Consider the following 57,236-nt stretch of genomic DNA (forward strand, 5'->3'; position numbering starts at 1 on the left):
TCTTCAAAACTGAATCAGACCAGATTCAGCTTTTTGTTATAAACTGCAAGTCATCATCGCCTGCGATTTTTCTTCCGGTCTATAAACTGCCTGTGCCTTATAATTGCCCACAGATTGTAATGGATTAATATTACTCACAACAGACTTCCTTTTTGCAGAAATTACAGTGACAGGACTTGTTGCATATTTCGGCGTTTGATGAACCGAACTCTTATGAGCATTAAAGGATTGCTTAACCAGCACAATTTGCTGCGGTCTCACACCAGCCATCTTTGCCTTGTTGGGCATTTTATAGTTATGAGAGGATATGCCGGGATCGGAAATTTTTTGAGCCTGAGACTTTACACAAAACAAGACTCCGACTGCCAACGAAAGCATTTTAAGATTTACTGATTTCAACATTGATGTATTGAATTTTAAGGATTAGGAATGAAAATTTTCACAAATGTAATTATCCCCAATCATCAATCCATACGCAATTCAAATATAAACATACAATATTCAAACATTATATTTTTCATAAAACATCTATATTAACTTAATTATTTACATTTTAGGAATCTTCATATTTCATCCTGAAAAGATATTTAACTCCGAAAATATCCTCATATATTTAATTTAAGCATATTTATAATATTTTGCAGTTTACGATGATAGAATATTCTCGATGTCAACCCAAAACACTTTCGACACTTTTAAAGTAAGAAAATACAGCTAAGTAATTATAAAATTCAAATATAACTTTAAATAGATTCAGAGTGAAATAGTCGAAGTGAGTATAATTATATAAAGAGATACAACAAAAAAAAGAGCCGATTTCGCGGCTCCTTTTTACGAATTTCTATAAATTTAAGTTGCCAATGGAGGACCTGATGGAATCATTATTTTCTCTCGCTTAGCTTTGAAAGTATGCCTTTTTGCAGTGAATTTGGCAGTCATGTATTCACCCATATAAATAGAACCGGTCATGGTATTATCTTTCACTATTCCCGAAAACATGAAGGTAATATTGTCAGCAATCTGACGATCGGAGCTTTTCATTTTAATCTCGTTCCCCTCGATCGTCCCCTGCAATTCTCTTACGCTAAACTCACCTTTGTGCGAACCTTCCAGCCAGTTTCCATCTTGTTCTAAAATCAACGACTGTTTACTTGTGCTTGAAAAGAATTCAACTTCCATATCCCAGTGACCCTTAACTGCTGACGAAGCTGCTGCCATTTCCGTTTTCGCGGATGTGCGTTTCTGGATCAGTGTTTCATACAGACGATCAGAAACAATCTTATCGTCGCCTGGCTGCATTTGGCCGGTTGTGATGGATACAAAAGTTACACCGTCACGTGTCCCTCCACCCAATGCAATACGTGGTTTTGTTCTACCAAAAAGTTCTGCGATCTCTTCACCTGAAATATTCAGTTTTGATGGATCCCACGAAATTTTCAGCTGTGGTGTACGATTTGAGAGCTCCTTTGGCTCGATTACCGTGGTTTTCACCCCATCGATGGTAGTAACTTTTTTAGAAATATTGTCCAGCCACGACAGCCACCTCTTCCACTCACCCGCATGGTCGCGCTTTGTCCATGCCTCCACAGCCGCAATCATGCCCATTGTTTCTTCCCGGCCCACTTTATTATCTCTTCCCGGCCCGTGATGCGGAGCGCTCGCCTGCCATGCAGACATCAGCAAATCTTTTCTGCCTAGCACAAGCCCGGCACATTGCGGTCCACACAGCGCTTTCCCGCCGCTGTAAATTACCACGTCAGCACCCATTTTTAGGTGGACGTTTGGTATGGTCAGGTCTTCGGCGGCGGCATCCACCATGATCGGTATTTTTTTGGCTTTTGCAATTTTTGAAATAATTTCCAGCGACATAGGGCCAGTCATTGATTCTTCCATCGCCATCAGATAAATCATCGCCGTCCGTGAGCTGATTGCATTTTTCAGTTCTTCAATCGAATCTACCGTGATCAAAGTCACGCCAACATTTCGCAGTGCGTGATCATATACATTTCGGGAATATCTCGGGATTATCACCTCTGTTTTCTCAAAACCTTCCAGATTTGGGATCCGGATCAGTTTTTCAGGATTTCCGCCAGTTACGCAAGCGACTGTCACATGTTTCATTCCAGCCGCACATCCGGCAGAAACCATACCCCACTCTGCTCCGGTTAATTCCGCCAGGCGCTTTCCTGCACCAAAGGCCAATTCGTCATATTGTACGAAAACCTGCGCGGCAGCATCCATCGCGTTCCGAACCTCCGGCCGTTCAATTGAACCACCGATAATGGTAAATGTTCCTCTGCAATTAATAATTGGCTCAACGCCAATAGCCTGATAAACTTCTTTTCCACCGGCGGCTGGAGCGGCGCTGACAGTGCCAGTTTCTGAAACAGGCTTCTTCGGAAGCATCATTCCTCCCGCAAGCGGAAGCAGCGACAAATCTTTGATAGCATTTCTACGATTCATTTTTGATCAGATAAGGTTTTAGGAATTTTAAGGAAATAGGACTTAGAAGTTAGTACGGAATTTCAGACAGTTCAACAGAATCTTGATATCATCTCATCATACATATCAGTCGACCGTGACTTAATCTCATTTAAGTATAATATTTTGAATAAAAAAATCAAAACAAGTCATTATATCGCCGTTTCCATCTAAGTTGAAACGAGTTTAATACTAAATGTGCTATTAACCAAATATTATAAAGTAGCAAGACTTCAACTGGTCTGAGAGAAATCCCGGAAGATTAAAAAATGGAAGTGGGTAGACTTGGATCGGAGTTAAAGTAATATGTACCACATTTACCTTCATTTTGGCATTTTAACTAACTGCCGGATTTACCAATTTTGTTCAACAAACTTACCATATCACAAAAGTCGCGCCGAGGTCTGAAAATTTAAATAATTAGCCAGGTACGTTATGAAAATTTCTGTTATTAAAATTCTGACATATGTTCTTACAACAATATTTCTTGTCGCATTAAATAAGTTATTTAATGAATTGTAAGAATCTCTCTTATTTAACTGCGCTGTAAAATTCTGATCAATATCGACCGCCTGTGAAAGATGGAAATCATGACAAAATCTTCAAAGTTAATTACCCTTCTGCTGCTTGGCGCGATGACGTTGATGTTATTTGCCCTTATATTCAAATTCCTGTTATGATCACTATCCTTCGTAGCTTATTTTATTTTTGGGGCAGACAGAATCTTTAATATACAGCCGAAGATATCGAGATTCGGAGATTTGGAGACAGCCCAATATGCAAAAAGTGAAGCCCGTTATTAAATGCCGAAACATTTATAACAGGCCTCACTTTATCAACTAACTATTGTACTACAGAAAATTATGGTCTTGTTGTTCCACCCGGAGTTGTGGTAGTCGAACCAGGTGTTGTGGTTGACCCAGGCGTGGTTGTTGATCCAGGCGTGGTTGTTGACGGCGAAGTCATGCTTCCAGGTGTTGTTGTTGAAGGATTAGCTGTGCTTCCCGGAGTTGTTGAAGAATTATTCATGCTACCCGGTGTAGTTGTTGAATTATTCAAGGTTCCAGGTGTTGTAGTCGAATTGTTCATGCTACCAGGAGTAGTTGATGAATTGTTCATACTACCAGGTGTTGTAGATGAATTATTCATGCTACCTGGTGATGTCGAGCTGCCAGGTGTAGTTGACGAATTTGTCGAACTTCCAGGAGTTGTTGAAGATGGATAAGTCGAACTACCCTGTGTTGATGAAGGTTGAGTACTGCTGCCCGGAGTTGTTGACGAAGGTGTAGTACTTCTCGTTCCCTGAGTTGTTTTTCCTTTCTTCATCTTCTGAGATTGCGTACTACTTTCAGATGAACTATTTGGTGTCGTTGTTGACGGCGATGTCGATGTTTGAGCATACGCTGAAATAGAACCAAAAAGAATAAATGCGATGATGTTTAATTTTATCGATTTCATAATAATTTCTAATTTAAAATGCAGTTATTAAAGTTTTTATAATTGTTAGATGTAATTGGTTTAGATAAATAACCATACCACATAAGCATATAAAAAACATTGCATAAAAATTTCCCGATTGCGTATATACTTGATAATCAAAACGTTTATCAGGTGAGATGAATTCGTAAACGTACAAATATACGTCCACACAATGCGTTAGGAAAGCGGATTTAGACATTGAATTTCTCATAAATCCAGTCAATAATTCACCTTACGTTTACTTGATCAAATCCGAAGCTTCGTTAACTTTTACCCAATTTCAGTATTCGACTCTTGTTGAATTGTTGAAGTAATATGGGGCAAGCATTGTACAAAAAATTGCACGTTATGATAACAGCACCGATGCCATATCTTAGATTCATCAAGGCGTGGATAGAAATTAAAAGGAAAAATATCAGGCAGATGAAATGATACCGCTCATACATCTCCACGGTTTTTAAATACTTGTTCAGCGAAGTCCGATCTCGTATCCTGCGATATTGGGGCAGATCTTTTCGGATTGCACGGTTGATAATATCTCCGTCCTGTACGAACTGACGAATCCTTTTAACACCTAACCGTTTGTAAAATTGAGGGTTGCGACTGATTTGAAGACGATCAAAAATCTGCTTTGGGAGAAATCCACAGGTGAGGCTGATCACCAGAAAAATGTAAAATGCCTCATAGGAAGACAGACTGCTCAAATAGACCAGAATTGGTATAAAAGCCAGCAATGTCCAGCCAATATTGATCAGTTGGTTGAGCATCAACTTTTTAGAAGCAGTTTTCATTGAATTGATCCGAAGATATTATGAAAGCAGATTGTCATTTATATTGTTATTTCAAATCATATCGCCGGATGATATTCCAGGATTTTCCATCATGTTTCAGCAATTGAAAACTATTTACCACAAATGTCCCCGAAAATTTCTTATCCCGAAATTCCAGCCACGCCCTTTCAAACATTTCCGGTTGCAGATCTCTGTATGCAACCGTGATGTGAGGCCTGAAAACAAGTTCTGTATTGTTTGGTTTGGCGTCATCAAAAGAGTCAAAGAATTGCTGAATAAGCACACGTTGTAAGCTGAAAAGACTATCGTTCAGGCTTGGTTTGATATAGATAACCGGATGTTTCGGATTTTTAAAGGCATCAAAACCTTTTAGTTCCAGCTGAAATGAAGGTATTTCAACAACCAAATCTAAAAACCAGTTCAGCAGATGATTGTGCACAATAGGTGGCAATCTAAAAGGAGCTTTTAATGTAATGTGAGGCATTACTCTTAAAGACCTCCGACTATCAAATCTTTCGGCAAATTCTTTCTGCACCTCAATGACTTGCCTGCTGATTTCCTCCGGAAGCACAATGGCAATGAAATATAAATTCTGATTTTCTGTATTCATCATTACCGAAATTATAATTCCTGAACACTTTTACCTTTATGAAAAGTGTAAATTTAGCCATCAATCCTTACTGACCAGTATCAAAAAGGAAAAACCGGCTTCCCGAATATTCAGGAGGCCGGTTCACTTAATTTTTATTATCAAATTAATTCATCAAAATGAATTGGCAAATGATTAATCCGTTTACCGGTTGCGTGGAATATGGCGTTAGCAATTGCCGGTGCCATCGCCACTAAACCAATTTCACCAACGCCTTTACTGCCTAGTTCATTCACAATCTCATCCTTTTCCTCAACAAATATCACGTCGAGTTCGTGTATATCCGCATGAACTGGGATGTGATACTCAGCGAGATTTTGGTTCATATATTTCCCAAAACGATGATCACTGATCGTTTCTTCATACAATGCCTTGCTAATTCCCCAGACCATACCACCCAAAATCTGGCTTCTAGCAGTTTTGGGGTTGATAATATTTCCGGCAGCAACGGCAGTTACAGCACGCGTTACCTGAATGGTTCCTAATTCCTCGTCGATTTCAACTTCTACAAAAGCTGCGCTATGCGCTGCCCGGGTGTATTTTTTCAGCTTGAAAACATTCGGAACCGACATGTTGGTAGTTTTAATCTCTTTATTTCCGCTCGCTGCAATAATTTCTTTGAAGAAAACCATCACAGCGGGGTTACTATTTAAAGAGATTCCGCCCCGCTCAAAACTAATATCGTTGTCGTCCGCATTCTTAAAGGGAGAATTATCCATTTCCCTCGCCTTCTTCAATATCTTTTTTCGGAGTGCCTTTCCTGCTGATTTTATAGCCGACCCGACGGTGGATACGGTAAAAGAGCCACCCTGAATAGGAGCAAAAGGCATTTTACTGTCTCCGTAATTAAACTGAACATCTTCCAATGGTAAGCCCAATTCATCCGCAGCAATCTGCGTCATCACTGTGAGCGTTCCCGTGCCGATATCAGTGACCGCACTGCTTACCCTAAGTTTCCCTTCTTTTGTCAAAACTGCCTCAGCCCTGGCCGGAATCGTCATAGACTCCCAAAAACCAGTTGCCATTCCATACCCAATCAACTTATTTCCACGGCGCATACTCCTCAATTCAGGATTTCTTTTAGACCAGCCAAATCGCTCAGCACCCTGGATATAACATTGTTTTAATTCCTTACTGGAAAACGGTCGATTTTCGGCCACATCCATGTCTGCATAATTGATAAGTCGGAATTGAACCGGATCAATACTCAGTTTAAAAGCCAAAGCATCCATAGTACTTTCAATGGCATGACTTGCCGTACTTCCGCCGGGCGCCCGCATATCCAGAGGGCTGTATACATCCAATGGCACGAGCTGATATTCCAGCTTCGTATTTTTTGCAGGATAAAGAATATTGGACCAGTTCACGACGACCTCCGTGTAATCCTCGTGTTGCGAAGTTTCTGCAATTGCGGTATGCTTGATAGCATTTACAACGCCATTTTCGTCTGCACCAAAATTCAACTGCTGAACCGTTGGCGGTCTGTGCCCGAAAGTATACATCTGGTGCCTGTCAAGTGTCACGCGAACCGCACGTTTTAATTCCAATGCAGCCATAACCGACATAAACAACTGGTATTGAGGCCGCAAACCTGACCCGAATGCTCCGCCAACATAAGGAGAAATTACCCTGACATTCTTGAAATGCAGACCAAAAATGTTCCCTACATAAAGCTGACAGTTAACCGTCCCCTGTGTTTTATCATAAATTGTCACTTTGCCATCGCCCTCATAGATGGTGGTAGTAGCAAACAATTCCATTGGATTATGGTGTTCTGTCCCGTGAACATACTCCGCAGAAACCTGTGCAACAGAAGCGGCATACTCTTTTTCAAAATCGCCTTTCGGTTTCGGTGGCAAAGGTTTCAAGAATGTAGCCATACCTACTTTCGGATCCCTGCCCTTATCCTGATTTTGATAAAGATCCGTTGCAAAGCTTTCCTCTTCGTAGGAAACTTTCAAAATGGACGCAGCATAACGCGCCAGTTCAAAAGTTTCTGCAACTACGAGCGCAATTGGTTGCCCATTATATTTGATTTCTGCATTTTGCAGCGGACGAAACGGCGAACCCGGAGGCGCATCCATATCTGAATACTGCATATCAAACCAGGCCAGTGATGGTCGGTTTTCGTGCGTAAACACTTCAATTACACCCTCAATTTCTTTTGCAGCACTCGTATCAATTTGTGTTATCTTTCCTTTTGTTATGGTGCTGTTGACAACGTAGCCATAAAGCAAACCATCAACATTATATTCTCCTGCATATTTGGCGGTGCCCGTTACCTTTGCACGACCTTCAAGCCGACTGATGGGCTGTCCTATTTGTGGTTGATCAATCATAATTTTCAGCGTTATAATGAAGGTTGTGCACCAGGTTGTTGAGATTCAGGATTTAATGCCATCATACAGTTTCTGACGATAGCTCTTTTCGCCAATTCTATCTTAAAGCTGTTATGTTCAAAGCCAATTGCGCCGCGTAAAATCATCTCTGCCGCAGAAGCAAAATTCTCCATACTTGGCTCTTTATCTTTCAAAAAATCCTCCGCCTCTTTCACACGCCATGGTTTATGCGCAAGTCCGCCCAAAGCAATCCTTACTTCTTTGATCAAATTATTTTCCAGTTCTAAACCTGTTGCCACTGACACCAGCGCGAAAGCATATGAACTGCGGTCCCTTAATTTCAGGTATGAATAGTTTTTATCAAATCCTTTTTCGGGAAGATCAATACTTGTTATTATTTCTCCCTCTTTAAGATTATTATCCAAATGTGGAGTATCCCCTGGCAAACGATGAAAATCAGCAAATTCCAGGCTGCGATCTCCTTCCGTACCTGATATATTGACAACCGCTTCCAGCGCTGCAAGTGCTACGCACATATCCGATGGAAAAACGGCGATGCAATTTTCACTGGTGCCAAGAATCGCCATAATTCGGTTGTAACCGCCGATAGCCGAACAACCTGTTCCCGGTTCACGCTTATTACACGGAGTCGCCGGATCGTAGAAAAAGTAACAGCGAGTCCGTTGTAAAAGATTGCCGCCATTGGTTGCCATATTACGTATCTGAGCGGAAGCACCTGCTAAAATCGCTTTTGACAATAATGGATATCGAGCTTCAATTTGTGGGTGATAAGCAGTATCTGCATTTGTTACGAAAGCACCGAGACGCAAACTTCCGTCCGACTTCTCTTCAATCGCCTTGTGTTCAGGGATATGATTAATATCAACAAGCATTTCTGCTGTTGCGATATTATATTTTAAGAGGTCAATCAGGTTTGTGCCGCCCGCTATATATTTGGAAGCGCTATTGTTTGAGGAAAATTCAACGGCCTTGCCGATATTTTCCGCCTGCTCGTATGCGAAGTTATTCATGGTTTTTTGCTTCTTTAACTTCCATAATCGCGTCAATTATATTGGTGTTCGCACCACAACGGCAAAGATTTCCACTCATCGAGTCTTTAACCTCAGTTCTGGTATGTGCTTTATTTTCTTCGATCATACCAATAGCGCTGCAAATCTGTCCGGGTGTACAATATCCGCATTGAAAAGCGTCGTGTTCAATGAATGCTTTTTGCAGTGGGTGAAGTTCTGCTCCGTTTGAAATACCTTCAATTGTGGTAATTTCAGAGCCGTTTTTCATAACCGCCAGCGTCAGGCAGCTAAGTATTCTCTTTCCGTCACAGATTACAGTACATGCGCCACACTGACCATGATCGCAGCCTTTTTTTGTCCCTGTCAAATCCAGATACTCTCTAAGCCCATCTAAAAGACTAACCCAGGGTGACACTTCAAGAATTTTCGGAGCGCCGTTAACCCTGAGCGATAGTACCCTGGGTTGCAATACATTTCGGGCCGATTTGGGGTGGTTTGTTATCGTTTCCATGGTGAATGCTGATGAAATGAATTTTGAGTGATGGTAATTTAATAAACAGGATTTCAAACAATTATGCCACCGCGATTTCTGGGATTTATAGACAAAACACAACATACACTCATAATCGCTGAAATCGCATTTCTAAATACTACAAAAACGAAAATCCCGGAACAGCTTAAATTTAGCCGTACCGGGATTTTTTAAAACTCTTTTATATTATCTATTGGATATCCTCATATTTCCCTTGATTAAGATCTCCTGTATCATATCCTTTCTTAAACCAATACATTCGCTGTTCTGAAGTACCATGCGTAAATGCATCCGGAACAATGTAACCTTGCGATTGCTTTTGCAGTTTATCATCACCGATCGCGTTTGCAGCATTTAAAGCCTCCTCCAAATCGCCTGGTTCCAGAATATTGCTCATTTTATTAGCATGGTTTGCCCAAACACCAGCAAGGAAATCCGCTTGTAATTCAAGTTTAACCGATAATTTGTTGTATTCCTCTTCACTGATCCTGCCTCGCTGGCTCTGCAATTTTTCAGAAACTCCCATCAATTGTTGAACATGATGACCAACTTCATGTGCTACCACATAAGCCACTGCGAAATCACCCGGCGCATTGAATTTTTCTCTTAATTCATCACAGAACGAAAGGTCAATATATACTTTCTGGTCAGCAGGGCAGTAAAATGGGCCCATCGCGGAAGAAGCTCCTCCGCAACCACTCTGGGTTGAGTTTTCAAAAATCTGTAACTTAGGCTGTTCATATTGCCCCCCATTTTCAGCATAAATCTTTCCCCAAACGTCTTCTGTACTTCCCAAAACAGCGGTCACAAAATCGGCTGTTTTATCATCCGGCCGAGGGCCGGCGGGAGCTGTCTGGACTTGTTCGGTTTGTTGTCCCTGCTGCAAATTTGACAAGATTTCAGAAGGATCCTGCCCTGTTAGTAACCCAATTGCCAGAACGATGATCATGCCGATTCCTCCAATGGCAACCTTACCACCGCCGGACATGCCGCGGCGATCTTCAACATTTCCACTCCTTCGTAAATCAGACCAACGCATAGTATTTCTTTTTAAGTTAATTTCTGACCAGACGTCGCCAAATGACTTCGACAACCTTCATATCAATTTTATATATAATCTTTTAAATAACGTGCCAGAAATTTAGACAATTTCAGACGATTCTCGCGTAATCACGGAGCATTAAAAAAAATTATGCAATCAAATCATTCAACTGATCAAGCAGCGAAATCTGCCCTGCATTTATTTTTTCCCTCGCAACTTCCAGATTTAACCACGCAGCTTTGTCCACCTCAGGGAATTCCTGAATCTTACCAGAGCGAGGAGGCCACGCCAGTTGAAAAGTATTACTGATTATTGCATCTGCATCAACCTCTCCCTCAACCGCCCACACATGGACAACTTTACCTCCTTTTTGTTTAATAGGTAAGAGAGGAATAAAATTTCCGTCGATCTTGTGACCTGTTTCTTCTTTAAACTCTCGTTTTGCGGCATGGAGCGGATCCTCGTCCTGGCCAAACTCACCTTTTGGAACAGACCAGGCACCAGCGTCTTTTTTAGCAAAAAACGGCCCTCCGGGATGAACCAGGAAAACTTCGATCCCATTGTCTTTCCGATAAACCAGAATTCCTGCGCTTTGTTTTGCCATATTAAATTGAAATTTCTCAGAATATAAAATTCCTGTTCCGAACCGGCAACTAATCATTACCTATTGACGATAGCATTTGGAACAATTTTTACTATGTATATCCATACAAGCTGGTTACGAAACTACTACGGATTTATCCAAAAATATTGTGTTAAATATATACCTCATCAATAAAAATTATGGAATACATAGATAAAGTAATTATTCAGGCCGCACGTGTCGGCAATGCGGAAGTGATCGCAGAACTTATTGAAAGAAAAACAGATGTTAATTGCCAGGATGAGAAAGGTTATACGCCGCTGATCATCGCATGTTATAACAATCATTTTGAAGCCGCCAAACTTCTTCTCGAAGCAGGCGCGGATGTGAACGCGATGGATTTTGGAGGCAATACGGCTTTAATGGGCGTCTCGTTTAAAGGTTACCCGGAACTTGCTGAATTGCTCATTTCCCATGGTGCAGATCTAAATCTTCAACATGGAAATGGAGGTACGGCGCTGATGTTTGCTGCTATGTTCGGCCGTAACAACCTCGTAAAATTGCTATTGAATCATGGTGCCGACAAGTATATTGTAGATAACAGAGGGCTGTCAGTAATCGATCTGGCTGCCCAGCAAGGAAATGAGGAAGCTATTGCTATTCTGGAACAGGAAACAGCTCTCTGATCACCTGTTATCATATAAAAAAGGATCCTGAACAAATTTCAGGATCCTTTTTTATATGGTAACAAATATCGATTGTTAATTTCAGGTGTATTTAAACTGTCTTCTCTTTTGGCAAAAGTGCTAACCGAATAGATTCAGTGATTTTTTTCCTGTATGTGATTGCAAGTGCAACCAGAACAATGCATAGGCCGAGTAAAATGACATATCCTAGGTAATAACTGTCAAGCCACACGTTTAGAAAATGTCCCGTAATCAGCGTTAACAAAATAACGATTCCGAAACCGACAATGACCAACACGGCGTAATAAACGGCCGGTGTTATCATTTTCGAAATCATACCCTCGATCTCCGCCCTTATGATTGCCAGTTTACCTTCAACAAAATCCGTTACTTTATCGAATAGTTGATTTTTCACTTTCGCAACTGTTGCAACCGGCTTTTTCACAAGATCGATTGAACTGGCCACATCAGCGTGTTCTGCTTCTTTTCTTATAACCAGAACTGCGTGCTCGTTTGGTTCGATTCCGCGGCCATCAGAACGGGCATATACCTTGGTAAATTCCGCCCCGAAATAGAGAATAATCGAGGAATAATAAACCCAGGTCAGTAAGATCACGATCGATGCAGATGTTCCGTAAGTTGCTCCAAGATCAGATTGTCCCAGGTAAAATGTGATCCCAAATTTCCCTACCAGAAACAATAGCGCTGTGAAAGCCGCGCCTACGATACATTCTTTCCATCTTAAATGACCGTCAGGAAGAATTTTAAAGATAACGGTAAACAGCGCCGTGATAATTACAACCACCAGAGCCACGTTCAGTACAGAAAATATGATTACAGAAACTTCGGAGAAGTATCGTTCTAATCTTCCACTCAAAAGGTCCACCAACGCGTTCACACCCAGCGAAACCAACAAAAGAAATCCAAGTGTAATAATAACAGAGAACGATAGCAGACGGTTTTTCAAATATTGCAGCCAGCCTTTTTTAGGTTTTGATTTAATTGACCAGATGTAATTGATCGAATCCTGAATTTCCGCAAAAACTCCTGTTGCTCCAATTAAAAGCGTGACCACACCAACTGTGGCTGCTGTGAATGATTTGTTTGAAATTGCTGCATTTTTGATGATCTCCTGAAGTTGTAGAGATGCCTCCTTACCTACCAACCCGGAAATTTGACCGAACAATTCTCCCTGGAATGCTTCTCTACCGAAGAAAATACTGACCATTGAAATGATTACCAGCAACATTGGAGCCAGTGAGAAGACAGTATAGTATGACAAGGCAGCGCTCAATTTCAAGCCATTGTCATCCATAAATTCCGAGAAACTTTCCTTGAAGACAGAAAAGAAAAATTTAACCTTAACCATAAAATATCTTTTTAGTAGACTTTGTTTCGTAGCCCGGTTAAATAAATATTCATGCCATCGGAAATTCAACATAAATAAACTGGCACGATTCATTGTGCAACAGAGGGCACTTTGATAATCAATGAATAAATGAAATTATATAATTTCTTGTCGTTACCGATTTTGCTTTTTCTGGGATTACAGCAGGCTTCTGGTCAGGCTATTGAGAAAAATGGCTGGTTATTCTGGTCGCACCAACAAAAATTATCTGAAAGATGGCAATTCAGTTCTGACTTACAAGTCAGGTCATCGGATCGGTTAGGATATGCAAATACACTTTTGATACGTCCTGGCGTCGGTTATAAGCTAAGAGCAGATCAAACCGTTACCGTGGGTTATACATATTTTGGAACCTGGGAAAGAGAAAACAACGAATCAGTTCATGAAAACGAACACCGGGCTTTTGAGCAGTTTCAAATTGAAAATAAAATTCAGCGCATTGAAATCACAAACAGGTTCAGGTTCGAACAACGTTTTCTGGATCAAGAGGGAGATAAATTTTTCGCACAGCGAATCAGATATTATATTACCACGCAAATCCCATTGTTCACTGACCCGCTTTTTGAAAAAGGAACTTTCCTGACCGTTCAAAATGAGTTATTCCTCAACGTCCAGGGACAGGATAAACTTGGCACTAAACTTTATGATCAAAACCGTTCTTACCTGGGGCTTGGCTACCGTTTTAACGATCTTTTTGAAGCTGAGGCAGGTTATATGTTTCGCTATATTGTTGACGAAACAAATACCCGGAATAATATTCTTCAAGTGTCTGTCAGGACTTCTTTTTAACCTGCGAAAAACCACGTAAACCTGTTTTATCGACAAACTGAACATAAATATCTTCACTAAGCGAGCCCCATTATTCTTCCGAAAAGTATTTAAAACTTACTAAGGAAGATTTTTCAAATATAAGTTCTCAGTATTATTTCAAGTTTTAATCAAATTTAAATAACAAAACTGATTGTCTCAGATTACATTTGTGCATAAAGTTTATCAATCCTTTTTCGAAAATGAAAAGTTTATTTTCTCTGATACTGTTTACCCAGCTGTTCATCGCATTTGATTCTTCCGCTCAGGACACACAGCCACTCGGCCGGGTAACCTGGAACCACCTGGCTCTTCAAGTGAAAGACATTGAGGCCAGCAAGGCTTTTTATAAGGATATTATCGGACTGAAACCAGTACAGGTTCCGGATGATCTTAAAGCCATTCGCGGTTGGTTTGATATTGGAAATGGTCAGATGATCCACCTTTTAGCAGGCAGAACTGCACCCGTTGTCAACGATAAAAATGGAAGTCACTTCTCAATTTTCGTAGATTCCATTGATCAGACAGAAAAATTCCTGACTTCAAAAAATCTGAAATTCCACAAACAAGTTCGTTTTGATAAGGTAACACAAATCTACTTCGAAGATCCGGACGGATATCTGATCGAAGTTAATCAGAGAGCGAAATAAAAAGATCAAAAAAAGGAGATACCAGATTATGGCGTCTCCTTTTGACATTTATGCTACTCTAAATTTCCTTTGAAAAATTCTTTTCGAGATGTTTCATTACGGTTGCTGCCGTTAAACCATGGATAATGACGGACAAAAGAACAATGAAAGAAACCGTTGACCATAGCTCCTTACTGTACAAAAAATCTTTTTCCGCGAAAGCAAAGGATAGGTAATAGAATGAACCCAGTCCCCGTATACCATAAAAACTGATTCCCAATTTTTCTTTGTTGTGTAATTTCGTTCCTATTAATCCAATCATTCCGGAAACCGGACGAATGACAAGTATAAAAATAACTCCTACAATCGCCATTGGCCAGGTCAAAGAGTCCAGAATTCCGTGCACCAAACTACCTCCGAAAACAAGCAGAACGACGGCTACCAAAATCCTTTCAACCTGGTCTGAAAAATCATGAAGGTCTTTGTGAAACTCGTTTTCAAATTCGTAGTTACGTAACGTCACCGCCGCCACGAATACTGCAATAAACCCATATCCATGGATTAACTCAGTCAGTCCGTATACCAGAAGCGCGGAAGCTACGGCGATAAAACCGTCATTGATATTGATAAATTCTCTCTTCTTGGAAACATTAAAAATCAGATAGCCAAGCAAACTACCTAAAAGAATTCCGGAAAGTACACCAGCAATTATTTTATAAACAAAGTCATATGCGAACCACTCAAAAAGGTGGCTAGCATCGTTTGGCGCAAGTGAGGCAACGGTTATTGCAAGCCAGGTAAAGGGAAAGCCCATTCCGTCATTCATTCCGGCCTCAGCGGTTAACGAAAACCGCACGTCGTCTTTTGTTTTTTCCAAAGGCGGTCCCACCTGAACATCGGCTGCCAAAACCGGATCGGTCGGCGCAAGGACAGCCCCTAAAAGCAAAGCAGAAGGCAGGTCAAAATGCAGGAATGTAAATGCCAGAAACGCAAGCAGAGCAATACATAAAACCATCGTAACTGTCAGCATTCTGAAAGGAACTTCCCACGCTTTTAACGAAAAAGGCCGGTCAATCTTCAAACCGCCTCCCATAAGCGAAATGATGATCACGAATTCAGTTGTATGTTTCACATAATCCTCATACCGAACCGGGTCCGGCTTGGGAAGCATGTCCATGAAGGAATAAGCAATAACCCCTAAAAGTACATAAACCACAGAATCGGATATACCGGTTTTTTTGGTAAATGATGGCATCCAGGCCATCCCCAGTGCGGCAACTCCGATAAGTGATATCGTCACAGTATAATTATCCATGCCCGAGCGATAAAAACAATCATGCCTTTGGACTTGCCTTAAAAAACTTATTTATTTGTTATGTCAGCAATTATTTTCATTTAATGTCTTTAACAATGATTCCTGTCCATTTCCAAGATTTTGTTAATAACCTAATTTCTATCCTTCAAAAAGACCAGGAGTACTTGGCTCTTGCCGCAGGAGGCTCCTGGGTTGATCAACAGATTGACCGTTTTTCAGACATTGACCTGGTTATTGTACATCGATCGCAAAGTTTATCTGTTGACCAGCGGATACAATTAGCAGAATCGGCGGGTGATCTTCTTTCAGCTTTCACAGGAGAACATGTAGGTGAACCACGTTTGATAATTTGCCTTTATGACAACCCTCTCATTCATGTAGATTTAAAATTTGTGCATTTGGAGGATATGACAGAGCGCGTCGAAGATCCTCTTGTTTTATGGGAATGCGAAAACATATTGTCTGATGTTATGGCATCATCTAAATCCGCCTTCCCTCATCCGGATTTTCAATGGATTGAAGATCGTTTTTGGGTATGGATTCACTATGGAGCGGCAAAAATTGGCCGGGGCGAATTATTTGAAGTACTAACTTTTATTTCATTTTTACAGCAAACAGTTCTTGGGCCGCTCGCACTTCTGAATAATGCCCATTTGCCAAAAGGTGTGAGAAAACTGGAAATGATTTTGCCCGCAAGTGATCTTGAAGCAATGCTAAAAACCAATGCTTCGTACGATCAGGAAACGTGCCTGCATTCTTTAAAAAATGCCGTTGCTTTTTACCGTATCCTCAGAAATTCTCTGATGACAAATAAAATACAATATCGAACAAAAGCGGAACTGCGGGTAATGACATATCTCGAAGATATCCACTTATCTCTGAACCAATTATAATCGACACATTTAAACTACTTAAAAAATTAACTCCTAGTAAAATACTTACCAGGAAAATGTTATTTCCCCCAAATCAGATATTACCAAATAAAACATAAATATTCTTATACTTAAATATACATTTTCACTAATCTGAAATTTTAGTAATAATTTTCCTGATTTTCATTTTCAGATCGGCTTTTGATTTACTATATTTATGATTAGCAAGTAGTTACGCAACTACCCGTTTCAGATCGCCGCAAGCCAGATTTTATTTCCAGGGAAGTATTCCCAAAAAATTATCAACCATCAAAAATCTAACTTTATGGGCGTGAAAATTGACCGTAGAAGTCTGTTAAAATCAGGATTTGCATCACTTGGCGCAATGGCAGTTGCACCATTTCTAAGCGACGGGGCGTTCGCTGAAACTCCACTTAGGCTGGACAAGTCTAACCGGCTTTTTCTAAGTCCGATGGTACGTGCGCATTATCTGGATCAGGAGCCTAATTTTGCAAAAGTCGTGGCAAGAATCGGCTCTAACGAAAATCCTTACGGACCTCCTCCAATGGCTCGCAAAGCGATTTCCGATTCCATTGAAAAGGGTAACCGATATGCGAGAACTGAACTTCGTGATCTGATCAGCAAAATCGCGGTTAAAGAAGAAGTAGCTCCCGAAAATATTATGATGGGAAACGGATCGGGCGATCTTCTGGAAAAAACGGCACTTGCGATGTTTGACAAAGGTGGAAACATTGTTTCTGCCGACCCAACTTACATGTCACTTATTCGTGTGGCTGAATCAGTTGGCGCAACCTGGAAGCCTGTTCCTTGCAAGGCAGACTGGTCTCACGATCTCGATGCGATGGAAAAAGCGATTGATAAGGATACCAAACTGGTTTACTTATGCAATCCAAATAATCCGGTGGGCTCAGTAACCTCAACGAAAGCACTCACTGATTTTTGTAACAGGGTTGCTGATAAAGTGCCCATTTTTATAGACGAAGCCTATCTTGAATTGATAGAAGGAGCTGATAACAAAAGCATGGTTTCTCTGTTGAAAAACAAGAAAAATATTATCGTAGCACGTACATTCTCGAAAATTATGGGAATGGCCGGGCTTCGCGTAGGTTATGTTGCAGCACTTCCTTCAACTTTGGAAAGTATCAAAAAAGTGACCAAAGGCGGTGGAAGCGGAATCGCCTGCACATCTGTTTACGCAGCTTCGGCAGCAATGGATGATATCGAATTCCAAAACAGTACCCGCAAATTGAACACAGAAGCGAAAACCTATTTGTACGAAAACCTTACTGCGATGGGCTATAAATATGTTCCTTCGTATACCAACTTTGTAATTTTTCCGATTAATATGCCGGGTAAAGAATTCCTTACGAAAATGTCAGATAAAGGAATTATTATTAAAGCGATGGACATTCAGGAAAAACCCTGGTGCCGTGTTAGTATTGGTACCAAAGACGAAATGAAGCTATTTGTAAGCGCATTGCAAAACATAAGTTAACCCTACTTGACACTACGAAGGAATCCCGGTTTGAAATTTTTCGGCCGGGATTTTTATTGTGTTGATTCTTACGTCCGCGTTAAGTCAAAATTCTGCCTGTCGCATATTCGATCTGATTTATTTCTCCCAAGAGCCTACTTAATTTCCTTTTTTTAAAACTGGCAGTTGTGCTTATGAAATTCGATTCCCTAACCAATTTTCGCAGGCATAAATTTTGATATTGCCATTGTTAAACTAAAAACCATGGCAGCATCAAAAAAGAAACGCAATACGAAAAAGAACAAGCTGGGTGTTAAAAATTCCCTCGTTAATAACATCAATGCCCGCAAGAAAAAGGGAACTTCCCGGCCCAAAAAGAAAAAAACAGTCAGCAAAAAAGCTTACAGCAAGATGCAAAATGACTGGGGTAAAAAGAGAAGCACGAAAAACAGAAAGCGGAAAACAAAAAGGAAATCACGTAAATGATTTTCAGGCAGTTCCGGAAAAGCAGCGACAGCAAAATAGCTGCCTTTCCGGGAAATATCTGATCAATTGAAAGCAGCATCACCGTTCTGCCGTTTGATTGGTTAGCGCATATTCTAAAACTTTGTCACGGTTTTCCAGTAAATCTGCGGCGGTTTGCCTGATTTCAACATGGGGTAAAACCCCTCTCGACTCCTCGTTGGACGGTTTGACCGCAGCGTAATAAGCTGCAACAGGGATTCCGATATCATAGCCCGAAGCTGGCAGTTTTAAGATTATAAATGTCCCGCTATTGTCCCCTGAATAACCTCCTCCACTTTCTTCACCAATAAACTTTCCCCGATTTTCACTTTTAGCAACGGACAAAAATTCTGACGTCACCGAGAAGCTTAGCCCATCGACCAGAAAAGATACGTTTTCTTTATATGCATTTTTCCTAGGTCGCTGAATCCCCAGATTTTTGTGGTGAGTCCATAAATATCCTCCATCTTTTCTCCTCCTGACCAATATGGACGCAATGCCTGAGAACTTTGGGAAGTAGGCAAACTGCCGGTAGGTCACGTCCTTTTTCTTCCTGACATGCAGCTCAATCCGGTCGTAATACCTGAATTTGTCCACGGCTATATACGAATATAATTGCTTTCCCAACTTATCATTTCCCCCTTCGTTGCCACGCACGTCAATAATCAGATGTTTAATTTGTTTACTGGAAAATTCATTAAATGAAGTTTTCAAAAACTTTGAAAAATCCCGGTTTGAATGTTCCGGCATAAAACTCGCTACTCGCAACAAGGCTGTTGATTCGTTCAAAAAGGTCAATTCATTCTTTTTTCCATGCACGACAACCTCCTTATCCAGCTCCTTCCATGCTGCTGCCGAAATTGGCGGCAAATCCAGCATTTCGGTATTTCCTGACTGATCCGTCACTTTTATCCGGAAAGAAGATTCCAGAGTCTGAATAAAGTCAGCATACCAGGCACTGAAATATTGCTGAATTTGTGCATCTGCCGAGGTTTTTCCTTTTCCATCTACAAACATATTTCGCCTTAGAGTTTCGATAATTCCCGAGACAGACTTCCCATTAATCTCCTGAATGAATTTCCCCCTTAGATTTTCGCGGGCAGCTTTGACTATAAGTAAATTATCATCTTCATCAAAACGGACGATGATTGGCAGCACCTTGTCAGCATGAAAATAAAATGGAAATTCCTTGAACGGTGGCAGAAATTTGACGTGCCCGCATTTGATTGTAACCATCAACGGATTAACCAACCGAAAGAAATCTATCCTGCTAACAGAATCCTGTCTTTGTATCCCGCCGGCGATTGAATCAAAGCGGGAATTAAAGGCGACCTGCTGACCAAACCGGTTCAATCCCGGATGAATTTCCTCCACAGATTTCCTGATAATCTTTAAATCTTTAAGAGCCTGGTCACGGCCAAGTTTCAACGCTTGTCCCCAGCAACTCGCAACTGTTGTAGCTAATAAAATAATTAGAATAATGTTTTTCATGGCCTATATTTTTGGACAAAAATCCACGCTAATAGTGACTGTACGGTCTTTCCCGATAAGTTCGGACCTATTAATTTTGTCAGACAAAACTTAATATGATGGTAACAGCAGTTTTATGTTCGGGAATAGTACAAGGCGCTCTACTCGTGCTGCTTTTATGTCAAAAAAAATTAATACAACCTCAAACCGGATATTGGCTTTACTGATATTTCTCATCGTGGCACATCTGAACTTGATCGCCATAGATGTCAACAATATGTTCGTCCGTTTCCCTCACCTGAGCAGGTTATCATGGTTGCTGCCGCTGTGTTATGGGCCGCTGATATTGCTGTTAACGAAAAGCCTGGTCTCAAAAAATTTCAAATTCGGGCGCCTTCATATCCTGTATTTTTTACCATTTATAACGTATCTGATTATACTGACTCCCTTCTATTTTCAAAGCGCGTCAGAAAAAATCTTATACCTATCGGATCAAGAAAAAGTCTTGAAAGCCGATTTTGGCTGGATGAACCATTTGACAAATTATTTTCACGTCGGTTTTGCAATCGCTGCTTTATTTGTGTACAAATCTCACGACAAAACGGCGTTGCGTTCACAATCAGCCAGAAAAACATGGCTTGGAAGATTTCTCTATTTTATTTTTGCAATATTGGTATTATCCCTTTTTACTTTTTACACAAAAAAACTGGGGATAGAACCTTTTGCAGCGATATACCCAAATCATTTTCTTCTGGTAATCGCTCTGGTTTATTGGATTGCCTATAAAATCTTACAGGAAAAGCCGGAATTTATTTACTTGACTGAGACCGATAAATATTCTGACAATCAGCCAAAATACCTCAAAACAGGACTTGATATTGAGACTTCGAGAATTTCTGCAAAAAGACTTTTACACCATATGAAATTGGAAAAACCTTATCTCGATCCTTCGCTGACTATAACGGATTTGGGGAAAATGCTATCACTTTCCAAACATCAGATTTCGCAGGTTATAAATGCAGAATTTGATGCGAATTTTTATGAATTCATCAATAATTACCGCATTGAAGAGTTTAAACGTCAATGTCAAAATCCTGCAAATGCTCATCTTTCACTTCTTGGAATTGCTTTTGAGGCTGGTTTCAACTCGAAGGCAACCTTTAATCAGGTTTTCAAAAAGAAAGAAGGGATTACGCCTTCGGAATTTGTTAAAGGAATAAAACGTAAAGATTATTTTATCAAACAGGCATAGAGATTCCCGTTTCACACCAGATAATACCGGATTATGCCAATGGTATATTTCGTTTTCAAACAATTGCTGCATTTCTTACTGGAAAAATAGGAATGAAAGAACAATTTTTCAGGCAAACAACCCTCTGTTTTTAAAAACGCTGGTTAATCAATATCTTTGAAATAAACCCCAGCGCTATGTTTTCCCTCTCCGGATTAAAAGAAAATAATACCACAGTTTCAACTGAAATCCTAGCCGGCGTATCTTCATTTTTGGCAACAGCTTATATCATCGTTGTCAATCCATCCATTTTGAGTCAAACAGGGATGCCGTTTTCAGCCGTCCTTACTGCTACAATTTTGGTTTCATTTTTCAGCAGTTTCATGATGGGTTGGTATGCGAACAATCCAATTTTGGTTGCGCCCGGAATGGGACTAAATGCTTTTTTCACCTTTACAGCAGTCTTCACCGAAAAGCTCAGCTGGCAGGTTGCATTGGGAACTGTTTTCTGGTCAGGAATATTTTTTCTGCTATTATCTGTTTTCAACATCCGGTCCTATATCGTAAAAGCAATTCCGAAACCGCTTCGTTACGCCATTGCATCAGGAATTGGGCTTTTTATAACGCTGATTGGTTTTTCCAATGCAAAATTTATTGTGGCAAATCCTGTTACGATGGTTAGCCTCGGAAACCTGAATGCTTCTACCTGTACATTTCTGGTCGGTTTGCTGGTCACCGTGATTCTTTTAAACCGGCATGTGAAAGGCAGTATTCTGATTGGTATAGTCGTAACGAGCATTCTTGCATGGCCAATCGGACGATATTACGGTGGGAATGAACCCCTGGTGACGATCACTGAATTTGTTGCCAGACCTGATTTCAGTTTGTTATTTCAACTTGATCTGGTTAATTCATTGCAATGGAGCCTTGCCCCGATCATCCTTGCCTTTGTCTTCACCGATATGTTTGATAGTCTATCAACTTTCGTTGGCCTTGCCGAAGCTGCGAATCTTTTAGACGAAAACGGTGAACCCAAAAACATCCGGAAATCACTGATCGTCGACGCTTTTTCAACGACCCTTGCCGGGCTTACGGGCAGCAGTCCTGGTACTGCCTACATTGAATCTGCTGTGGGTATTGAGCAAGGTGGTAAAACCGGTTTGACTGCGATGGTTGGAGCTTTGCTGTTTCTTCCGTTTCTATTTCTATCGCCAATTCTCAGCGCAGTTCCTTCCATTGCGACGGCGCCTGCGCTTGTTTTAGTTGGCGTGTTTATGATGAAACCTGTTGTAAAAATAAATTGGAACGATCTGAGTGAGGCCTTTCCGGCATTTCTGGCGATGGTGCTTATACCTTTTACGTATTCCATTACGCAGGGAATTATCTGGGGATTTTTGAGCTGGACTGTCTTACACATCGCGACCGGGAAAACCCGCGAAATCAGTTTGGCACTCTGGATTATTGACTTATTTGCAATTTTAGCTTTAATACTATAACAATTTATATGAGAAAAAAATACCTGCTTTCGCTCCTGCTTTTTGCTTCATCTTTCAATACCTTTTCCCAAAATATCACAGGCGTCCTCGGTGCTTTTCCGCCTGAACTTGTCTTGCTGCGGAGTAAAATGGAAAACAGGAAAGATACCGTCATTGCCCAAACGCTTTTCTCCAAAGGCATGCTGAACGGAAAATTGATTGTCCTTGCACAGACGGGAATCGGAAAAGTAAACGCGGCTATCACCACCACGCTGATGATCGAACATTTCAAACCTTCGGAAATCGTATTTTCCGGAATTGCCGGAGGAGTGGATACTTCTCTTAATCCAGGCGACATCGTGATTGGAACAGAAGTAAAATATCACGATTATGGTGCTATTGAAGATACGGGCATGATTTACACGCCGACAAAAAACCCTTATGATATGGCTGAAAATCCCATCACTTTTAAATGTGATTCGGCGTTGATCCAGAAAGCGGTTTCTATTTCGAAAAGTTTAACTTTTGAAAAAGTAAAACGCGAAAATGGAAGTTTTTTTCCAACTATCACCAAGGGGATTGTCGTTACTGGTGATGTTTTTGTAGCCTCCGAAATTGCGACCAAACGTTTAAGAAAAGACCTGAATGCAGCCGTGACTGAAATGGAAGGGGCTGCCATCGCCCAAACCTGTTATCAGCAAAAAGTACCATTTCTAATTATTCGCAGCCTGAGCGATAATGCGAACAAAAAAGCATCTGCCGATGTAAAGAATTTCTATCAGATCGCCGCGGAAAATGCAGCGATCATGGTGATGGGTGTCGTAGGTAAAATTTAAATAACCGATCACACTTCCCCAGTTCTCCGGCTCGGTAAAGAAAAATCAGTAGTGATTTCCCGAACGGGTGCAGAAGTCAGCTTAACAGGTTCATTAAAAAGTTTATTTACTTCCTGCTGAATATCGGCCCAACATGTCACTTTCTTGATATAACGACCCGGGACTGGCTTAGTATTGATGCCCTGTTTGAAAAGCCAGTCGGCGCTCTCATAGGAAAAGATTAAAATCGGGAGCTCCGGCTTATGTTTAATCGTGTATTTGATCAACGACAGCACCTGCTCGTCCTGCTTGTTTAATGAAACAATGAAGAGATCATAGTTTTGCTTTACTTCATTCACTTTGAAAAGTGAGGATTGCAAAATCTGGCTGATACTTTCTGCCGTTTCAATTTTGATGTTTTTATTTTCTCTCTCTAACCGACTGGATATCCCGATTTTGAAGATTGATTCACTTTCTAAAATCAAAAGATTATACATAAAAAACTGACAATTTTGAGGATGGTGTTACAAGGGCTTTGGAAAACAAATTTAAGCGAGAAATCACAATTAAAACTATGTGGACCCGTAAATTAATGTAGAATTATTTTGATTAACCTACATTAGCTTCCAAATACCGAAGGCATGCAGTATTTGATCAGATAACAATACCTTAAAATCAAAAATTTAATATTTTAGTAATTTTAGCTCTCGAATTTATCAGCTCTAAGATGATCTTTCTCAAATCCTTACTTTTTTTCGCAAGCCTGACGGCGTCGTTGCAATTTTCTAAATCTTACTCCCAGACTATCACAGAGATACAAAGATTTCAGGTATCCGAAGCAAAACAAGCCGTTGCAGTTGATGAGCAATACTTTTATGTGATCAATAATAGTACAATTTTAAAATACACCAAAGCGGACGGCAAGCAAGTGTCCAGTTGGGAAGGAACCAAAGATGGTATCAAACATCTCAACAGCGGTGTAGTGATTGACGGAAAATTGTATTGCGCCAACTCGAATTATCCCGAAATTCCTATGGCAAGCAGCATCGAAATATTTGACACAAAAAATTTACAACACATTGGTAACCATAGTTTTGGAATTGCAGAACATGGCTCCCTAACCTGGATTGATCAAAAAGATGGCTTTTGGTGGGTCGGTTTTGCGCATTATGGCGGGAAGGAATCCAGTGAAGGAAGAGACGTTCGCTGGACTTCGCTGGTGCGGTATGACAAAGAATTCCGACAACTTGAATCCTGGATTTTTCCTAAAAATATTGTTGAAGTGTTCACCCCGAAAAGCAACTCCGGCGGTGCCTGGGGAAATAATGGTTTACTATACTGCACGGGGCACGACCGGCCGGAAGTATACGTTATGAAAATTCCAAAATCGGGTTACACGATTGAACATATTGCAACGCTGCCTGCATCAATTCATGGACAAGGCATTGCAATGGACCGTTCTGTTCAGAAAAAACAGATAATTTATGGGTTGAACAGAGCGACAAACACAGTCACAATTTCGGAAATTAAGTAATGCAAAACATCAAAAATTTACGACTTTTCTGATTCTATGAATTGATCAGCGAAGATCTTGATTCTAAAAGGTTGTAGATTATCACCCGACAGTTTTATCTCAAAACGGAAGTTTGTCTGAGCCACTTGTTTCATTAGCAAACTTTTAAATACATTTAGGTGACAAACTAGTTTTATCTGACCACCTGAATCTTAAAATTATGAAAAAATTTACCTTCCTTTCTCTTTGTGTATTAACGCTATTTTCTTGCACCCAGAAACAGCAAAACGACGGAAAAAATGAAAAATTAATTCGTCAATATTTCGAATCTTTCAATAAACATGACTGGAAAAGTCTTGCGAATTTTTATACCCAGACAGCCGAATTTAAAGATCCTTCGCTAGGTCAGGGAATTGTCAAACAAAACCGGGAGCAGATTGTTAAAAAATATAGCGAATTAAGTCAAACTTTCCCTGATGTTACAGACAAGGTGCTGAATATCTATCCGTCAGGTGAAAATCATGTGATCGTTGAATTTGTTTCCACAGGAACAGCTCCCGATAGTTCAAAATTTGAATTGCCGATTTGTACAATTTTCAAAATTGAGAATGGACTGATAACAGAAGACTTTACCTATTACGATAATTTCGAAGAATAGCCGGTTCTTCTATAATACTAAAAATGAAAAAAGCCTTTATTCAACTTCACATATCCATAATCCTTGCAGGATTCACGGGCGTTTTCGGGAAGGCAATATCACTTAACGAAGGCCTGCTGGTTTGGTACCGAATGCTTATTTCCGGAATTTTGCTCCTCCTGATTTTAGGTGCTTCGAGAAAACTGAAAGCAGTTTCCAGAAAGGATTTTCAACGCATTGCGCTGACCGGCTGTTTGCTGGGACTACACTGGATTTTCTTTTATGGGAGCATTAAGTATTCGAATATTTCGGTCGGTGTAGTCTGTTTTTCCCTGACTGGATTTTTCACTGCCATCCTCGCCCCTATCCTGAATAAAAAGAAATTTGAAGCTTCGGAACTGCTGCTCAGCGGATTAACATTATTGGGAATCGGTCTGATTTTTAGTTTCGATTCACAATATCGTACAGGTATTTTGCTCGGCGTGATGTCCTCGCTTTTGGTTGCATTTTACACAATCGCTAACGAGCGACTGGCTCATTCGTTTAAAAGTGAAGTCATTACGGTTTATCAAATGATCGGCGGAAGTATAGGTCTCGCTTTTCTGATGCCATTTTACCTTCATTATTTCCCCGTCGAAACGATGATTCCTTCCTGGCAGGATTTGGGTTACCTGATTATGTTGTCACTGTTCTGCACCGTTCTTTTGTACATGCTGCTAATCCAGGCGCTCAACAAAATTTCTGCATTTACCGTAAACCTGAGCTTCAACCTGGAACCTATTTATACGATCATCCTGGCCATTCTGATCTACAAAGAAAACCGGGAATTAACATGGCCATTTTACATCGGTCTTGGTTTGATTATACTCTCGGTTGTGCTGCAAATGGTCAAAGTATCAAGGCAACATAAAAAGGAATTGATTTAGTTTAACTTTTTAATAATGAAAATGCTGCCCATAAGGACAGCATTTTCATTTTCGAGAAGGGGTTATAATATACTTAGCTTACAGTATGTATATAGTATTTCTAATTACTTATTTATGACAATCTTGTGCGCGCCAGACGTTCCGTCAAGATGAGTCAGTTTCAATAAATACATTCCGTTTGCCAAATATCCGACAGGGATTCCACTGGAAATGATGCTCGAAAGGGAAGCTGGTGAAGATCGGTATGCCACCACTCCATTCGTGTTCACAATCGAAATTTCCTTTACATTTTCAAGATCGATATCTTTCAGAAACAAGACATTGGAAACAGGGTTTGGATATACACTTACACGGCTTTCCGCGCTTCCAAATTTAATGTTTCTGATAGTACTGTAAGCAAATGTTGCGTCGCGGTCGATCATTTTCAGACGGTAATAATTCATACCCCTTTTAGGAGAAACATCTGAGAATGTGTAGTGAAGTAAGCTTTTGCTTTCACCGGCGGCTTCTTTTTCTCCAATAAAATTCCAGTTTTTTGCGTCTGTGCTGCGCTCAACCTCAAAGCGTTCTGCATTTACTTCTTCCGTAGTCGCCCATTTCAATTGCGCCGTACCCGTTTCTTCTGTTACAGAAAAGGAAACAAGTTTTACAGGAAGTGGAGAATTAACACAAAACTCTATCGGATCGCTGATATCTGTACAACCGCCGCCAATAGCCGAAAGATTGGTGGATGCAGTAAAAACTGGTGAGGCAAAACCATTGGCTGTATTGTAATTTACCGCGTAGATTCGGTAAGTACCAACAGATGCAGGTGCTGTCAAAGTAGTTGCCGTCCCGCTTGAAATAATCACATCAGCATTGTTTGTAAGTACATACCGCGTTTCATATCCTGCACTGGTATTCTGTCCAGCTGGCGTAAAAGAAATAGAAGTGCCGGTCACTAAACAACCACCTGTTATACAGAATGTAACTGACGTAGCGCCTACCGAAACACAAGTACCTGAGACTGCGCTGATGTTACTGCCACGAGTAAAAGCTGGTTCTGAATCGTCACGGAAGTTGACAGTGTAAATTTTGTAAGATCCATCCACGCCTGGTGCGGAAAAGCCGCTTACGACTGTTTTGATAATAGTCCCATCTTCGGTTGTGAGCACGTTTGCAGTCGTATAACCTGCCGTAACATTATTGCCAGAAACGGAAAAATTTATAATAGCCCCGGGGCTCAGACATTGTGAAAAACCATTGAGCGAAGCGCCCATAAAAATAAAAACCAGCGCAATCTGACTCCAAAGCACCCATTTTTTAGAATGTATCATGTTTGATGATATTTAAGTGTTGGAAATCAATTAAGGATTAAGCGTGATCGTGCCTGCCGCCGGCGTGCAGCAGTCCGCAGCCTGAACTGTGACAGAAGTTGCCACCGATGCTCCACAGCCGTCCTTCACCATAATTTGATAAACGCCCGGAGTTAAACCACTTTTGATGTTGCTCGCCTGATAGGTTGCGCCGTTATCAAAACTGTAAGTTTGGCCTGTGATAGGGTTATCGATTGTAATCGTACCGGTTGCCAATGAACAAGTTGGCTGGGTAACCACAGCAGAAGGCGTTGGCAAAGGCAAACATCCGCCGAATGTGAAGTATGAAGCACCAGGAGCCCATGCTGTTGCGTATGAGAAATAATCAACGCCGTTAATTGTTATTGGCGTTAGTACCAAGGGGTATGTTGCGGCTGAGGTTGCAGAACCGGTCGCGTTTCTAACGATACGCGGCGAAGTGTAAGCCGAGACCGCACTGGCCGGGAAAAGAAGTGTAACGGCCTGCGAGATACTTCCAGCATTTTCTACCTTCCACCATCTGTTAAAGACATCATTTACATTTGTCAGGTTACTTGCATAACTGGTACCTGGAAGATTATTATCACCCCAGATTATATACCTTCTGTCCAGACCGATAGCACCTGCGTTTGCTGCGTTGGTCGCCTGTGGTGCACCGTTAAGACTCATAATAACCTGATCTCCCGGATTGGAACTCTGGCTTTGTTTTTGTAATAAAAGCGAGGTATCGTCACGACCAACACCCGCAATATTATTTTCATATCCTGCCACTGAATATACCGTTGAACCATCTGATGTCACATAATCAAAGGGTAACGTCTTTCCGTATTTGATAGCAAGATATGTTTCAACCTGCTGGCGTTCCAGCGTTGTCAGATCTTTTTCATATACAATTGTTTCAAACAAATTCCCTGCCCAGGGTTGCGTATTGCTGATACTGCTTCCTATGCGGAGCTCCTTACCTTCAAGGCTATACGCACCGATAGCACCGTTTCCAGCTGCGGCAGATGACCCATTTCTAAATATCTGGTGATTAAAGGCTGGAACAGCGACAGTTCCCGTTCTAAATGTCCATATATTATTTGTATTGTAGTCAGAAGCGGCCATCGGTATCGCTATTCTACCTCCGGAAACTGCATTTCCCATATCATAATAAATCGTCCCACCGTTCGGAAGATGTACGTTCAAACGGTTATTACTTGTATTGGCATCCGATGACCCCCACAAAACGCTGGTCAGAGAAGTGGCATCGCCAAGTATTTTTGCAGCTAAAAAAGTGGAATTACTATTCACCGGATCAGCGCCGAATACCGTAGAGTTTATCAAAACATCATTTGTTCCATTAAAACGAACGACCGGGTTCCAGTTCGCCAGATTTGCCGCGTCATCATAATAGGTAGCTGTTCCAATAAAGTTTTTCGCTCCAGGCTGTGAGGTCCAGCTTGTCACAGCGCTTGCGTTTGTCGTTGTACCGGTTCCGCTGTTGGCCTTTAACCAGACCATAGCGCCTGTAACACCTCCCGGAGATTGTGCGTGCGAGGTTGAGATCGCGGCTAGTAAAATTGCCGTCATCTGGCAGCCAATAAAAAGATTTTTCAGCCGGATAGCTCCGACCTGAAATGTGGTAAAAAGTTGTTTCATAGTTCTAATTAAGAAATTGATTTACTTCAACTGATACAGGTAAATATCCCGATATAATGCTTTTCGACTTCTACAAACTCTACCTACATACAGCAATAAGTATTTCGATACGAGCGATCAAATCTATTAACTATTGAAAAATTAATTCGTAGCGACACTTTTGGCGTCTGTGTAAAATAAATTAGACAAGCCCTGAAAGTAGTATTTTCGTAACGCATAAGGATACCGGAACACGCCGGTTTGGCTGACCAATAAGATATACTTTAACAAGTAGGCTAAGCAGGATTTCTGAAATGGATTTCTATCTGTTTTGTCCTGAGGCATTATTAAGTTCCCAAACTTTTTTCAACAGCTGAGACAAATTACTCACTTTCATCTTTTCAAAAATCCTGTTTTTATAAACACTCACTGTCGGCAATGCAAGTGATAATTTATGAGCAATTTCACTGGTACTTTTGCCTGCGATAATGTGCTCCATTACCTCCGCTTCACGAGTGGAAAGTCGGGATATCTGGGATGAGAGACTCATAATCTGATTTTCAGGATCGATATTTTCCAATAAATGTTCCGTCAGAAACGGGCTCATGTAAATTCCGTCAGCAAGAATTGTTTGGAAAGCGGACTGAAATTCTTTTACCGTGCAGGTCTTCGGCACAAACCCCCGCGCTCCGGCCTTGATATACGAAATTGCATAAGTTTCTTCCGGATAAGAGGAGAACATCAAAACCTTCAAGCCAGGTCTGATGGCAAATATTTCGTGCAGCATACCAACGTGATTGCCCCCTGGAATATTGATGTCCAATACCAGCATATCATAAGAAACGGCATTTATCATTTTCAGCGTACTTTCAACAGAAATTGACATATCGGTTTCGCAGTCCGGATATATTTCGCTGATCATCATACCAGCGCCCAAGGCAATTACGCCATGATCATCAGCGATGAGAATTTTCAACATAATTTAAATAAACTGGTAAGGAGGTAGTGTTAATTACGCAGTAAACTTAAATTAAATAAACGACCGGTTTCACTTTTTCACGAAAGTTATATTCAAGTAAGATCGTTTGGCAGTTGAAAACAGACGCGATTTTTAGTAGTCGGCAGGAGGTAAAAAAACACCAGACAACAAAACATGATATATATCATATTTTCAGATTAAGCGAATTTTGAATATAGTTCTAAATTTGCACTGTCTTTACATGCCTTAGTTCAGGTACTTTCGATCAGCATTTACTTATCCTCCTCTATTCATTACACTCAACTTTTTAATATTTTGCAAGCACATGGCTGCCCCTTAGCGGCCATGCGTATTAAAGTCTGCTACGGCCTCATTCACCTATTACTAATAATTTAGTTATTTAATATTTTTTAATACAATAGGCAGCTAACACTGGCGTTTGGATTTTATGTTTCACCTAATCCAATCAAATCATTATGAGATCACTAACTGTACTTTGTTTGCTTTTCTGTCTTAGTTTTTCGGTAGGTTTTGGGCAGAAATCCATCGAAAAAATTGGATACGTAGACCAACAGCTGATCATCGAAAGAATGCCTGAGTTTAAAAAACTGAATCAGGAAATCACGTTGAAAAGCCAGCAGTATGAAAAAATCTTAAAAGGAAAATACGACGACTATGAAGCGAAGTCCGCAGCTCTTGACAAATTGGTTGCTGGCAAAGCTGAGCAAATGATAATAAGAGACAAGGCGCTGGAACTTGATAACCTGAAAAAATCTTTTGATGAATTTGAGGCTAATGCCATGAAAGAACTTCGTGATTATTATTCCAAAAAATTCTCTCCGATCAAGCAAAAGGTGAATGACGCCATTGTTTTCGCTGGCCGCCAAAAGGGTTATTCTTTTATTTTGAGAATGGATCTTAATCCGGACGGAGGAGATATATGGCCAGTTGTATTATTTGCGAGGGATTCGACGTCTAATCTATCCTCGGAAATCATGAAAAATCTTGGTATTGACAGTACGGCTGCGTCGGCAAGAAGAATCGGCCTTCCTCAGATGCTGCAACAGAAGTAGCTTGAATTCAATCTGAAATGAAAATGAGAGCTTGAAGGCTCTCATTTTCATTTTGAATATAAAACGATTGATATATTCAGGCCCAGATTCGTGATCAATAAGTCAGACTTTTTAGATAAGCAATCGTCTGAGGAACCTGGGTGGCATAACTTGGACTTTCGTCTTCGATATAATAATGTTGGATCGATGATTTTTTAGCGGCTTTTAAAATCGTCGGAATGTCCAGCTGTCCAGTTCCTAAGGCAACGTCATTTTCAACCGGCGTCCCACCCGAAAGATTACCCTCTACGCCTTTGCGCAGGTCTTTCATGTGAACCAATTTAAAGCGAGTAGGATATTTGTTGATCAAAGCAGCCGGATCCTGCCCAGGAAAAAATGCCCATAACATATCGAGCTCGAAGCTTACATATTTCGGATCGGTTTTCTGAATAATATAATCCATCAACGTCCCGTCTTCGTGTTTTTCAAATTCATAGCCGTGATTATGGTAGCAGAAAGTCAGCCCGAATTCGTCTTTTAGCTGCTTACCCATTTTGTTAAAATCGGCAACGGTTTGCTGAGCCATTTCCAGTGTGAAAGGACCTTTGTGAGGTATCCACGCCACCCGAACGAACTTGGCACCTAAAGCCTTGGCGTTCTGTCCGACTTCCTGCGTTTTGTTAAGCGCATCATCATAGCTAACTCCAAAAGAAGAACATTTTATACCTCTTTCGTCCAGCAGTTTACGAAGCTCAGGAGCCGTTTTTCCAAACAAACTCGAAAATTCCATATCCTTTATTCCCAGTTCTTTGAGCGTATCCAGAGTGGCGGCTGCGTCCTTACTTAAACTTTTTCGAAAAGTGTAAGAAACCATTCCCGGTTGCTCAGTAAAAAGAGGTTTTCCTTTTTGTGCATAAAGATTATCATTACCCAAAGCGAAGGCAAACGCAAGAAAAGTCAGGTGTTTAATTTTCATATTAAAAAGATAAGTGATTAAGAAATTTCATGAGTTGATACCGTGCTAATGGACGAATTAAAACGCCGGAGTCCCTGTTTAATTTTCAACTTATTTTCAGTTTCGTATACCCGGCAGCTAAAATGTGCATTTCAACAAATCCAAGATGCGCTTTTTGAATACATTGCTGCTGTTTAAAAACCTATTATTTTGAAGTGCCAGACAAGACTGATTAACTCCACACGCCATTTACAAAACAAAGCAGATGAGGCCGAATCTATACTTAAAAACGTTCGAAGATAAGGAATTGGTTTATGGTGGATTACGCTAAAAAATACATCTGAAATTTGATATCAACAAACAACCGTTAAATCAAAACTACCACCGAAGACAAGCGACTTCTGTTGAATTTCACTAACTTTAACATACTGTAAATCAAAAGATTGATTGCCATATTATTGATCTTCGCTCAAATCTGTGTCAGATTTGAGGCAGGATCACCTATGCCAAAAGCCAGTAAAATGTTCACTGCACACACTCAGGTTTTTTGATAAATCTAACCAATGCAAAAAGGATTTTCAATCATGAAATCATTTTTACCCAGCAGAGAACAAATTCCTATTATGGTAACGTTGGCCATTCTGCTTTCGCTGGGAGCGATGTATTATTACAATTACCTGCCAGCCAGCCAAACGAATGTCAACCGGTGGAAATTTCGGACTTTGCAGAATGTGAATGATAATATTCGCGCAAAAATGGACAATGGATACATGCTACTCGAAAATTATTTAAAACCGGGATTGGATAAAATCAGTTATCATAAGGAAAATAAAAATATAAAACTTCTGAAAGATCTCCCGCTGGATACTATTTCTCTCGTAACAGATAAAAAAGATACAATTCCCAAGTTCAGCATAACAGATGACAATCAGTTGCTGATTACCAGAATGGACTCTGCTGGCAACCTTCGGATATCTCTTCGCTATAAGTTTGATGATTTTTTGAAACCACTCTTACCTGATTTTGTTTTTGATCATTATATTGTAGTGAACGACAAGGCTGTTGTGTATCAGACATTCTCTTCCGGCCTCGACTATTCTGCTGATTCACTGCAAAAGTATTTGACAAAAACTTCGGGCACTACAATCAAAGACAAAGAATTCGGAGGCATTTCCTACAAGCTGTTCATGCAGCCGGTGGTTTATGACAGTTCCACCAAATTTATCGTCATAGGGCTACTGACGCAGGAACACTACGACCAGGAAACAAGCAAACTTGCCCCGAGTGTTATTCTTTTGCTGATCACGCTTTTCACATTTATCGTCATAACGTTTCCCGTAATTAAAATTTATAATCTGAGAAAAGAAGACCGGCTAACCATAACAGACGCACTATCATCGACGGTCGTCTTAATGGCCATGATGTCATTACTCTTTTTTATTTTCATCAAATATGATTTTTTATTTACAGAAGAGGTAAAAGAAGACCCAAAAAGAGTAGTCGCGAAAGGGCTTGAAACAGCTTTTTTAAAGGAAGTAAAGGATGGAATTGACAAACTGAGCAGCTTTGACTGCATGGCGACAGAAAGCAAAATAATTGATACACTTTACGGAATTGGAAAATATAGGAGTTCAAACACTGGAAAAGCGCAGAATGATTGTGTTGAAACAATGGCAAGTGCTCTGGACTTTGACCGGATTTTTTGGATGAATGAAAAAGGAGTAGAAATAAACGCCTGGAAATCAGACTCAATAGAAGTCTTTTTTCCGGGAAAGTTTGCAAAACGAGCTTACTTCAAAACCATTTCGCAGAAGCTGGGTTATAGTAGCTATCCTCAACTAAGATCCAAATTTTATGTCGATCAGATTTATTCCTGGATTGACGGGAAGTTCTTTACCGTGCTGGCAATTCCTTCAAATGTTCCAGGGATGAAAGTTGTTGCTATCACAATAAATCTTCTCAGCCTCGACAGTCTCAAAATTATTCCCGGTTACTCATTTGCATTTGTTGATAAAAGCGGAAAAGTATTATATCATTCGAAAAGATCGAAAAATTTAAACGAAAATTTACTGTTAGAGTTTTCAGAGAGCGATAGGCTTGCGGGCGCAATTAAAACTGAATCGTCATCCAATTTCAAAACTGATTATTTTGGTCATAAGTACGACGTCTATATCCAGCCAATTTCAATGCTTCCCTATCATCTTGTTATCATGGATGATCTCATGTACAAGGAGTATCGGGATATAGACGTTTATAGCTTTACGTTCTCAATGCAGTTTACGCTTTTCCTCTTTTTTACGATACAGATGCTGGCTGTTTTCTTCGCGTCTTCGCATCGTTCGTTATACAAACTTCAACTTTTTGAAACCAGCTGGGTTGGGCCTAAAAAATCTTCACACAAAGAATATATTCTGGCGACGATTTTCAATTTATATATCGCTGCTTTGCTCTGTTTATTTTCGTACGATACGGTCATGTCCAGGTTTTACATAACCTTTTTTGCAATTTCTCTTCTTCCCGTTTTTTTGAATCTTTTGTTTGTAAAAAAATATTATGCAGAAGAAAATATTATACTTAGTAAATATAAGATGCGCGCTATGTTGTGCGCGTTAAGTTTCCCAGTTGCGCTTTCATTGTTGTCACCATTTGTGCTGGGAGATTCTCTGAGTAACCTTTTGGAATTTCAAATTCTATGTATTTTCCCTATTCTTATAGTACTGAATTTTGGTAAAACATTTGTTGATGTCACAAAATTCATTGAAAGCCTTGCTTCAAAAACAAAATATAACCAGACTTTTACTGCACTCATTTTCTCCGGAATAGTTGTAACAAACGGAATTCCAATAATCATATTTTTCACTTCATCTTTCAATTATGACCAACATCTTATCGCTCGATCCAAACAACTTGAATTAGCGAAGAATTTACATAACAACACGATAGAGGTTGGAAGAAAAAACAATTTCACACCTTATGACATTTACAAGGATTCCTTATGGGTCAAAAACGTTGGTACAAAGAAACCGAGCGATACTTTGGAAACCAGGGAAGACCGGCAAGCAGCAAGGTTTCTTAACGATTTCCGCGTTTATCAAAGTGGCCATTTGTTAAATATTAAAGACCTGTATACCACGAAAAGATCCGGACGTTTCTACTTTTTCAATAACATCATGAGGCAAGTGACTGCTGAAAAAGATAGCACCGTAACAAATATTCAGCAAGAGGGCGATTCGTCAATCCTGCTGGAATCATCTGCACTCAACTTTTCATTTCCCTCACTATTAAGAATTAATGGGATTATTTTCTGGTTCGTCTTCGGAGGTTTATTGACTGCGATCCTGTTTTTGATATATAACCTAGTAAATAAAATTTATTCGTTGAAACTTCCCGAAACCAAAAACTGGGAATACATTGATGATGAAATTTTGACAAATAAAGAGCTTAACAATTTTGTTTTTCTTATCAAAACTCCCGGCGCGGATCCATTGGAATTTATTGAGAAAATAATAAGATCTCATGAACCAAATATCCCCCGAACCGGACAAGTTGACAAGGACCATGCTCAACTGAAAAAATATTATAAGGAAATAGACTTTTCAAAACCAGACGAAAAAACAAACTCGTTCGATAAAACATTAGACGATTTCAGAGAAAAAATAAAACTAGGCAAGGATACTCAATCACTGATCGTTATTCACCACTTTGAACACAATTTCAAAGATTCTGCTTCCAATCTGGAAAAACTTAAAAAACTGGAAGATATCTATCGTACAGCCAAGGAAAAAAATCAAAAAATATTGATTTTATCAACGATCCATCCCGGCACTTTGATTGAAGCATTAGACGAATCTGACGATAAAAAAACGGATCACAAGACCAGCGAAAGATGGCAGGTTTTGTTGGCGAACTTCCGTATGATAAGTCAAAAACTCCAAAGATTTTCTGTGCCCGATGCGAACCTGACATCTGCGATATACAAAGAAACGCAGTATACGGATTATGCAAATAAGCTTGCCGAGCCTGCAATGCGAATTTTTAAGGCGAATTTACCAAATGATGAAGAAAACATATCGTATAAATTGCAGTTGACTTCCTATCATTTTTACGGAGCCTTGTGGCAATCTTTTTCCAAAGAAGAAAAGTTTATGTTATATGACCTTGCAGAAGACGGACTGGTCAATTCTTATGATAAAAACACACTTTATCTTCTTTTGGAAAAAGGGATCGTGGTTCAAAACAACGGTATGTTGAAAATATTTAGCCGTGGTTTTCGGAGTTATATTCTTGCTGGCCTGGGGAGCTATGAAATGGAGAAGTTAATTGAAAAAATTAACGATAATCGGAACTGGAATAAAATTAAACTTCCACTTACCCTGGTTTCTATTGCCATTATCGGTTTTCTGTTTTCATCCCAACATGAAACCAGCACTAAATTATTGACGTCCCTGGGAGCGCTGGCAACGATATTACCAACAATCATCAACTTTTTATCTTCTATGGGAGGTGATGGTTCTTCTCAAAAAGGAAAAGGATAAATGAAATTCTTACATGAAATGTTTATCTACCAGTGTTCAATACTCGAAAGACTGTAACAGATCTACTGCAATAAATACCTATCTTTCAACAAATTACAATGATGAATATTATGGCCAACCGCCATCCATCCTAAACTTCTTGCGGTGTAAGGCACTTCCCTGGTGAAACCTTTGAAGTCAAGCATTTCATTGGTCATACCTTTAAAAAGCGTAATCGTCGCATTTCTGATTGATAAAAGTTCTTCGGCGATGTCTTCCAAAGTTCTGTTCTGCGCGTTAAAATCTTTGTTATATTCTTGGCCCTGAGGAACTTCAAGTAATACATTTATCTGCCGGGAATAACAAAAAGCTTTATAAGCATAATAACGCTCATCATCCGCAAGGTGGATAAAAACCTGTTTGACCGTCCATTTATTTTCAGCATAAGCAAAATTTTCGAGCGATGCCGGGACGGAAGCGATAATGTCCAGCATCTGGCTTTTATTATTTTCCAATGCCTCTATCAAATTGTTCCCAGGCGCCAGATTCAGGAAATATGGATACCAATGTGGAGCATCTTCCAGCTTCGGACGGCCAATTATTTTCATTTTTTGGATTTGTAATAATTCGAAATAATTTGTTACCTGGCGTAAGTTTCGACCCTATGAAGCAGATAACGTGGAGAGATCAGCCGACGTTAATTTTAGGCCAAATGTCATATTTTAGGCCAAATTGGTTGCTTAATATGGTATCAGATCAAGTGTGATTTGATTTAAAATAAATGATCTTTATTAAGATTCTCACTACGCTATTTTCCTAAAACCTTTCCGATCAGCATTTGGGTTTCATGATGTTCATGCGAATTCCTTTTGCCCAGGCGGTCATTAAATTCTTTAAGCACTTTTCTGGATTCTTCCGTCCCGATTGCTCCTATTCGTTGGATCGTGTACGGTAAAATTTTAGGCAACTTCGCTGTTTCAGCCACTTGCAGAGCACGTTTCATATCGATAGCTGCCATGGGTTCAAATGCAAACCAAACCATAAGCGGCAGATTATGGTCATTCTTGTCTTCTGTTTTCTGAACCAATGCCTCCATCACCTCCCAGCGCCGGGAAGGCTCTAATCGAAGCATTGCCGAAGTCAGGTATAGTCTCACCAATGCTGAATTATCAGTTTTTGCAAGTCCGGCGAAAAGTTTCAATGTTTCAGAAGATGCATTTTTATTTTCAACCAAAAGCTGAATTGCCCAGCTTCTCAAATATTCATTTTCATGGGCGAGCAAATTTGTCAAGTCTTTTTCAGTAAGCCCCTTTGTCACATGCAGTGTCCAGAGCGCTCTTAGTTTTCGAGTCGGATCCGGATTTTCGGAGAGAATTTCTTTCAGCGCCTTATGTACTTTTTTATTTGGCCCACGCTCCTGCAAAATCGTTCTTGCCTGTCTGACATACCATTCATTGGCATTCAACTGGTAATTTACAAGGTCCGTATCTGACGCTTTGGAAAGGTCAACTTTCACCCATTTATCATTTTCATGCGTGATCTTAAAAATCCTTCCCATCGTTTTATTATGCACGTCCGGGTTTGGACTGTGGCATTGATTTTTGTCATACCAATCGATCGCATAAACCGAGCCGCTCGGGTCATATTTAAAATTCAGCCACTGCGACCATGAGTCGTTCATGGACAAAAAATCGTTTTTGTGCGTCGCTTCATATCCTGATCCGGACCGCGTTAAATGATCGATATTTAACTTCGCGCCATTGATATTATTCATAAAAATTTCATTCCGATATTCCTTCGGCCAGGTATCGCCGCCTAAATAAATCATTGCTCCGGCATGGGCATGACCACCGCCCGCAGAAGCAGACCTAAAATTTCCAGCATGTGGTCCACGGTCACCTACCCAATGCACATGATCAGCGATGGTTTTGATGTCATCATAAGTATATGGATTAAAATGCTGGTCTGCCTGCCGCTGATACCTGGCGCCCTGGATCACGTGATACATGTGCGGAATCACGCAAACGGTGATAAAAGGGTGCCCGTAATCGTTGAAATCAATTCCCCAGGGATTACTTGAACCTTCCGCAAACACTTCGAATGCCTGGCTGGTCGGATGATATCGCCAGACGCCTGCATTAAGTTTCGTGCGTTCGGCATCCGTAGCACCAGGTTTTCCAACATTCGAATGTGTGAAAATACCATGCGTTCCATACAGCCAACCATCAGGTCCCCACCTTAAATTATTGAGTACCTCATGCGTATCCTGGGTTCCCCAGCCGTCAAGCAGTTTCTGTGGAGGACCGGCGGGTTTGTCATTTTTTGCGTCAATTGGAATAAATAAAAGATAAGGTGCAGCTCCCAGCCAAACACCGCCCATACCCACCTCAATTCCACTTACCAAGTTAAGTCCTTCGGTAAAGATCTTTCTATTGTCAAGCGTTCCATCACCATCCGTATCTTCAAAAATCAAAATACGATCTCTCCCTTGTCCTTCCGGAGCCGGAACGGGATACGTATGTCCCTCAACCACCCAGAGACGGCCTTTTGAATCAATTGTAAAACTGATGGGACGGATAATTTCCGGCTCTGAAGCTGCCAACGTAATTTTAAATCCTTTTTGCAAAGTCATCGCCTTCGCGGCATCCGGTCCGGAAAGACCAGCATTTGATACCGGGTCCAACGGAGGAAGAATAATAATATCCTTTGGTTTCAGTTCATTGGGAAAATCCGGACGGGTCGGATAAAACAAAAATTCGTCAAAGTTGATATGCGCCCATTTGTCGTTTGGAATATAGGGTATCTGAGATATTCCGGTTTCATTATCAACAATACGAATAAAAATTTCCTGATTCAAATAGTCCTGCAAATCCACAGCAGCCGGCTGCAAAGTTGCCCGCCCCTGCCCTGTTATATTGTAAATCACACGATCTGTTCCAGCAAGTACCAGCTCGATACGCGTATCCTGCAATGCGCCGCCGGAAACGCGAAAAGCCGCAAACGGCTGCGTCACTAGAAATGAAGCCGAAGTCAATGTTCCTGTCAGCCTGGAATTAACTGTTCCGCCACTGCTCAAAAAATATTTCCCTTCGAAACCTATATGCATTTCTTTTTCGTGCAGCGGCGACGGATCCTCTTTGATCAGTGCATTTGTGAAAGCATCACCGGTAGCTGTCCAGTCTTGCAGCGTTCCTGTTTCAAAATTCAGGTTAAGCGGCTTGCCGTTTTTCATGGGCAGCTGGCCAGGAATTGTTTTGTCAGAAATTAAACCATCTACTACTTCAAAATTTCCAACCATTCCGGCCGCGCGATGCCCCGGTACGGAGCAGTAGTATGTATCGTTTTGCGAAGCTTTAAATACAATACTTGTAGTGGCGCCTTTTTCGATGATCACTTTACTTTTCAATCCCAGTTTTTCCAGAGAAATATCGTGTGTCATTAATTCGCCATTGGTTATCGCAATTCTGACACGATCGCCCTTATTAGCTTTCAGGGTTGGATTTCGCGCGCCGTCCGGTGCAAAAAATCCCAGCATCGTTGCTTCCAAAGCATAATCACGATCAAATTTTGTCGTATCTGATACTGATCTGGACTGGGGTATGGCTTTGCAGAAACCAGCCGATAGTACAATTGAGAAAGAAAAGTAAATGAAAAAACGAAATGCGGACATAACACTAGCATTAAGTATGGTAGGAATAATCGTTTTTATATAAGCTGACCGACGATTATAAATACTCGTTTATGAAGCCGTAATTATGAAAATTCAGAGGGAGAATTAAATTAATAATTTATTATTTTATCCTTTGAAAGTTACAAACCAAAACCAACATTATCTAGAACGAAATCGTTGCTCGTTTTCTTTCTGACCGGTAAAGTAATTGAAAATGAGGTTCCTTTGTCTAAATCAGAATGCGCCTTTATAACGCCTCCGTGGTTACGGATAATTTTCCGGCAATACGATAATCCGATACCTTTTCCTTCCGGAACCTGATCATACGGCAGATGTGCGAAAATGTCAAAAATCTTTTCAAGCTGCGACTGTTCAATTCCGATCCCGTTGTCTTTCAGAATAATCTCGAAATATTTCCCTGCCTTACCATTTGATAGCGGATGTTCTATTAAATCTACTTCAATGTCCCTGGCAAAAATGTCAATTACAGGAATTTGATCTCTTCTGGAAAATTTCAAAGCATTATTGATCAGATGAAAAAACAACTGCTCCATTTGAAGAGGTATTGCCTGAACAGAGGGGAGAAATCCGACATTTAAAATTGCATTTTTTGCACGCAAATCGCCGCGCAACTGTACGCTGACATCCGTAATGATCTTGTTCAGATCTACGTTTTCAAATGAAGACTCTTTGTAATCCAGATCCGAAAACTCAGAAAGATCCTTGATCATCATGGAAAAACGCTGTGCGCTGGAAGAAACTTTTACTGCGAGTTCCCTGGCCTTTTGAAGATCCGACGCCTCGGTAGCAACCACCAGCATATCGCTGAACATACGGATTTTGCGAAGTGGCTCCTGAAGGTTGTGATCTGAGATATGTTTATATTGACGGTTTTCGTCTGCCGAATGTGTCAGTTGCCGACTTAATTCCTGTACCGTAAAATTGCTCTGATTCAGCAAATCCATGCTCTGCAAATGAAAAGCAATCAGGTCCGTAAAGAGATTGAACATACCGATAATCTTAGCATCGCTAAGTTTGGCAGGATTGGGATCTATTGCACAAAGCGTACCAAAAAACTCTCCATTTTTCAGAAAAATAGGCACCGAAATATAACTTTGAAAGCCATAAATCCTTGGTGTGTGGTGATTGACATAGTCGCTCTCGCTCACATTATCTATCACAACGGCGCGCTGACTATCGCGAATTTCATTACAAATGGTTGTCTCAATTTCTAACTCACTACCAGATACCAAGCCAAAATTGATATCATCCTGCACGCTGCATGCAATCCATCTGTCTTGTGTCACCCGGGCGATGGCCGCAAATCCCATACCTGTTGCTTTGCAGATTACGTCCAGGATCGTCGCAACAATTGGTATTTTATTTACTTTCTCAATATCAGAAGCAAGTTTTTCCTCAGTAGACATCATCCCTAGTTGTGTGATTTCAAAACGTTTGTAACGAATATAAGCAATAGATCACAAGAAAAGTTCATAACGCACCAAGCGTAAACGTTGTTGAGAAATCTTCTAAATATCAGGTAATCAGTTATTAGAGAAACCTTAATCGCATCTTAATCCCATTCTTAAACTTAACCATTGTAAACTGGTTTTCTGTGGCACGGCGTTGTGATAATTCCAAATAAGTCCGCCCTGACAATAAAAAAAAGATAACCGTCGGACGATTATCTTTTTAAAAAATTGAAAATATTTTGCGTTCGCCGCTTACTACTCTTTTACCAGAAGCCCTGGATATAGTGTCCCGTCGGCAGATGGGAAATCGATTTTCAGCAGTTTGGCAATGAGTGGAGCGATGTCTTGCAATCCCATTTCCGGAATTACTGCCCCCTTTTTTATACCATTTCCAAAAACAACAAAACCGGTCTGAATTTCCTTAAAATCAGGAAAGAATCCATGCGTCCCTCCGCTTGCCGGACGTACCAGATCGCCTGTTGCTGCGTTACCAAAAGTTAATCCTTGTTTGGGTGCAAGCGCAAGACTTGCATTAGGATCAGAACCTACGACATCAAGTGCATTTCTGTCTTTTACAGTAAACATCGACTGCTGCGCTACAGATAATTTATTTAAAATTGTCTTTACCTTTTCCAAAGTTGCCTTGTCATTTTTATCTTTCAAATGCAGAAACGAAGAACCTCCGGAAGCGTGGAAATATGCCTTCCAGTTTTCTTTGTGATTTGGATCATAAAGACCTGCCTGAGCAAGCAGAACATTTGGCGAAATAGACGAATGAATATCAACAAAACCATGGTCGCCCGTAACGATAATTGTTGTTTTTTCTTTAATACCCGCCTTTTCAACTGCTTCAAGAATCGCCTTAATTCCTCTGTCCACACTTGAAAGCGCTGCGCGAACTTTATCTCCGTCTCTTCCTTCTTCATGTTCAAAATGGTCAACCGCGACCAAGTGAACAGCCAGAAATGAAGGTTTATATTGTCTGATAATGTAACTGCTCATTCTGGAAAGATTATCATCGATACTCAAATAATCTCCGTCAAAATCAATTTCTTCAAGCTTACCAACCGCGTTTTGCTGAACTTCTTCGTAAAAGCCTTTTGGGAAAGAATGCTCGGAAAGCGCTTTGGTCATATTCCTTTTTCCACCTTTTGTCTCCGGCAGATACCAGTATTCGGGAATGTTATAAGTCGCTGGTCCGCCAACCGAAACCGGCCAGAAAACCGATGCTGTTTTCAAACCCTTTTCCTTGGCAGCACTGAATATGGTCGGGACTTTTATATTAGAATAATCCCAGTTCCACTTTCCGGTAACTTCCAGCGGTTCAGATGGCACGTTATAGTAAACGCCGTGTTTGATCGGTTTCACACCAGTGATCATCGTCGTGTGTGAAGGATAAGTAACGGTTGGAAAAACACCTGTTACACCATCGGCATAGGCTCCGGTTTTCATGGCCTGACGAAGATTCACCATCGACCAGGATGCATCTTTGTAAAACTCAGGTCTTAAACCATCGATACTAATTAAAATTACATGCGCGTCCTGGGCCATTACGCTGGCAAAAGACAAGGCAGATAACGCAAGAATTGAAAATATTTTTTTCATGAATATGGTGAAGTAAGCCATTAAACAATTAAAAAAGCATGGATAACAATCGATGATGTTATCCATGCTTTCCCATTTTAACTTAAAAATTAGAACCCGTATCTCAAACCAAGCTGAACCTGATAAGGATTACCGTTTAAACTGGACACCCCTGTTCCGGCGCTCATGTTATAAACAAATTCCTGTTTCGCAGTATCAAAGCTTTTGATCGAATAAAGATTTTGCTTGCCAAGGTTTTTACCAACACCCCAATCATGATTCACAAGGTTGGCAACATTGAAAACATCAACAGAAGCTTCCAGACCATGGCCACCGAACAATTTAAAGCGTTTCGCAAGGCGCAAGTCAAATACCCCGTAGAAATCATTGATACCGCCATTACGCTCTGCCATTTTGCCCATATCTCTTGTGATATAATCCTTGATGCTCTGCTCTGCTTCCGGGTTGTTCAAGATAGCTTGAATGCCGGTACGGATATATTCAGGCGTTGAAGAACTGTTCGGATCGTAAATGTAAGCAAGGTCATTCGACGATACGAAGTCACCATTCATGTTACCACTCACTGCCATTGAATAGCGTGTTCCGCCGATTCCTGAATACCGAAGACCGATTGTTACACCATAAATGCTTGGAGCAGTTCCGTAGAATACGATTTTGTTACGGAATTGGTTATTTGCATAATTCATCTTGCTCAAATCACGTGGATCATCTGCAACCATCAGGTCAAGCGTTGCTGTATTGGCTACGTTTCCGTTGTAAGATGTGTTATCTTTTGAATCATTCCATGTGTAAGAAGCAGTAATCTGACCATCTTTGAAGTAACGATAAGTTCCGTCGATCACCACTGCATACTGGTTTTTCTTTCCTTCGCTGTTCAGTTCAAGCACACGACCTACGTTTTTGGTTTTGCGGCTTTCCAACCAGTTGGTTGCACCATTTCTTGGCGTAATACTGCTGGCCGGCACAAATACACCACGGTTAGCTTCTGCTGCAATACGGAAGAACGGATCTTCCACCATGTTACGGTCTACATACATATAGTTGTTGCGAGCCCATGAGGCATATCCGCTCACACCCACACGCATACGATCACTGAAGAAGTGGTTGTATGAGAAATTGGTTTTGTACACCACCGGTATTTTGGCGTCTTTGCTGTTCGTGTTGATGGTTATCAACCTTTCGACACCCTGAATGTTGAAAAGTTCAGCACCCGGTGCGGTTGAAGGATCTGCGCGATAACCTGGGAAATTTGGTTTTGGCACCAGGGCACCCTGTATATCCACAGACGCAACTCTTGTTCCGTCAAACAGCATGTTGTTGATCATCGAGTATGGATTCAGCGCTGAGCCAAAAACACCAGCACCGAAACGAACGACATCTTTGCTCCGCTCATTTACGTCCCATGTAAACTGTACACGAGGTTGTAATTGCGTCGTGTTGATTACGTTATCAGTACGCAAGCCAAGTTCGTCAAAAACCACCTGACTGAAATTCGCACTGTTCAGATATTGTGTATTGTCCAGACGTAAACCTGCCATCATTTCAAGTCCAAGCGCCAGTTTTGTATCCATCTGCGCATAAACGCCTGTGCTCATAGAGTTAACAACATTACTAGGGTCATCCAGCAAATTGATTTCTCTTGCATAACGATAAGGCGTCTGGTTTTCAAAATTTTCAAGACCTGTGAAATAAAAACGTCCGTTCATTTCACTTCCGTAACGCGACTTCATACGGTTATACATCAAATCAAGACCAAAAGTGAAGTTGATTTTTCCTGTATTATAGTAAAAGTTATCAACTAGTTGAACAACAGTTCCTTTGAACCATTCAGGAGAAAAACGCTGGCCACCGATCTGGATCGATGTGTTGTAATTACTTGATCCGGAAACAGAAGAAACGTTTTCTACAATAGCACGTGGAATCCCGTCTGCTGGAAGTTCTGAGCTAGGTATAATAGCCTGGTCCTCATAGAAATGCTGTAACTTCACCTCATTGGTCATTTTCGGATTCAAAATTGTCCGCAACGACGCCATGATGCTGTTATCAAATCTTTTACGATCAATATAAGATTCGTAAGCATTGATACCGCTGTTGTCACCTTCCGAAAGCATATCATTTTCGATCACCATGTTATTGCGGATAGACAAAAGGTTTTTCGAATTCAGCTGCCAGTCGATCTTTGCAAAAATAGCGTCTGTTCCTTTTGTCTTGCCAAAGGCACCAAACTGAGGGTTGTTGGAAACCCCATATTTTGATCTGGCGATGTCTGTAAATTTGTCCAAAGTCTGCTGCGTTACACGGTTAGCAGCTTCGTCAGCAGGAGACTGAATGTTCGCAATGTACAAAGGACGAGAGTCAGCTTGGTGATCCCACGCTACGAAGAAATGGACTTTGTCCTTTTTGATCGCTCCACCCAAAGACGCTCCATACTGGTATGTAGAAAAGTCTTGCACTCTTTTGTTTCCTCTCAAATCATAAGGACTTGAAAGCCAGTCTGTACGCATAAAAGTAAACGCACTACCTGAAAGCTTGTTAGTACCGGATTTTGTTACAGTACTGATTGTACCACCACCAGCGCGGCCCATTGTAACGTCGTATTCATTGGTTACAATTTTAAATTCACGAATTGCTTCCATTGAAACAGAATATGCACCCTGCGTAGATCCACCCGCGATGGTACCGCGTGAAGTCATACCATCTAATGTAAAGTTAGTAGAAGAAGCAAGTTGCCCACCCAAACTTGATCCGTTGCTCAATGGCGACAGTTCAATCAGAGACGAGAAATTCCGGCCATTTACTGGTAGTTTAGTAATGTCTTTTGCCGTGATCGGCGTTGATGCACCCAATGTTACCACTGTGTTTTTCAATGAATTCGCCTTGATATCAACAGCTTGCAGTTCCGTAGCGCTATTCTCCATCACGAAGTTCAGCTTCAACTGATCACCCTGGTTCAAAGAATAACCTGTCTTCTTCTGTTCCCCAAATCCAATGAAAGAAACAGTAACAGAATAAGGTGAGCCCAAAGGTAACTGCTTGATAATGTAGTCACCATTGATGTCGGTAACGGTACCGGCCTGGAAGCCAGTGGATTCGTTTCTGACCAAAACAGTCGCGCCGGGAATTGGTCCAGCAGCTTCCGTTACCTTCCCGATAACGGTTGCTTCGTTTCCTTGCCCATGCACCCTCGGCGTTGTGAAACAGAGCAGCGAACATAGGAGAAATAACCCTGTAAATAATTGTTTCATTTTGTTTGTTTGGAATTTATGTTAGAGTAGTAAGTATTCAAAGCATAGTGAGCAGCTTCTGATTTTTTTCAGAAGGCCGGTAATCAATAAATGGGAGGAGGTTATTTGTACTGAATAAGATGGATATGAGATACTGCCAAGCGAATTTTATTTTATATTTAATTTAAATTCAGTTTTATCAAAGCAAAAATCCAACCCAACACGATATACGTCACAATTGATTTTTCTTTTGAGAAGATTACCAGAGCTTGTTATAGGTATTCCTTCCTGTTCTTAACTGAGTGCAAAAGTAGTCTCACAATGTTACCATCCCGTTAAGTCCAAGTTATGCTTTGATTAATTAGCCCCTCGCCTACTAAATTCGTTTTTGTTATTCCATTTTCAAGTCGGTATGTTACCTTTAAGGATTTAGAACCGATTGTTAAAAACAGAGATCATGGCAGAACCCCAGCTTACCGGCCTGCAAAGACGTGCAGAAAAATTTATTGACAGGACAATATCATACTCGAACCCGCCAGCCGAGGCAGTTACCGGCAACTTCATTGGGTTCGATGAGTCCTCCGTAGATCGTGCAGTGATACAACTTTCCAATGCAGCAGACAGAATTACAGTTCCTCTGATGTACGTGGTAAATTATTTCGAGGAAAGTGAAGAAGCAAAACAGGAAGCGAACCGGAATTTGACTTTTGAGAAAAGACCCGCCTTTAAACCCGGTAAATAGGCCAGGAAAATTTGATATCCAAAGCCAGGTTGTTAAACGAGGAAATTCATGTTATGAATGTTGATCAGTATTTTTTTTGTAAAAATTCGATTGAATTACTTACCATTTCCAATAATACGTCTGTGTTAATATCTTCGATTTTTTTGATATAAATACAGCTTTTCGCCATTTTATATTGCCCTAAGTTTTGCAATAAAATTTCTCTTTTTTCGGGATCCAAAGAAAGATATAAAGATATAGCATTGGTCCGAGCCGCGATACCTGCCAAAGGTGCATCCCCTGAATGGCCGCTGTCGTAGACATAATGATAACTTCCAAAGCCTACTATACCGGTACCCCACATTTTCGGTTCAAGGCCAGTATGCTGCTTAATTAAACTGATTATTTCAGAACAATCTGCACGCCTTTTTTCTTCGGTGATATTTTGGAGATATAACGCTACACTATTTTCTGTTTCGATGGTTTTGTTCTTTGCCATACTGAGATAATTTACTTAATGCTTAAACAAAATCTCCAGTTATAATTCAATTAATGAAGATATCGAATTTTGAACAAAAACTAAAATCGATCGATTCGCTCGACTATCATGGACTAACGAATTTCCTACCTCCTTTTGAACCACTTTTTCGTGAATAAACGTGGCGCATAGGAAACCATAAGATAACTCCATACCGGTATTTCTCCGGCATCAATTACCTTATTTAGCAATTCCATGCGCCTTGTAGCCAAGGTGAAAGAATAACCATAGATGATTTCTACGGCTTTCGCTGGCCGGTAATTCAAAGACAAGTCACTCTCAAATCCCAGATATTTACCGTCAACTTCATCGCCTTTACTTACCAGTGGAAATTCAGAGAAAAACAAATGTGCGTCACCTCTCAGTGACAGCTTTTTGCCTGCTTGAAAAATGGTAAAAAAGTAAGGATTAACAAGTCCCTTTTTGTTGACGTCAGCCGGGAATCTCGTGAACAAATTCATATTACCCATAAACTTCCAGGCAACGCCATAAAGCGGGACGAACGAATTCGAAACTCCCTTTGAAACCGTATTTTTCTCTCCGCTCAGAATTTCGGCACCTAGTCTGAAAAGCGTTCTGCCGGTATTGTAACTAATTTCAGGTTGAATGTAATAAGCTTGTATTTTCTCGGAAGCAGCATTCTGGCCGTACTGATAATAGGCACTAACGGTCGCATAGATCCTCCCATGGGCATATTCAAGTCGCCCGCCATTGGTGATGCGCTGATAATATTGTCGATCTCCGGTTGTCCTGCGAAATATATCTACTGCATTGATAGTGGTCAGCGTAATTTGATTATGGAATTTATATTTCAGATTGTGGACAAAAAGATATTTATAACTGTGCGAGGCGACCGGAGAATAAACAGGATCAAAATTGCGGGAATATGGCCGGGTAAATGCAATAGTCAAATCGGTTTCAAGCGATTTTTTATAAATAAAGCGTATCCCTTCATGTGCACGGCTTTGTTGAGCCCATGGCGCTGCTGAAAATATCCGGCCATTGTCCAGTGATAACGCCTGCCTGCCAATTCTGACCGACAGTGACTTGGTGATACTTGGTTCTGCATATAATTCAAAAAAATTTATGCTTCCTACCTTAGAAAACCGACCGGATTTTCCCCATACGTGAATTTCCTGCGGAGAGGCATGCAGCCGGAGCCAATTCGTTCGGTAGGTGATCCCAAGACGGTTTCTCAGTGTTGTAAAAAGCTCCGGCATAACAGTGTCGGCAGGAGTCCACATAAAATTATCACGATATTCTGCTCGTGGCCTTACTTCAAAATCGATAGTCAATTCGTGACGTAAAGTATCTGAGGATTGCGCATGTATTGTGCCGGTTAAGAAAAACGGACTGAGTATCGCTAAACGATAACAAATGTTCGTACTGAAGAGAGATGGCCAGGACACAGCAACAATGAGCTTATATGTGTTGCAAAAAAAATCAAAGTAATTGATAATCTCTATAAACTTTGTGGATTAATTTAAAAGATATTACGCTCGAATCCGTGTAACGCATTTTCCGTGCAGAGATCTTAGGTAAAAATCCTGGAAATGCATATGGCATCAGGATAGAATTAATTATTGACGACATAACATTTATTAAGTTTATTTACTTAACGAATTTCTACAATTAAACTTCATTAATTTGCTTCCTTCGTATGGATTGATAACTTGCAAAGAATAATTATTGAAAAACAAAGAAGAAAAGGAAGTTACTCATCATCAAGCCTATACGTTATGCCAAAATCTACAACCTTTTCCTTGATAATAGTCAGCTGCATTTTGTCATGGAGTTGTCAGAAGAACGACCAGAGAGAACAGCAACTGGCTCAGCGTGAGGAAATCATTAGCCAAAAAGAACAGGAGTTCGCATTAAAAGAGGCGGATTATTATTCACTTTTAAAGATGCGCGACAGCCTTCTCACCAAAAAGGATACGCTGATTATCCAGCAATGGCCGGCAAATATTGCCGGGGTGTGGAGCGGAAAGTCTGTCTGTCGGGAGTCCAATTGCAGTGAGTATGTTATCGGCGATCAGCGCGCCAATCAATGGGAATTCATCAGTGATTCTACCGGGCTGTATACCCGTGTTGTTGATAAAAACAATAAAATTGTTCGTGTCTATAATGCCCGTTTTGACAGCACAGGAATAAATCTGCAATTTGGCAGTGACTCCTCCGCGAGCAAAAAAGTAAATCTTTCCGTTGATCTAAATCCTCTGACATCAGAGGTTTTGAAAGGCATACAGACTGTCAACATTAACCAATCGTGTACTGCGAAATTTTTTGTGGAACTCACCCGTTCAACCCAGTGATAAATTATGCAGTTACTAAATATACATATTGGCAGTTTGCCGATTGAAGATCCGGTTTTAAAATTTCTACTTGAACTTATCATCATCCTTAGCGCGCCGCTTTTACTAAATAAAATAAAGGTACCGCATCTTCTTGGTCTGCTGATTGCAGGAGCCGTAGTTGGACCGAATGGTCTGAATTTGTTAGCCCGTGATAGCAGTGTCGTGGTGACTGGCACGACTGGATTGCTCTATATCATGTTCCTGGCAGGACTGGAAATCGATATGGGTGATTTCAAAAAGAACAAATGGAAAAGCCTGACATTTACAGCTTATACATTTGCTGTCCCGTTTATAATGGGTTTTTTAGGAGGTTATTATGTACTTCACTTTTCCGCACTGACTTCCATTCTGTTTGCGAGTTTGTTTTCGTCTCATACGCTTATCTCCTACCCGCTGGTAAGCAAGCTGGGAATTTGGAAAAATCTTTCGGTCAATATAACAGTTGGAGGAACGATGATTACAGACGTACTTTCTCTACTAGTGCTGGCAGTCGTGGTTGGCATGACCCAGGGAGAAGTTAATAATGCCTTCTGGACCCGGCTAACTTTTTCAATCCTGGCTTTCGGAGCTACGGTACTTTTTGTTTTCCCAATTATTGGAAGATGGTTTTTCAAACGGGTCGATGATAAAATTTCACAATACATTTTTGTTCTGGTGATTATTTATTTGGCCGCAGTCCTGGCTGAACTGGCAGGTATTGAGGCAATTATTGGCGCATTTTTCGCTGGATTGGCATTAAATAAACTTATCCCGCATTCATCCGCGATGATGAACCGCGTAGAATTTGTGGGAAACGCGATTTTCATACCATTTTTCCTGATTAGTGTTGGTATGCTGATCGATTTCAAGGTGTTTTTTAAAAGTCTGGAAACTTTGGAAGTTGCTGCTGTTATGCTAGTTGCTTCTATCGGTGGAAAATATTTAGCAGCAGTGGCAACGCAGAAAACATTTCGACTCACAAAAGATGAAGGAATGCTGATTTTCGGACTGAGTTCTGCATCAGCAGCTGCCACGCTTGCATCGGTTATGGTTGCCTACAATATTATTGTTTCCGAAACAGCAGACGGTACGGCAGTCAGACTATTGAGCGAGCACGTGTTAAATGGAAGTATTCTTCTCATTTTAGTTTCCTGTACAATCTCTTCTTTTGTGTCCATGTCCAGTGCCCAACGCGTGGCAGCAGTTGAAAAGGAAGATACGGCGTCCGGAATTAACCGGGAAACTGAAAATATTCTCATGGCTGTAAATTATGAACAGACCGTTGAAAAACTTGTCAATCTTAGTTTATTAATCAAAGCGCATCATAACAATGACCGATTAATCGCTTTAAATATTATTAACAACGACAAAAATGAATCTTCGGTCAGGAATGCCAAGAAAACGCTTCATATCGCTGTTGATACCGGGGCGGCCGCAGATGTAAAGATTCTACCTCTAACGCGTTATGACAGCGATGTTGCATCCGGAATGAGCAATGTGATCAAAGAACAACAAATTACCGATCTGGTTATTGGCTTGCAGCCGGATAAAGGATTTACGCCTTCATTTGTACATAATCTTCATAACGGATATTTGCAAAATGACAATGTGAATACGCTAATTTACCATGCCGGCCAGCCCATTGCGACAGTGAAACGGTATCTCGTGCTGATTCCTGCAAGGGCAGAACGTGAACCTGGCTTTTTTAATGCACTTCTGCGTGTCTGGAATATTGGCAAGAATTCAGGTGCGCTCATGAGTTTTTATGCCGAAGATTCCGTAATCCAGATATTGAAAAGGGTAATCAATAAATCAAGTATCGAATCATCGCTGCACACCGTTGCCCAATGGGACGAAGCAGAACTGGCGGCAACCAATCTGAAGGACGACGAATGCCTGATCATTTTTATGGCAAAAAGAGGTATGGTTTCCTATTTCCCGCAAATGGCTTCCATCACGGACTTTCTGGATAAACATGTAAAGAAAAATAACTTTCTTTTGATATACCCTTTCAGCCTGCAAAATCCTGATGAAAAAGAAAAACGCTCTGTAAATAATCATGATGATTTTGCAGAAATCGGGCAGATGATTGGAAAAATATTTTCGCGATGATAAACTGAAATATTATTAGAATTATAAACAGGGTTACAAAACCATTGGTTTTCACAAGATTTTGATTACCTGGTTTTGTAACCTATGTCTGTTGTGACATTTGTCAAGTGAATTTTGCGTCAAGTATATGGACCTAAACTTGAAAAGTGCCTATTCCCCAGTTCAAAAAACCCTCCCATATATGAACAATTGCGCATCAATTATTTTGATCGACTCTACCGCCGCATGAAGAGCTTTTGTCTGGATAAGCTTACCGCTATTCCAGGGCTTATCGCGCGAAAAATTTAGTCCTGTCAGGCAAAAGTTTACCGATTAAGGTCCTTAAAAAATTAGACAATTTTAGCTCCGTTTTTGAAAACTGTCAATTTCACGGAGCATTTTAATGGACTCGATAACGGGGATCCAGTCCTTACCACTAAAAATAAACCGGAACCATCTTTTTTCATGGTTTTCATATTTGATATTAATAAATAGCCATATCGCTGCCACTACGAAGATAAGGGTAACGATTCCCTGAGCAACCAGCCATACAGGATTTTCAAACATTCTTTCCTGAATACTAAAAGTTGTCCAGACCGGGGCATGTAAAAACATTAGTCGTGAGATCAAAAGTGTAGAGCTTTTCAAGCTTGCCAATCTATACTGTGTTTTAAAAAGTGATTCGCTTATGTCTGTTTGATAAATTAAAATAACCTGGTGAATATAAATTCCGATTACTACCGTAACGGTTAATGCATGAATCAAGATTGAATACCAAAAAAAAAGGCTCGCAAAGGTATAGGTATGGTACAGCACAACGCTTAGGAAAGCAACCCAGAGCATACTGGTAATAATAATTATTATTTTCATTGGCGCCATAGAGCCTATCAGCGACTTGATTTTAATAAGAGTGATATCGGCAGCATTCTGCCGGTTCAAAGTAAGACTTTCCTGAAGTTTTTGATCGTAAGACCGCCATAAGGCTATCAGCTCGCTATCTTGCATGTTTTTAAGATTTTAATGTTGAAAATTTCTTCCTCAATTTTTCTTTAATTCTGACCACTTTTGTAGAGACATTAGACGGGGTTATTCCTAAAATATCCGCTATTTCCTGCTGACTTCGCTCTTCAAGATAAAGCAGGATAAGCGCCCTGTCGAGTTCATTTAATTCTCTTATGAAACTGTATAAAAGTGACAGTTCGGAATCAGATTCTAATGGGCTATCGTCGGTTAACAAACTTAGTATTTCGGTAGTAAGCGGTTGGCTGAGCTTGATTATTGTTGTCTGTTTTCTGTAAAATGAAATCGAAACATTTAAAGCGATACGATACATCCAGGTAGAGATCATGAAATGTTCATCATACTTTGGGAAAGCGAGCCAGAGCTGAATAGTAATTTCCTGAATGAGATCCTTACGGTTTTCGACGTCATAACAGTACGCGTTGGCAACTTTGTAAATGATTCCTTTATTGGCTTCAATTACATTAAGAAAACCGGCAGTATCTCGCGAAAATAACATTCTTATTGTTTTTTAGAATTGATCATCCTTATTCTAATCAATTATTCGCAGCTGGAAATCGAATGTCACAAAAACTTACTTTTTTTTTAAATTTAAAAAATTCGCAGTATCCGAATTATTATGGAATCTTTCTCCCAAAGATGGATATGCTCGTTTTTGTTTCAGTTTGTATGGAATTATAATTAACAGAAAATTTCCTCTGCGCGTGGGCTTTCGAGTGTAATTTCTTCTATTCCTTTCCAGCATATCTGAGTATAATAAATCACCAAGGCTTTGGGTTAAGCCTTGGTGATTTATTATTCAAAGTTAACCTGTTGATCAAGCGATCAAAATTTTGTTAGCTGGTGTGGATAAGGATCCGACTAGATTGCCAATCCCTTCCAAATCCCGGGTGTCGCAAGTTCCACTAAATGTTTATTGGTATCATAGAAATATAGACTATATCCCTCATTGAACGAAATTTCGCTTTCGATATTGATGTTGCGGCTAGTCAGTCGTTCTTTCCAGTAATCAATTGCACCACTGTCAATTGAAAATGCTATGTGAACTGGCCCTTTTCCATCGTGTGCTGGTATAACGCCGCCTGTCGTGAGCTCAACCCCATCAAGAGAAGCTTCCTCCTGAAACAGTAGTAACACTTGTTTTCCTGCAACACTTAATGCTACCAGTCGTTCTGAACTAATCAAAACTTCAAATCCAAACAAATCTTTGTAGAACTCACTTGCACGATCCAGATCCGGGAAGTACAACGCAGATTCTAATATTCCATTAACTTTTCCTTCCATGTGTTATTACTTCGTTTTGTTACTTCTTTCGATATCTATGTTTCATTTAAACCTTTTTTTCAGGAAATAAATCGCATAGAAAATCTATAAAATTTAATTTGCTGCGGTATATGTGACCTTCTGAAATAAATTGCCTGGATATCCTCAGATTTTTTGCTTGGTTATGAGCTATTTAAATATCAAATGCTGTTTTGCAGCCTTGACAGCGTCATTGGATAGTGCAGGCTTAAGTTTGCGCCCTGTATTGATGACTAGCTTTGCAATGGTTGCAGGTATGATTCCTATGGCTCTTGGAACTGGTGAAGCGGGTGAACAAGTAGCGCCATTAGGGCACGCAGTTATCGGTGGGCTGATCGCATCAACATTGGCGGCGCTTTACATTGTCCCTCAGGTTTATGTTTGGTTGCAAGGCAGTGTGAATTTCCAAGACCCGTCTCTTTTACCTGATAATCAGGATTCATCTCAATCAATTGTGCATTCAAACGGTTCAACTCAATCAAGATCAATCACAAGCATATGAAGACAATATTTTATAGCGGTTTTTCCCTGGCATTGGGCTTTTTAACATTAAGCAGCTGCTCCACGCCTGACTCTGCCGACAATAAATCTAAAATTAAGGATAAATCAAGCAGTTTCCCCGCTTATCAAATCGGCACAGTATCCAGTCAAAAGGTAGGCCAACAAATCCAGCTACCTGGCGAGTTTCTTCCTTTTCAGGAAGTTAGTATCTATCCAAAAGCAACAGGATTTGTCCAGAAAGTAATGGTGGACAGAGGTTCGAATGTACGGAATGGACAGGTGCTGATGGTACTGGAAGCACCGGAAACGGAAGAACAATTGGTAGTTGCTCGCTCAAATTATCTTAAAGCACAGGCGATGCTTGTAGGCAGTAAGGAACATTATAAAAGACTGGTATCCGGTAGTAAAATCGCCGGATCGGTATCAGCGCTCAATCTGGAAACCGCGCATGCACGCATGATGGCCGATAGTGCATCAGCGATGGGTGAACAGGCCAATTTTGGCGCGTTAACAAGATCAAGTCTTATCTGGTTGTACGCGCCCCTTTTGATGGCGTGATCACGGAACGGAATGTACATCCCGGTGCTCTGGTAGGCTCTGGTGTACAAATGAATGGACCGATGCTGATGCTTCAGCAGCAAAACCGGTTAAGACTTGTTGTGGATATTCCCGAAATTTACAGTACCGGAATTAAAAATGGAGAACAGGTAACTTTTAATGTTAACGCTATTCCTGGCAAAGAATTTAAAGGGAAAATAGCCCGGCGTTCAGGAAATATGAATCAGAAATTTCGGTCAGAAACCGTTGAAATTGATGTTGAAAAGGGATCAAGCGCCTTAAAGCCAGGTATGTTTGCAGAAATTTCTTTTGCTTCTGACGGGACAGCAGGAGCTTTGGCTGTTCCCAGCTCGGCAATTTTAACCTCAACTGAAAGGCAGTATGTCGTTAGAATCAAATCTGGTGTGACTGAGTATGTTGAAATCAAACAAGGTCAACAATCCGGAAATATGACTGAGGTATTTGGAAGCTTGCAACCAGATGACTCTTTGGTGACTAATCCACGAAGCAATCTCAATAGCGGAACCAAGCTGGCTGTTAATTAAATCAACATTCGGCGCATGATTAAAGGATGCATATTCCTTACCTTCACATGTTAGCTTCATTCATTAGTGAATATAAAAAATGAATTTTTATATGGCGACCACAGACCAGGCCGATTCTATATTTTTAGAGCTCTGCAAAGATTTCCAAAAATCTATTTCTCATCCTGATACCCGCCAATTTACTATCAGACAAATCATTAAACCTAAGTTCCAGTCGAAAGCATCAGAAGGAGACTATGTCCATCATATGTTCATTAAAGTCCTGTATGAAATGTATATTGCAGGTTTTCAAAATGGTAGCATCTCGTCAAAACTTACGGACGTACACCAGCGAGAGATTGAAGAAATTAATGATTATTTTAACCCGTTGGGTGAAATGAATTAGCGAAAATAGAAGGATGCATATTGGGTTAATATACTGAATTTCAGTATATTAAAGTCGCCAAACCAATCCCAATATGCATGTCAAAAATAGTAAAAAATTATACA

The 57,236-nt window shown here is 40.5% G+C and carries 49 protein-coding genes; 21 read left to right on the forward strand and 28 right to left on the reverse strand.

Annotation, left to right across the window (positions count from 1 at the left end; translation table 11 throughout):
* Positions 1 to 36: 36 nt before the first annotated feature.
* The 10 genes from L0657_RS25075 to L0657_RS25120 form a co-directional block, all read right to left on the reverse strand.
* A complete protein-coding gene (locus tag L0657_RS25075; RefSeq protein WP_235153524.1) occupies positions 37 to 402 on the reverse strand; it encodes a hypothetical protein in 366 nt (121 codons plus the stop codon).
* 447 nt (positions 403 to 849) lie between these two features.
* Positions 850 to 2,463: an aminotransferase class V-fold PLP-dependent enzyme gene (locus tag L0657_RS25080; protein ID WP_235153525.1), complete on the reverse strand. Its 1,614-nt coding sequence runs from the start codon at positions 2,461 to 2,463 to the stop codon at positions 850 to 852.
* Between the two features lie 879 nt (positions 2,464 to 3,342).
* Positions 3,343 to 3,939 carry a hypothetical protein gene (locus L0657_RS25085; protein ID WP_235153526.1) on the reverse strand — a complete coding sequence of 199 codons (597 nt, stop codon included), beginning with the start codon at positions 3,937 to 3,939 and terminating at the stop codon, positions 3,343 to 3,345.
* A gap of 284 nt (positions 3,940 to 4,223) precedes the next feature.
* Entirely contained in the window at positions 4,224 to 4,751 is a 528-nt protein-coding gene (locus L0657_RS25090; protein WP_235153527.1) for a hypothetical protein, read from the reverse strand.
* A gap of 46 nt (positions 4,752 to 4,797) precedes the next feature.
* Positions 4,798 to 5,364 carry a 2'-5' RNA ligase family protein gene (locus L0657_RS25095; protein WP_235153528.1) on the reverse strand — a complete coding sequence of 189 codons (567 nt, stop codon included), beginning with the start codon at positions 5,362 to 5,364 and terminating at the stop codon, positions 4,798 to 4,800.
* A gap of 137 nt (positions 5,365 to 5,501) precedes the next feature.
* Positions 5,502 to 7,739: a xanthine dehydrogenase family protein molybdopterin-binding subunit gene (locus L0657_RS25100; RefSeq protein ID WP_235153529.1), complete on the reverse strand. Its 2,238-nt coding sequence runs from the start codon at positions 7,737 to 7,739 to the stop codon at positions 5,502 to 5,504.
* Between the two features lie 11 nt (positions 7,740 to 7,750).
* Positions 7,751 to 8,770 (reverse strand): xanthine dehydrogenase family protein subunit M, encoded by a 1,020-nt coding sequence (locus tag L0657_RS25105; protein ID WP_235153530.1) that lies wholly within the window; start codon positions 8,768 to 8,770, stop codon positions 7,751 to 7,753.
* Positions 8,763 to 9,281: a (2Fe-2S)-binding protein gene (locus L0657_RS25110; protein WP_235153531.1), complete on the reverse strand. Its 519-nt coding sequence runs from the start codon at positions 9,279 to 9,281 to the stop codon at positions 8,763 to 8,765. Before L0657_RS25110 ends, L0657_RS25105 begins: the two co-directional genes overlap by 8 nt.
* A gap of 211 nt (positions 9,282 to 9,492) precedes the next feature.
* Positions 9,493 to 10,341, reverse strand: a complete 849-nt coding sequence (locus tag L0657_RS25115) for a neutral zinc metallopeptidase (RefSeq protein WP_235153532.1) — start codon at positions 10,339 to 10,341, stop codon at positions 9,493 to 9,495.
* 151 nt (positions 10,342 to 10,492) lie between these two features.
* Positions 10,493 to 10,948: an NUDIX domain-containing protein gene (locus tag L0657_RS25120; RefSeq protein ID WP_235153533.1), complete on the reverse strand. Its 456-nt coding sequence runs from the start codon at positions 10,946 to 10,948 to the stop codon at positions 10,493 to 10,495.
* A 179-nt stretch (positions 10,949 to 11,127) separates the two neighbouring features.
* Between L0657_RS25120 and L0657_RS25125 the strand changes: the two genes are divergently transcribed.
* Complete coding sequence (locus L0657_RS25125) at positions 11,128 to 11,613, forward strand: ankyrin repeat domain-containing protein (RefSeq protein ID WP_235153534.1); 486 nt, start codon at positions 11,128 to 11,130, stop codon at positions 11,611 to 11,613.
* Positions 11,614 to 11,704: 91 nt separating this feature from the next.
* Here the strand turns inward: L0657_RS25125 and L0657_RS25130 are convergent, their stop codons facing one another.
* Positions 11,705 to 12,982 carry a YihY/virulence factor BrkB family protein gene (locus L0657_RS25130; protein ID WP_235153535.1) on the reverse strand — a complete coding sequence of 426 codons (1,278 nt, stop codon included), beginning with the start codon at positions 12,980 to 12,982 and terminating at the stop codon, positions 11,705 to 11,707.
* A gap of 129 nt (positions 12,983 to 13,111) precedes the next feature.
* Here L0657_RS25130 and L0657_RS25135 point away from each other — a divergent pair, with 129 nt between their 5' ends.
* Both L0657_RS25135 and L0657_RS25140 read left to right on the forward strand, forming a co-directional pair.
* On the forward strand, positions 13,112 to 13,810 hold the full coding sequence (locus tag L0657_RS25135) for a DUF2490 domain-containing protein (RefSeq protein ID WP_235153536.1): 699 nt from the start codon (positions 13,112 to 13,114) through the stop codon (positions 13,808 to 13,810).
* 221 nt (positions 13,811 to 14,031) lie between these two features.
* Positions 14,032 to 14,478 (forward strand): VOC family protein, encoded by a 447-nt coding sequence (locus L0657_RS25140; protein ID WP_235153537.1) that lies wholly within the window; start codon positions 14,032 to 14,034, stop codon positions 14,476 to 14,478.
* A gap of 58 nt (positions 14,479 to 14,536) precedes the next feature.
* Here the strand turns inward: L0657_RS25140 and L0657_RS25145 are convergent, their stop codons facing one another.
* Positions 14,537 to 15,772, reverse strand: coding sequence for a sodium:proton antiporter (locus L0657_RS25145; protein WP_235153538.1), 1,236 nt, complete (start codon positions 15,770 to 15,772; stop codon positions 14,537 to 14,539).
* 95 nt (positions 15,773 to 15,867) lie between these two features.
* Here L0657_RS25145 and L0657_RS25150 point away from each other — a divergent pair, with 95 nt between their 5' ends.
* The 3 genes from L0657_RS25150 (at position 15,868) to L0657_RS25160 (ending at position 18,625) form a co-directional block, all read left to right on the forward strand.
* Entirely contained in the window at positions 15,868 to 16,665 is a 798-nt protein-coding gene (locus L0657_RS25150) for an aminoglycoside 6-adenylyltransferase (protein ID WP_235153539.1), read from the forward strand.
* 304 nt (positions 16,666 to 16,969) lie between these two features.
* Complete coding sequence (locus tag L0657_RS25155) at positions 16,970 to 18,160, forward strand: histidinol-phosphate transaminase (RefSeq protein ID WP_235153540.1); 1,191 nt, start codon at positions 16,970 to 16,972, stop codon at positions 18,158 to 18,160.
* 243 nt (positions 18,161 to 18,403) lie between these two features.
* Positions 18,404 to 18,625: a hypothetical protein gene (locus L0657_RS25160; protein ID WP_235153541.1), complete on the forward strand. Its 222-nt coding sequence runs from the start codon at positions 18,404 to 18,406 to the stop codon at positions 18,623 to 18,625.
* Positions 18,626 to 18,703: 78 nt separating this feature from the next.
* Here the strand turns inward: L0657_RS25160 and L0657_RS25165 are convergent, their stop codons facing one another.
* Complete coding sequence (locus L0657_RS25165; RefSeq protein WP_235153542.1) at positions 18,704 to 20,134, reverse strand: S41 family peptidase; 1,431 nt, start codon at positions 20,132 to 20,134, stop codon at positions 18,704 to 18,706.
* A 157-nt stretch (positions 20,135 to 20,291) separates the two neighbouring features.
* Between L0657_RS25165 and L0657_RS25170 the strand changes: the two genes are divergently transcribed.
* From L0657_RS25170 to L0657_RS25180, 3 genes are all read left to right on the forward strand, one after another.
* On the forward strand, positions 20,292 to 21,365 hold the full coding sequence (locus L0657_RS25170) for an AraC family transcriptional regulator (RefSeq protein ID WP_235153543.1): 1,074 nt from the start codon (positions 20,292 to 20,294) through the stop codon (positions 21,363 to 21,365).
* Positions 21,366 to 21,541: 176 nt separating this feature from the next.
* Positions 21,542 to 22,840 carry an NCS2 family permease gene (locus L0657_RS25175; RefSeq protein WP_235153544.1) on the forward strand — a complete coding sequence of 433 codons (1,299 nt, stop codon included), beginning with the start codon at positions 21,542 to 21,544 and terminating at the stop codon, positions 22,838 to 22,840.
* 8 nt (positions 22,841 to 22,848) lie between these two features.
* A complete protein-coding gene (locus tag L0657_RS25180) occupies positions 22,849 to 23,655 on the forward strand; it encodes a 5'-methylthioadenosine/adenosylhomocysteine nucleosidase (RefSeq protein WP_235153545.1) in 807 nt (268 codons plus the stop codon).
* A gap of 8 nt (positions 23,656 to 23,663) precedes the next feature.
* Here the strand turns inward: L0657_RS25180 and L0657_RS25185 are convergent, their stop codons facing one another.
* On the reverse strand, positions 23,664 to 24,131 hold the full coding sequence (locus L0657_RS25185; RefSeq protein WP_235153546.1) for a hypothetical protein: 468 nt from the start codon (positions 24,129 to 24,131) through the stop codon (positions 23,664 to 23,666).
* A gap of 230 nt (positions 24,132 to 24,361) precedes the next feature.
* Here L0657_RS25185 and L0657_RS25190 point away from each other — a divergent pair, with 230 nt between their 5' ends.
* From L0657_RS25190 to L0657_RS25200, 3 genes are all read left to right on the forward strand, one after another.
* On the forward strand, positions 24,362 to 25,168 hold the full coding sequence (locus L0657_RS25190) for a hypothetical protein (protein WP_235153547.1): 807 nt from the start codon (positions 24,362 to 24,364) through the stop codon (positions 25,166 to 25,168).
* Between the two features lie 199 nt (positions 25,169 to 25,367).
* Positions 25,368 to 25,805 (forward strand): nuclear transport factor 2 family protein, encoded by a 438-nt coding sequence (locus L0657_RS25195; RefSeq protein WP_235153548.1) that lies wholly within the window; start codon positions 25,368 to 25,370, stop codon positions 25,803 to 25,805.
* 23 nt (positions 25,806 to 25,828) lie between these two features.
* Positions 25,829 to 26,710 carry a DMT family transporter gene (locus L0657_RS25200; protein ID WP_235153549.1) on the forward strand — a complete coding sequence of 294 codons (882 nt, stop codon included), beginning with the start codon at positions 25,829 to 25,831 and terminating at the stop codon, positions 26,708 to 26,710.
* A gap of 104 nt (positions 26,711 to 26,814) precedes the next feature.
* Here the strand turns inward: L0657_RS25200 and L0657_RS25205 are convergent, their stop codons facing one another.
* The 3 genes from L0657_RS25205 to L0657_RS25215 all read right to left on the reverse strand — a co-directional run bounded on the left by L0657_RS25205 (position 26,815) and on the right by L0657_RS25215 (position 30,643).
* Entirely contained in the window at positions 26,815 to 28,026 is a 1,212-nt protein-coding gene (locus tag L0657_RS25205; protein ID WP_235153550.1) for a T9SS type A sorting domain-containing protein, read from the reverse strand.
* A 30-nt stretch (positions 28,027 to 28,056) separates the two neighbouring features.
* Positions 28,057 to 29,685, reverse strand: a complete 1,629-nt coding sequence (locus tag L0657_RS25210) for a hypothetical protein (RefSeq protein WP_235153551.1) — start codon at positions 29,683 to 29,685, stop codon at positions 28,057 to 28,059.
* Positions 29,686 to 29,986: 301 nt separating this feature from the next.
* A complete protein-coding gene (locus L0657_RS25215; RefSeq protein WP_235153552.1) occupies positions 29,987 to 30,643 on the reverse strand; it encodes a response regulator transcription factor in 657 nt (218 codons plus the stop codon).
* A gap of 476 nt (positions 30,644 to 31,119) precedes the next feature.
* Between L0657_RS25215 and L0657_RS25220 the strand changes: the two genes are divergently transcribed.
* Positions 31,120 to 31,716 (forward strand): OmpH family outer membrane protein, encoded by a 597-nt coding sequence (locus L0657_RS25220; protein WP_235153553.1) that lies wholly within the window; start codon positions 31,120 to 31,122, stop codon positions 31,714 to 31,716.
* Between the two features lie 94 nt (positions 31,717 to 31,810).
* Here L0657_RS25220 and L0657_RS25225 read toward each other — a convergent pair whose 3' ends face one another.
* Positions 31,811 to 32,671: a sugar phosphate isomerase/epimerase gene (locus tag L0657_RS25225; protein WP_235153554.1), complete on the reverse strand. Its 861-nt coding sequence runs from the start codon at positions 32,669 to 32,671 to the stop codon at positions 31,811 to 31,813.
* 563 nt (positions 32,672 to 33,234) lie between these two features.
* Between L0657_RS25225 and L0657_RS25230 the strand changes: the two genes are divergently transcribed.
* Positions 33,235 to 37,185 carry a cache domain-containing protein gene (locus tag L0657_RS25230; RefSeq protein WP_235153555.1) on the forward strand — a complete coding sequence of 1,317 codons (3,951 nt, stop codon included), beginning with the start codon at positions 33,235 to 33,237 and terminating at the stop codon, positions 37,183 to 37,185.
* 62 nt (positions 37,186 to 37,247) lie between these two features.
* Here L0657_RS25230 and L0657_RS25235 read toward each other — a convergent pair whose 3' ends face one another.
* The 5 genes from L0657_RS25235 to L0657_RS25255 all read right to left on the reverse strand — a co-directional run bounded on the left by L0657_RS25235 (position 37,248) and on the right by L0657_RS25255 (position 47,156).
* Positions 37,248 to 37,772 (reverse strand): DinB family protein, encoded by a 525-nt coding sequence (locus L0657_RS25235; protein ID WP_235153556.1) that lies wholly within the window; start codon positions 37,770 to 37,772, stop codon positions 37,248 to 37,250.
* Positions 37,773 to 37,972: 200 nt separating this feature from the next.
* A complete protein-coding gene (locus tag L0657_RS25240) occupies positions 37,973 to 40,834 on the reverse strand; it encodes a PVC-type heme-binding CxxCH protein (RefSeq protein WP_235153557.1) in 2,862 nt (953 codons plus the stop codon).
* 140 nt (positions 40,835 to 40,974) lie between these two features.
* Positions 40,975 to 42,264 (reverse strand): ATP-binding protein, encoded by a 1,290-nt coding sequence (locus L0657_RS25245; RefSeq protein ID WP_235153558.1) that lies wholly within the window; start codon positions 42,262 to 42,264, stop codon positions 40,975 to 40,977.
* Positions 42,265 to 42,561: 297 nt separating this feature from the next.
* The gene (locus L0657_RS25250) at positions 42,562 to 43,911 is read right to left on the reverse strand and encodes an alkaline phosphatase family protein (RefSeq protein WP_235153559.1); all 1,350 of its coding nucleotides are present in this window, start codon (positions 43,909 to 43,911) and stop codon (positions 42,562 to 42,564) included.
* Between the two features lie 89 nt (positions 43,912 to 44,000).
* Entirely contained in the window at positions 44,001 to 47,156 is a 3,156-nt protein-coding gene (locus L0657_RS25255; protein ID WP_235153560.1) for a TonB-dependent receptor, read from the reverse strand.
* A 436-nt stretch (positions 47,157 to 47,592) separates the two neighbouring features.
* On the opposite strand from L0657_RS25255, the gene L0657_RS25260 reads away from it, so the two are divergent.
* Entirely contained in the window at positions 47,593 to 47,877 is a 285-nt protein-coding gene (locus L0657_RS25260; RefSeq protein WP_235153561.1) for a hypothetical protein, read from the forward strand.
* Positions 47,878 to 47,941: 64 nt separating this feature from the next.
* Here L0657_RS25260 and L0657_RS25265 read toward each other — a convergent pair whose 3' ends face one another.
* Both L0657_RS25265 and L0657_RS25270 read right to left on the reverse strand, forming a co-directional pair.
* Positions 47,942 to 48,355, reverse strand: coding sequence for a DUF1801 domain-containing protein (locus L0657_RS25265; protein WP_235153562.1), 414 nt, complete (start codon positions 48,353 to 48,355; stop codon positions 47,942 to 47,944).
* Positions 48,356 to 48,480: 125 nt separating this feature from the next.
* Positions 48,481 to 49,638, reverse strand: coding sequence for an alginate export family protein (locus L0657_RS25270; RefSeq protein WP_235153563.1), 1,158 nt, complete (start codon positions 49,636 to 49,638; stop codon positions 48,481 to 48,483).
* A 495-nt stretch (positions 49,639 to 50,133) separates the two neighbouring features.
* On the opposite strand from L0657_RS25270, the gene L0657_RS25275 reads away from it, so the two are divergent.
* On the forward strand, positions 50,134 to 50,709 hold the full coding sequence (locus L0657_RS25275) for a hypothetical protein (protein ID WP_235153564.1): 576 nt from the start codon (positions 50,134 to 50,136) through the stop codon (positions 50,707 to 50,709).
* Between the two features lie 6 nt (positions 50,710 to 50,715).
* A complete protein-coding gene (locus L0657_RS25280; RefSeq protein ID WP_235153565.1) occupies positions 50,716 to 52,842 on the forward strand; it encodes a cation:proton antiporter in 2,127 nt (708 codons plus the stop codon).
* Positions 52,843 to 53,181: 339 nt separating this feature from the next.
* On the opposite strand, the gene L0657_RS25285 is transcribed toward L0657_RS25280, so the two are convergent.
* The 3 genes from L0657_RS25285 to L0657_RS25295 form a co-directional block, all read right to left on the reverse strand.
* Positions 53,182 to 53,826, reverse strand: coding sequence for a hypothetical protein (locus L0657_RS25285; RefSeq protein ID WP_235153566.1), 645 nt, complete (start codon positions 53,824 to 53,826; stop codon positions 53,182 to 53,184).
* Positions 53,827 to 53,830: 4 nt separating this feature from the next.
* Positions 53,831 to 54,340, reverse strand: a complete 510-nt coding sequence (locus L0657_RS25290; protein ID WP_235153567.1) for an RNA polymerase sigma factor — start codon at positions 54,338 to 54,340, stop codon at positions 53,831 to 53,833.
* Positions 54,341 to 54,702: 362 nt separating this feature from the next.
* Positions 54,703 to 55,125, reverse strand: a complete 423-nt coding sequence (locus tag L0657_RS25295; protein WP_235153568.1) for a VOC family protein — start codon at positions 55,123 to 55,125, stop codon at positions 54,703 to 54,705.
* A gap of 163 nt (positions 55,126 to 55,288) precedes the next feature.
* Between L0657_RS25295 and L0657_RS25300 the strand changes: the two genes are divergently transcribed.
* The 4 genes from L0657_RS25300 to L0657_RS25315 all read left to right on the forward strand — a co-directional run bounded on the left by L0657_RS25300 (position 55,289) and on the right by L0657_RS25315 (position 57,132).
* Positions 55,289 to 55,645: an efflux RND transporter permease subunit gene (locus L0657_RS25300; protein WP_235153569.1), complete on the forward strand. Its 357-nt coding sequence runs from the start codon at positions 55,289 to 55,291 to the stop codon at positions 55,643 to 55,645.
* Complete coding sequence (locus tag L0657_RS25305) at positions 55,642 to 56,202, forward strand: biotin/lipoyl-binding protein (RefSeq protein WP_235153570.1); 561 nt, start codon at positions 55,642 to 55,644, stop codon at positions 56,200 to 56,202. Before L0657_RS25300 ends, L0657_RS25305 begins: the two co-directional genes overlap by 4 nt.
* On the forward strand, positions 56,199 to 56,747 hold the full coding sequence (locus tag L0657_RS25310) for an efflux RND transporter periplasmic adaptor subunit (protein ID WP_235153571.1): 549 nt from the start codon (positions 56,199 to 56,201) through the stop codon (positions 56,745 to 56,747). Before L0657_RS25305 ends, L0657_RS25310 begins: the two co-directional genes overlap by 4 nt.
* Positions 56,748 to 56,838: 91 nt before the next feature.
* Positions 56,839 to 57,132, forward strand: a complete 294-nt coding sequence (locus L0657_RS25315; protein ID WP_235153572.1) for a hypothetical protein — start codon at positions 56,839 to 56,841, stop codon at positions 57,130 to 57,132.
* The last annotated feature ends 104 nt before the right edge of the window (positions 57,133 to 57,236 follow it).

The sequence above is a fragment of the Dyadobacter sp. CY345 genome (assembly GCF_021502725.1).
Lineage (GTDB): Bacteria > Bacteroidota > Bacteroidia > Cytophagales > Spirosomataceae > Dyadobacter.

Excerpts from the sequence above, each read along its gene's own strand:
- L0657_RS25270 (WP_235153563.1), bottom strand. The coding sequence starts at position 49,638 with ATGTGGACTCCTGCCGACACTGTTATGCCGGAGCTTTTTACAACACTG.
- L0657_RS25205 (WP_235153550.1), bottom strand. The coding sequence starts at position 28,026 with ATGATACATTCTAAAAAATGGGTGCTTTGGAGTCAGATTGCGCTGGTT.
- L0657_RS25120 (WP_235153533.1), bottom strand. The coding sequence starts at position 10,948 with ATGGCAAAACAAAGCGCAGGAATTCTGGTTTATCGGAAAGACAATGGG.
- L0657_RS25170 (WP_235153543.1), top strand. The coding sequence starts at position 20,292 with ATGTCAAAAAAAATTAATACAACCTCAAACCGGATATTGGCTTTACTG.
- L0657_RS25135 (WP_235153536.1), top strand. The coding sequence starts at position 13,112 with ATGAAATTATATAATTTCTTGTCGTTACCGATTTTGCTTTTTCTGGGA.
- L0657_RS25155 (WP_235153540.1), top strand. The coding sequence starts at position 16,970 with ATGGGCGTGAAAATTGACCGTAGAAGTCTGTTAAAATCAGGATTTGCA.
- L0657_RS25090 (WP_235153527.1), bottom strand. The coding sequence starts at position 4,751 with ATGAAAACTGCTTCTAAAAAGTTGATGCTCAACCAACTGATCAATATT.
- L0657_RS25265 (WP_235153562.1), bottom strand. The coding sequence starts at position 48,355 with ATGGCAAAGAACAAAACCATCGAAACAGAAAATAGTGTAGCGTTATAT.
- L0657_RS25105 (WP_235153530.1), bottom strand. The coding sequence starts at position 8,770 with ATGAATAACTTCGCATACGAGCAGGCGGAAAATATCGGCAAGGCCGTT.
- L0657_RS25305 (WP_235153570.1), top strand. The coding sequence starts at position 55,642 with ATGAAGACAATATTTTATAGCGGTTTTTCCCTGGCATTGGGCTTTTTA.
- L0657_RS25115 (WP_235153532.1), bottom strand. The coding sequence starts at position 10,341 with ATGCGTTGGTCTGATTTACGAAGGAGTGGAAATGTTGAAGATCGCCGC.
- L0657_RS25300 (WP_235153569.1), top strand. The coding sequence starts at position 55,289 with ATGAGCTATTTAAATATCAAATGCTGTTTTGCAGCCTTGACAGCGTCA.
- L0657_RS25195 (WP_235153548.1), top strand. The coding sequence starts at position 25,368 with ATGAAAAAATTTACCTTCCTTTCTCTTTGTGTATTAACGCTATTTTCT.
- L0657_RS25290 (WP_235153567.1), bottom strand. The coding sequence starts at position 54,340 with ATGTTATTTTCGCGAGATACTGCCGGTTTTCTTAATGTAATTGAAGCC.
- L0657_RS25275 (WP_235153564.1), top strand. The coding sequence starts at position 50,134 with ATGCCAAAATCTACAACCTTTTCCTTGATAATAGTCAGCTGCATTTTG.
- L0657_RS25255 (WP_235153560.1), bottom strand. The coding sequence starts at position 47,156 with ATGAAACAATTATTTACAGGGTTATTTCTCCTATGTTCGCTGCTCTGT.
- L0657_RS25150 (WP_235153539.1), top strand. The coding sequence starts at position 15,868 with ATGATTCCTGTCCATTTCCAAGATTTTGTTAATAACCTAATTTCTATC.
- L0657_RS25235 (WP_235153556.1), bottom strand. The coding sequence starts at position 37,772 with ATGAAAATAATTGGCCGTCCGAAGCTGGAAGATGCTCCACATTGGTAT.
- L0657_RS25225 (WP_235153554.1), bottom strand. The coding sequence starts at position 32,671 with ATGAAAATTAAACACCTGACTTTTCTTGCGTTTGCCTTCGCTTTGGGT.
- L0657_RS25260 (WP_235153561.1), top strand. The coding sequence starts at position 47,593 with ATGGCAGAACCCCAGCTTACCGGCCTGCAAAGACGTGCAGAAAAATTT.
- L0657_RS25245 (WP_235153558.1), bottom strand. The coding sequence starts at position 42,264 with ATGATGTCTACTGAGGAAAAACTTGCTTCTGATATTGAGAAAGTAAAT.
- L0657_RS25230 (WP_235153555.1), top strand. The coding sequence starts at position 33,235 with ATGAAATCATTTTTACCCAGCAGAGAACAAATTCCTATTATGGTAACG.
- L0657_RS25315 (WP_235153572.1), top strand. The coding sequence starts at position 56,839 with ATGGCGACCACAGACCAGGCCGATTCTATATTTTTAGAGCTCTGCAAA.
- L0657_RS25285 (WP_235153566.1), bottom strand. The coding sequence starts at position 53,826 with ATGCAAGATAGCGAGCTGATAGCCTTATGGCGGTCTTACGATCAAAAA.
- L0657_RS25140 (WP_235153537.1), top strand. The coding sequence starts at position 14,032 with ATGAAAAGTTTATTTTCTCTGATACTGTTTACCCAGCTGTTCATCGCA.
- L0657_RS25110 (WP_235153531.1), bottom strand. The coding sequence starts at position 9,281 with ATGGAAACGATAACAAACCACCCCAAATCGGCCCGAAATGTATTGCAA.
- L0657_RS25250 (WP_235153559.1), bottom strand. The coding sequence starts at position 43,911 with ATGAAAAAAATATTTTCAATTCTTGCGTTATCTGCCTTGTCTTTTGCC.
- L0657_RS25180 (WP_235153545.1), top strand. The coding sequence starts at position 22,849 with ATGAGAAAAAAATACCTGCTTTCGCTCCTGCTTTTTGCTTCATCTTTC.
- L0657_RS25160 (WP_235153541.1), top strand. The coding sequence starts at position 18,404 with ATGGCAGCATCAAAAAAGAAACGCAATACGAAAAAGAACAAGCTGGGT.
- L0657_RS25130 (WP_235153535.1), bottom strand. The coding sequence starts at position 12,982 with ATGGTTAAGGTTAAATTTTTCTTTTCTGTCTTCAAGGAAAGTTTCTCG.
- L0657_RS25210 (WP_235153551.1), bottom strand. The coding sequence starts at position 29,685 with ATGAAACAACTTTTTACCACATTTCAGGTCGGAGCTATCCGGCTGAAA.
- L0657_RS25165 (WP_235153542.1), bottom strand. The coding sequence starts at position 20,134 with ATGAAAAACATTATTCTAATTATTTTATTAGCTACAACAGTTGCGAGT.
- L0657_RS25175 (WP_235153544.1), top strand. The coding sequence starts at position 21,542 with ATGTTTTCCCTCTCCGGATTAAAAGAAAATAATACCACAGTTTCAACT.
- L0657_RS25185 (WP_235153546.1), bottom strand. The coding sequence starts at position 24,131 with ATGTATAATCTTTTGATTTTAGAAAGTGAATCAATCTTCAAAATCGGG.
- L0657_RS25080 (WP_235153525.1), bottom strand. The coding sequence starts at position 2,463 with ATGAATCGTAGAAATGCTATCAAAGATTTGTCGCTGCTTCCGCTTGCG.
- L0657_RS25200 (WP_235153549.1), top strand. The coding sequence starts at position 25,829 with ATGAAAAAAGCCTTTATTCAACTTCACATATCCATAATCCTTGCAGGA.
- L0657_RS25190 (WP_235153547.1), top strand. The coding sequence starts at position 24,362 with ATGATCTTTCTCAAATCCTTACTTTTTTTCGCAAGCCTGACGGCGTCG.
- L0657_RS25085 (WP_235153526.1), bottom strand. The coding sequence starts at position 3,939 with ATGAAATCGATAAAATTAAACATCATCGCATTTATTCTTTTTGGTTCT.
- L0657_RS25100 (WP_235153529.1), bottom strand. The coding sequence starts at position 7,739 with ATGATTGATCAACCACAAATAGGACAGCCCATCAGTCGGCTTGAAGGT.
- L0657_RS25240 (WP_235153557.1), bottom strand. The coding sequence starts at position 40,834 with ATGTCCGCATTTCGTTTTTTCATTTACTTTTCTTTCTCAATTGTACTA.
- L0657_RS25145 (WP_235153538.1), bottom strand. The coding sequence starts at position 15,772 with ATGGATAATTATACTGTGACGATATCACTTATCGGAGTTGCCGCACTG.
- L0657_RS25075 (WP_235153524.1), bottom strand. The coding sequence starts at position 402 with ATGTTGAAATCAGTAAATCTTAAAATGCTTTCGTTGGCAGTCGGAGTC.
- L0657_RS25280 (WP_235153565.1), top strand. The coding sequence starts at position 50,716 with ATGCAGTTACTAAATATACATATTGGCAGTTTGCCGATTGAAGATCCG.
- L0657_RS25125 (WP_235153534.1), top strand. The coding sequence starts at position 11,128 with ATGGAATACATAGATAAAGTAATTATTCAGGCCGCACGTGTCGGCAAT.
- L0657_RS25295 (WP_235153568.1), bottom strand. The coding sequence starts at position 55,125 with ATGGAAGGAAAAGTTAATGGAATATTAGAATCTGCGTTGTACTTCCCG.
- L0657_RS25220 (WP_235153553.1), top strand. The coding sequence starts at position 31,120 with ATGAGATCACTAACTGTACTTTGTTTGCTTTTCTGTCTTAGTTTTTCG.
- L0657_RS25215 (WP_235153552.1), bottom strand. The coding sequence starts at position 30,643 with ATGTTGAAAATTCTCATCGCTGATGATCATGGCGTAATTGCCTTGGGC.
- L0657_RS25095 (WP_235153528.1), bottom strand. The coding sequence starts at position 5,364 with ATGATGAATACAGAAAATCAGAATTTATATTTCATTGCCATTGTGCTT.